This window comes from Actinomadura sp. 6N118 (genome assembly GCF_044326415.1).
Classification (GTDB): domain Bacteria; phylum Actinomycetota; class Actinomycetes; order Streptosporangiales; family Streptosporangiaceae; genus Spirillospora.
This window is the reverse complement of the sequence record NZ_JBIRAZ010000009.1, coordinates 225,638-283,308: the sequence shown is the minus strand read 5'-3', so window position 1 is coordinate 283,308 and position 57,671 is coordinate 225,638. Positions and strand designations below refer to the sequence as shown.

The following is a 57,671-nucleotide window of genomic DNA, read 5'->3' as shown; positions in this document are numbered from 1 at the left end:
CCTGCGGAACCGGCCGCCCTCGGGATGGGCGGCGCCCGATGGTCGGGGCGATCCCGCACCGGCCTTGGCGATCCCGCGCCGGTCTCGGCGGCTCCTCGCCGGTGGTCGCGGCGGTCCCGCGCGCTACTTGCGGACCTTGGGCGCGACCAGCAGCGTGCCCGACCACTCCTTGGCGGCGCTGATGCTCTTGGTCTGGCTCAGCCCGGCGGACGTGGCGGCCTCATCGATGTCGCTCGGCTCGACGTGCCCGTCGCGGCCGGCCTTCGGCGTGAGGAGCCAGATGCGACCGGCGTCGTCGAGCGGCACCAACGCGTTGGTGAGCTCGTCGAACAGGTCCCCGTCGTCTTCCCGCCACCAGAGCAGCACGACGTCGACCACGTCCCCGTAGTCTTCGTCGACCAGTTCGGTACCCGTTTCGGCCTCGACGGAGTCGCGGAGCTCCTCGTCGACGTCGTCGTCGTAGCCGATCTCCTGCACCACCAAGCCCGGCTTGATGCCGAGCCGTTCGGCCAGGCTGCGCTCAGACTGCGCCTGACCCGCGGTCGCGCTCACGAAAGTCCTCCCATGATCGAAAATATGGGCGATGTGGTTTCGGCTTCAACTAGAGCCTCGATCACAACCCCTCGGTGTTTGCGGGACAGTTCACACAAGTGATGGGCACTCGCGCAAGTGTCTTCCCGGCTTTTGGTGGGCTCATTGGCCCGAATACGGCGATCCACGTAACAGGACACACGCAGAGCGTAACAACCCACGTTCATCCCGCAAGGAAGGACAATCGGACCTGGCGATCCGGATTGTCGATATTGAGATCGACGAGTGCCACCGACTGCCAGGTGCCGAGGGCCAGCCGGCCGTCCAGCACGGGGATCGTGGCGTACGGCGGGATCAGGGCCGGCATCACGTGTGAACGGCCGTGCCCGCGCGAACCATGGGCGTGGCGCCACCTGTCGTCGGCGGGCAGCAGGTCTCCGAGTGCGGCCAGCAGATCGTCATCGCTGCCGGCGCCGAGCTCGATGATCGCCACCCCGGCGGTGGCGTGCGGCACGAAGACATGCAGCAGGCCGTCTCCCCCCGTTCCGGCGGCGAACCGCTCGCATTCGCCCGTGATGTCATGCACGACGTCGCGGGAACCGGTGGTCACCTGAACCACGGTGCTCTCCATGATCAGTGTCTACCCGATCGCACGTCCGGAACCCATAGTCCAGGCGCAGAAAAACCACACTTCGGAACGCGAATCCCAACGTTCAGAAGGCGAATCCCACTATGCGGAACGGCGCGGGTCTCGTGTTCGTCACGACATCGGCCTGCGCCGGCCGCTCTGCACGTTCGGCCGCTCTGCACGTTGTCGGCCGTGGCGTGTGCTCGGCGCGCCGTCAGCGTTCCAGGAACTCCTGGGACTGCCTTGGCTCGATGACGGCGTCCGGACCCGGGTAGCACAGGGTCTCGTGGCCGTCGTCGAAACGCACGACGTACGGAGGGCCGCCCTCGGGTCCGCGGACCTCGATGATCTCGCCCTGCCTGTCCGGCTGTCCCACGACATTGCCATGAACATGCAGCCGGTCTCCGACGGTAGCGTTCATAGTGCCCCCTGCGATCGGCAGCGGTCGTCTTCATGTACCCACTCGTGTTCAGTACCCACTTTCGTACGTCTTCGGCGCGCCGTCGAGAGGCTCCTCCGGACGGGTCGTGCACCTGCCGACGACGGCACTGCGCCTGCTTGGGCGTGTCGGGGCCCCACCCGCAGGCGGACGACCTGCGCTGGACGCAGGCCTGGCCTCTGACCGGCCGAAATAGTTACTGGCAAGTAGAGATGCGTTAGCCGTGATTACCGACGACGATGGATCACGTAGACGGCGAACAGCCGTACTAGGAAAAGACGGTAAGCGCAGAGGGGACCCCGTGGCTTCCGGACGTCAACGCTTTTCGATCATCAGCGACGGGCTGCCGAGCCAGCTCCCGGACATCAATCCGGACGAGACCCGGGAATGGCTGGAATCGCTCGACACGGTCATCAAGACCGAGGGCCGCGGCCGGGCTCGCTACGTGATGCTCCGGCTCCTGGAGCGTGCCCGCGAGCTGCAGGTCGGGGTGCCCGGCCTGCGCAGCACCGACTTCATCAACAGCATCCCGCCGGAACACGAGCCCTGGTTCCCCGGCGACGAGCACATCGAGCGGCGCATCCGCGCCTACATCCGCTGGAACGCGGCGATCATGGTGTCCCGGTCCAACCGGCCCGGACTCGGGGTCGGCGGCCATATCGCCACCTATGCCTCGGCGGCGTCGCTCTACGAGGTCGGCTTCAACCACTTCTTCCGCGGCAAGGACCACGGCGAGTCGGGCGACCAGGTCTTCATCCAGGGCCACGCCGCGCCGGGCATCTACGCCCGCGCGTTCCTCGAAGGCAGGCTGCCCGAGGACAAGCTGGACGGCTTCCGGCAGGAGATCTCGCACCCGGGCGGCGGCCTCTCGTCCTACCCGCACCCGCGGCTGATGTCGGACTTCTGGGAGTTCCCCACCGTCTCGATGGGCCTGACGGCGATCGACTCGATCTACCAGGCCCGGTTCAACCGCTACCTCTACAACCGCAAGATCAAGGACACGTCCCGCTCGCATGTGTGGGCGTTCCTCGGCGACGGCGAGATGGGCGAGCCCGAGTCGCTCGGCGCGATCGGCCTGGCCGCGCGCGAGGAGCTCGACAACCTCACGTTCGTGATCAACTGCAACCTGCAGCAGCTGGACGGCCCGGTCCGCGGCAACGGCAAGATCATCCAGGAGCTGGAGTCGTTCTTCCGGGGTGCCGGCTGGAACGTCATCAAGGTGATCTGGGGCCGTGACTGGGACCCGCTGCTCGCCCAGGACGTCGACGGCGTGCTCGTCAACAAGATGAACACCACGCCCGACGGCCAGTTCCAGACGTTCACCGTCGAGTCCGGCGAGTACATCCGCGACAAGTTCTTCGGCGACGACCCGCGACTGCGCAAGATCGTCCAGCATCTGTCGGACGACGACCTGCGCAAGCTGTCGCGCGGCGGGCACGACTACCGCAAGGTGTACGCGGCGTTCAAGGCGGCCCGCGAGCACGTCGGCCAGCCGACGGTCATCCTCGCCCACACCATCAAGGGCTGGACGCTCGGGACCGACTTCGAGGCCCGCAACGCCACGCACCAGATGAAGAAGCTCACCAAGGCCGAGCTCAAGGAGTTCCGGGACCGCCTCTACCTGGACATCCCCGACTCGGCGATCGAAGGGGAGCTGCCGCCCTACTACCACCCGGGCGAGGACTCCGACGAGATCCAGTACATGCGCGAGCGCCGCGCGGCCCTGGGCGGCTTCCTGCCCAAGCGGGTCGTCCGGGCCAAGCCGCTCAAGCTGCCCGGCGACGCCGTCTACGCCGAGCTCAAGAAGGGCTCCGGCAAGCAGAACGTCGCCACCACCATGGCGTTCGTCCGCCTGCTCAAGGACCTGATCAAGGACCAGAACATCGGCTCGCGCTTCGTGCCGATCGCACCGGACGAGTACCGCACGTTCGGCATGGACTCGCTCTTCCCGACCGCCAAGATCTACTCGCCGCACGGCCAGACCTACGACGCGGTCGACCGCAAGCTGCTGCTCTCCTACAAGGAGTCCGAGCAGGGCCAGATGCTGCACGAGGGCATCAGCGAGGCCGGCTCCATGGCGAGCACGATCGCCGCCGGCACCTCGTACGCCACGCACGGCGAGCACATGATCCCGATCTACATCTTCTACTCGATGTTCGGGTGGCAGCGGACGGGCGACCAGATGTGGGCGTTCGGCGACCAGATGGGCCGCGGTTTCCTCCTCGGCGCCACCGCCGGCCGCACCACGCTGACCGGTGAGGGCCTCCAGCACGCCGACGGCCACTCGCCCCTGATCGCCGCGACCAACCCCGCCTGCGTCCACTACGACCCGACGTGGGCGTTCGAGCTCGCGCACATCACGCAGGACGCCTTGCGCCGGATGTACGCGCCGTCCGACGAGCACCCGCACGGCGAGGACGTCTTCTACTACCTCACGATCTACAACGAGCCCTACCAGCAGCCCGTCGAGCCCGAGGGCCTCGACGTCGAGGGACTCCTGAAGGGCCTCTACCGCTACAAGGAGGCCCCGGCCCTCGAGGACGCCCCGCGCGCCAACATCCTCGCCTCCGGCGTCGGCGGCCGCTGGGCGCTCGAAGCCCAGCGCCTCCTGGCCGAGGAGTGGAACGTGGCCGCCGACGTCTGGTCGGCCACCTCGTGGAACGAGCTGACCCGCGAGGCGCAGCGCTGCGACGAGTGGAACCTGCTGCACCCCGACCAGGAGCAGCGCGTCCCGTACGTCACCCAGAAGCTCCAGGACGCCAACGGCCCGATCGTGTCGGTCTCGGACTTCATGCGGGCCGTACCCGACCAGATCGCGCCGTGGGTCCCGGGTGACTACTCGTCCCTGGGCACCGACGGCTTCGGCTTCTCCGACACCCGGGCCGCCGCACGCCGCTTCTTCCACGTGGACTCGGCGTCCATCGTCCTGGCCGTCCTCACCCGGCTCGTCCGCCAGGGCGAGCTCAAGCCCGAGACCCTCCAGCAGGCGATCGAGCGCTACCAGCTCAACGCCGACGTCAGCAGCGTCTTCGCGGGCGGCGTAGGCAGCGCAGAAAGCAACACCGGCGGCGAAGCCTGAGCGAGGACAAAGAAAGCCTGAGCGAGAACTAGAGGACTAGACGTCCACCAAGGCCCCGGGATCACAAAGACCATGTGATCCCGGGGCCTTCGTACGCCATACACCGGATTCGGTTGGGTAGAAATCGTCTTACTGGAATGACCGATGCCCCATGCCCGATGGTGACTGGGCTCATGTCCCGCCCGTTTCCCGAGGGTCAGGACCAATGACCCTGTTGGTCGAATACCTCCGGGATTAGCGTGACGCACGCGCGAAGGGGGACCGATGAAACGTGCGATTACAGCCATAATCACGGTCGGCGGCCTGTGCACACTCGGCGCATGCGGAGGGGGCACGGAAGCGGCGCCAACTACGACGGCCACGGCGAGTACGACGTCTTCCGCAGCGGCGAGCGCGGCGGTGAAAGCCACGCCGAGCACCGCAACGCGGACTATCACCGAGACCAAACCCATTTCGTTCAGGACGAGAAGAATTCAAGATCCCGCGCTGGCCAAGGGCGTCACCAAAGTGAGGACGCGCGGTGTCCCGGGCGTCAAGACGCTCACTTTCCAGGTCACTTTCATCAACGGCGCACAGTCGGCCAAGAAGCTCATGCGTCAGGTGGTCTCAAAGAAGCCGATCACCCAGGTCATCGTCGTCGGGACCAAACAGGCATCACAGTGCGATCCGAATTACAGCGGCGCCTGCGTTCCGATCGCCAGTGATGTCGACTGCGAGGGCGGCAGCGGCAACGGCCCCGCATATGTGGACGGGCCCGTTCGCGTCATCGGCACGGATATCTACGATCTGGATCGCGACGGCGACGGCATCGCCTGCGACACGTGAGTCGCCGGTCGGCAGGTAGTGCGAGAAGGACATGAAGATCTGAGACTCTTGCTACGGTTTGCGCCATGTTGGTGGGGCGGGAGCCTGAGCAGGAGCACATCACCGGACTCCTGGCCGACGCCCGGGCCGGACGGAGCGCCGCGCTGGCGATCTATGGCGAGGCCGGTATCGGCAAGTCCGCCCTCGTGGAGTTCGCGGTCACAGCGGCGCGGGACATGACCGTGATGCGTGGGATCGGGATCGAGTCCGAGGCCGAGATCCCGTTCGGCGCGTTGTTCTCGCTGCTCCATCCGCACCTCCATCACATCGAGGCGCTGCCAGGGCCGCAGGCGGCGGCGCTGCGCGGCGCGTTCGGGCTCGCCGACACCGGCGTGAGTGACCGTTTCCTGATCGGAGCGGCCACCCTGACTCTGCTCGCCGAGATCGCGGGCGACCGGCCCGTGTTGTGCGTGGTGGACGACGCGCAGTGGCTCGACCGGGCGTCGTCGGACGCACTGCAGTTCGCCGCGCGGCGGCTCGGAGCCGATCCCATCGCGATGATCTTCGCGCTGCGGGACGAGGGTGAACGTTCGCCGGTCCAGGGCATCACCGGGCTCCGGATCACCGCGCTGGGCGACGCCGACGCGGACAGGCTGCTGAACGCCCGATCACCGGGACTTGCGGCCCCGGTCGCCCAACGGGTGCTGGCCGAAGCGGCGGGCAATCCATTGGCGATCATCGAGCTCGGGGTCGACTCCGCCGCCCCGGTCGGCCCGCTGCCGGTCGCCGGCCGCATCCAGGAGGCGTTCCGGACCCGGCTTGCCGCGCTGCCCGCCGCCACGCGGTCGGTGCTGGCGGTCGCGGCGGCCGACGAGACCGCGGGGCTGAACGTGATCCTCCGTGCCGCCGCCCGGATCGGGGCCGGCGCGGCCGACCTGGACGCGGCGGAGCAGGCGCGGCTCGTGAGCTTCGCCGGGGACGAGGTGAGGTTCCGGCATCCGCTGGTCCGGTCGGTCGCCTACCAGTCCACGCCCCATCACCAGCGGATCGCGGTGCACGCCGCCCTCGCCGCCGAGCTGCCCGGCGAGCAGCACGCCGATCGCCGGGCGTGGCACCGGGCGGCGGCGGCCACAGGGCCCAACGAGGAGATCGCCGCCGAGCTGGAGCGGGCCGCGCAGCGCGCCCAGGACCGTGGCGGAACGATGGCGGTCGCCGCGGCCTACGAACGTGCGGCGCGGCTCAGCACCGACTCCGAGGGCCGGGCCCGCCGGATCGTCAACGCGGCGCGGGCGGCCTACGACGCCGGACGGCCGGCCTGGGCGGCCCGCCTCGCCGCCGAGGGAGCCGCCTCCACGAAGGACTCACGCCTGGCCGCCGAGGCGACCTTCATCCGCGCACAGGTGGAGTACGAGGCGACCTCACCGGCGGCCGACGCCGCTCTCGCGCTGGAGGCCGCGGAACTCATCACCGGCGAGGCGTCGGCGAGCATGCTGACCGAGGCGGTCTTCGCAGCCCGGGACGCCTGCGCCCACGGCCTCATGATGCGTGCCGCAGATCGCCTGGAGAAGCTGGAGCTACCCGACGACTCTCCCCAGGTCTTCATCGCCCAGGGCCTGATCGGCTGGGCCCGGCTGCTCCACGGCGAGCCGGAGCCCGCCGTTCCTGCAATGAGATCACTGGTCGGCGCCGGGCGCGCCGGTGCCTTCGACGGCTACCTTGAACGGCTGTGCGCCGCGTTCACCGGCCTGCTCATCGCGGACGACGACGTCGCCGGGACGCTTGTGGACTCCATCGCCGCGGACGCGAGGGCGGACGGGGCGCTCACCTGGCTCACGTACATCCTGGAAGTCGTGGCGCTCGGCAACATCTTGCGCGGCGAGTTCCGCGACGCCGAGACCGCCGTGGCCGAAGGCGCGTCACTCGCGGCCGACATCGGCATGGACGTGCAGAAGGCCATCTTCGACGCGATGGCGGTCTGGCTCGCGGGAATCTTCGGCGACGAGGAGAGGTGCGCGTCGACGGACCGCGCCGCGTTCCACCCGCCGGTCACCGCGCTCGCGCACTGGGGGCAGGGTCTCCTCCACCTGGCGGCAGGACGTGCCGAGGAAGCGCTCGAACGCCTCGACACCGTATGCCGAGGGCCAGCACGGTACGACGTCCTGATCCGTGCAGTACCCGACCACGTGGAGGCGGCCGTCCGCGCTGGACGGACCGACCTCGGCCGCGAACACCTGCCTGAGTTCGACCGCTGGGCCGAACAAACCAGCCGCGACCCCGTCCTCGCCCTGTCCCGGCGCTGCCACGCCCTCCTCTCCCCGGACGACGAGGCCGAAGAACACTTCGCCGCCGCCCTTCGGCTGAGCGACGGATCCCGCCCGTACGACGAGGCTCGCACCCGCCTGGTGTATGGGGAATGGCTGCGGCGCCGGCGACGCCGCACGGAGGCCGCGACCGAGCTGGCCCAGGCGCGGGACACCTTCGACAGGCTGGGCGCCACCCCCTGGGCGGCCCGGGCCCGCTCGGAACTCGGCGTACTCGGCGGCCCCTCAACCTCCAGCGCCGCAGCGCCTCACAGCCGCCTGACTCCCCAAGAGCTGCAGGTCGTACGGCTGGCCGCGGCCGGGCACAGCAACAGGGAGATCGCGGCACAGCTGTTCCTCAGTCCCCGCACGATCGGCCACCATCTCTACCGCTCGTACCGGAAGCTGGGCGTCTCCAAGCGCATCGAGCTCACCCAACTCGAGCTCTGATCAGTCAAACGACTTACCACGCCACATTCACCCTGGTCACAGCCCCGCTCACGGCAGATCAACAACAACCTTTCCCCGCAACTCAACCCCCGAGGGCCCGCCAACCCCGGCGAAGACCCGAAAGACGGCCGATGTGTGCGCGGCACCGCCATCCCTACCGTCGGAGCATCCGAACGACAAGGAGACAAAGATGCTTCTCGACAACAAGACCGCAGTGATCTACGGCGGCGGCGGTTCGATCGGCGGGGCGATGGCCCGCGCCTTCGCGGCCGAGGGAGCGAGGGTCTTCCTCGCCGGACGCACCCAGGACAAGCTCGACCAGGTCGCCGCCGACATCCGCGCCGCGAACGGCCTCGCCGAGACCGCCGTGGTGGACGCGCTCGACGAGTCGGCCGTCGACGACTACGTCGACTCGGTGGCCGCCCAGGCCGGCCGCATCGACATCTCGGCCAACGTGATCTCCACCAACGCGCTCTTCGGGCCGCTCCTGCAGATGTCCGCGGATGACTTCGCCCAATCGCTGGCCTCGATCGCCAAGACCTTCCTGATCACCACGAAGGCCGCCGCCCGGCATATGACCAAGCAGGGCTCGGGCGTGATCCTGCACTTCGGCGGCACGGACGACGTGCCGATGCCGAACATGGGCAACGTGCAGATCGGCTTCAACCTCGTCGAGAGCATGCGCCGCCAGTGGGGCTGCGAGCTGGGCCCGTCCGGCGTGCGCCTGGTGACCCTCCGCACCGGCGGCATCCCCGAGACCATGCCGGACGCCGAGGAGATCGCCCCGATGAAGCAGCAGATGGTCGACGCCACCCACCTCAAGAGAACCGCCACCCTCGCCGACGTCGGCAACGTGGCCGCGTTCGTGGCCTCCGACCGCGCCCGCACCATGACCACGACCCAGGTGAACATCTCCTGCGGCGCCCTGGTCGACTGAACGCCCCCGGCCCCTCGTTCCCGCGCAGAACGAGGGGCCGCGCCCTATCCGGCCAGTTCCCCATGCTCCAGGTAGCGGGTCGTGCCGTCCGCACGGGCCGCGCAGCCGTGAACGATCCGGCGCGCAAGACGGGCGATCGTCAGCTCGTGGATCATCTCCACGTCATGGAATCCATAGGAAGTGAGCTCAACCGGATCAAGCCGGATCCTGCCGATGTCGTCAGGCGACAGCACTCCGCCGTCGAAGACGAACAAAACCTTGTCACCCTCAGGTTGATCGGGGGCCCAGTCCGCGACCAACAGACGTCCGATCGGTGGCGCAAGGCCCAGTTCTTCCTGGACCTCACGAGCCGCCGCCTTCTTTGGGGTCTCGCCGCGTTCGATGAACCCGCCGGGAATCTCACGGAAGTCCTTGTAGGAGGGCATCACTAGCAGAACGCGATCCTTCGCATCGAAGAACAAGGCGCCTGCCGCTGCATGCGCCCGCGTAAAGCTTTCTGAGAGATCGATAGCCACAGCATCAATCCCACCAGAGGCGGACTACCTCTGCGTCGATAAGGCTGGCGGCCAGATCCGGGATCGCGTCCGCCTGATAGAGGTCCATGCCGTCGGCGCAATACGTGACGTACTCCCACGCAAAGGTGAGCGCCTCCATTTCGGTCCGGGGCGGTCGGGTCACCAGCAGTTCCAGTGCGGATCGCTCCAGACACACGAGCTCGACCCCGTAGCCCTGGTTCCAGTGCCGCAGAACCGCACCGTGCACGGCGGGTGGCGGGCAATCGTTCCGGTCGCCGTAGTCCAGTAGCGTCGGCACCTGCCAGCCATGCTCTGCCTCGACCAGCGCGACCAGCACCGGCGCAGGCCCTCCGTCTGCCAGATACGGGAGCCCAAACCCGTCGATCCGGTAGGGCTCATCAGGCCATTGATGAAGCATGCCCTCCAACTCGGACATCTCCCCGTTCAGGACCTCGGCGCCGTTCAGATCGGCCGCCTGCGCGAGCCGTGCGGCAGGGTCGGAGCGGGATGAAGGGACCGCGTCGGTCAAGACCGGCCAGAGACCTGTGCGGTCATGAGCAGCACGCAGCCGGTGCCACCAGGCGAGCGCCTCATTTCCTTCCGAGGCGAAAACCGCCATGGTGACGGCGCCCGCCAGCGGCTCCAGGTCGGGAACATCGATTCCGTGTGCCGCCAGCCTGCCCGGAAGGTCGATCATGAGCGGATCGTACTGTCGCAGACGGGCGGGTCGTGCCGTCCGCGCGGGTGGCCAGCAGCGGGACCAGTGCCAGTGCCAGCAGTGCCAGCACCGGCTGCGCGATCAGGGCGGCGGCGAACGCCTCGCTGTAGGCCACCGGGCCGGTGCCGGAGCCGAGGACGGTGAAGAACACCAGCCCGATCAGGGTGACCCCGAACGCCATCCCGACCTGCATGATCGTCTGGATGACGCCGGAGGCCGCGCCTGCGTTCTCCTCTGGGACGTCCACCAGCGCCGCGGCCACCAGCGGGCTCATGCCGAGGCCCTGGCCGAGGCCTATGACGGCCATGGACGGTGCCAGCAGCCAGCCCGTCATCTCGGCGCCGGCATTCACTGCGGTGAGCAGGAGCGCGGCGTTCCCTACGGCATTGAAGGCGTAGCCGAGGCTCAGTACGCGGTTGCCGAGCCGGGGTTGCAACTTCGGGGCGAGGAGCGAACCGATCGTGAACGTCGCCGCTAGTGGGGTGAAGGTCAGGCCCGCGTACAGGGCGGTGTGCCCGAGCCCGGCCTGGAGTTGGAGTGGCAGGAGGAAGAACAGGCCGCTGTTGCCCGCGAAGAACAGCAGCGCGACGGCGTTGCCTGCGCCGAAGCTGCGGATCTTGTAGAGCTTCGGCGGCACCAGCGGCGTGCCGCTGCGGTCAGTGACCCGCTGCTCCCACAGCAGGAAGGCCCCCAGCACCGGGACGGACAGCACCGGGAGCATGATGATCCACAACGGCCAGCCCAGCTCACGGCCCTGGATCAGCGGGAAGACCACCAGCACCAGGGCGACCGTCAGCAGGCCGACGCCGGGCACGTCCAACCGCGCCCTGGCATCGCCGGCCAGTCTGGGCAGCGTGGCCGCGGCGATCGCGATGGCGATCACGCCGACCGGCACGTCGATCAGGAAGATCGGCCGCCAGGTCAGGCCGAACAGGTTCGCGCCGATCAGCACACCGCCGATGAGCTGGCCCGCGATGGAGGCGAGCCCGATCGTCGCGCCGAACACGCTGAAGGCTTTGGCGCGCGCCCGGCCGGTGAACGCCAGTTGCAGAATGGACAGCACCTGCGGGTAGAAGATGGCCGCGCCGAGAGCCTGCATGACGCGGAACACGATCAGCGTCGCGGGGTCGGGAGCCAGTCCGCACGCCAGCGACGCCAGCGTGAACAGGCCGCCACCCAGCAGGAACATCCGCCGGTGCCCGAAGATATCGCCGAGTCGGCCGCCGGTCACCAAGACAACGCCATAGACCAGGATGTATCCCCCGATGATGAATTGGACTTCGGTGAAGCTCGCGCCCAACTCGTCGCGGATGGCCGGCGTGGCCACGTTGACGATGAAGTCATTCAGCATGGACAGGAACGTGCCTGTCATCACCGCGACGAGCATCAGCCACTGCTGAGCGGAGAGTTTCCCGGTATCGGTTTCCGCCAGTGCGGCGCCCGAGGACTGGAGCGGTCCTGCCGAACGGCTCCACGTGTCACCGCCGCGGGTCACCCAGAACATCCAGTCTCTGGAACGCCGCATCGGCGGGCGGCTGTTCGACCGCACCAGCCGCCGAGTCGAACTCACCGGCTGGGCATGCAGTTCTGGCACGACGCCAAAGAGGCCTACCAGCAGCTGGACCAGGCTTTCGAGCGGGCCAGCGCCACCGCGCGCGGTATCGACGGAGTCCTGCGCGTCGGGTTCCTCGGCTCCGGCGCGAACGAGTGGACCTCCGAACTGGTGACCGAATTCCGCACCCGGCATCCGGGCTGCGAGCTGCGGATGACCGAGGTGCACTGCGCCGACCCGCTCGGCCCGCTGCGCATCGGTGACGTGGACGTGTTGATCACCCGGTTGCCCGTAGAGGAACCGGATCTCACGGTGGGGCCGGTGTTGCTGTCGGAACCGCGGATGCTCGCGGTCCCCGTCGGCCACCCGTTCTCCAGGCGTTCCTCGGTGCCTGTGGAGGACCTGGCTCGCGTGGAGGTCATCGACATCGTGGGCCCTGCACCCGATTACTGGTGGGAGTTCCATGTCCCCACGACCACGCCGAACGGCCGACCGATCAACCGGCGGCATGGGGTGCGCACCTTCCAGGAACTGCTGACCGCCATCGCCAACGGACTGGGTGTGTCGCCGGTGGTGGAGTCGGTGTCTCGGTATTACGCGCGTCCGGACATCGTGCTGGTGCCGATGCGTGACATGCCCGCCTCCGAGGTGGCGCTGGTATGGCGCACGGCCGGGGAAACCGCCCGGGTACGCGCGTTCGCCGACGCCGCTGAGCGCGTCGTGGCCAGGCATCAGGACGAGATGATGCGCGGTCAGCCTGACCGGCTAGATGAAGAGATCTTCATCTGAGGTTCATCGACCGCTTCGCGGCTGCGAAAATACTCGAGGTCATGAGCATGAAACAACGCGTCGCGGTGCTTGGCGCGATCGTGGTGTTTCCTCTTGGGATCGCCACGGTCAGCCAGGCGCTGTCGGATGCGCCGGGGGAGCCCGCTGTTCCGCCGCGGGTCCAGGTGGGAGGCGATTCCTCCGGTTCCCCGAGCGGCATCCCGACCACCCCGAGCGGCACCCCGGCCACCAGCCCGCAAGACACGAGCGGCAGCCCGGCGCCGCCGTCCACACGGGCGCCCAAGTCCCCGGGCCCGTCAAGGCGGACGGTGGTGCCGCAGCCGCCGCCGGTGTACGACGACGACGATGGCGCCGGTGGCGACGACGGGGATGACGGCTGACCGGGGCGGGTGGCCGTGGCTGTCGGCACGCACCCGCATTCTGCTGTGGCTGATGGTCGCCATGGCGGCGGCGCTCGGCTCGGTGGCGCTGGCCGTCCGCGCGATCCTGGTCACAGAGATCGAGGCCGACGGCAGGCAGTTGCTGGAACAGGAGTCCCGCGAGTTCGAGAGGTTCGCCGAGCAGGGCACGGACCCGGCCACCGGCCGCCCGTTCACCGATGCGGACCGCCTGCTCTACACGCACCTGAGCCGCCAGTACGCCGACCACGATGAAGTGCTGCTCGGCGTGCAGGCCGACGGCACCGTGTTGCACCAGGACCGGCAGGGCCCGTACAACCTGGCCAGCGACGCGGCGGTCATGGCGCGGATCCTGAAGGCACCGGGGCCGACGGGGCGCACGTCCAGCCCGGCCGGGGAGATCCGCTGGGCGAAGGTGCGGGCCGAGCCGCGGGGCGGTGGACGGCCCGCCACGTTCGTCATCGCCTATTTCATCGACCGCGACTTCGCCGAGGTCACCCGGACGATGCAGGTGATGGGCACGGTGTCGGGGGTCGCGCTGCTGGGCGGGGCGGGGATCGCCTGGGTGGTGTCGGGGCGGATCCTGGCTCCGGTACGGCTGGTCCGCCGGACCGCCGCCGAGATCACCGAGCAGGACCTGGCCCGGCGCATCCCCGTGCACCGGCGCGACGACGTGGGTGAGCTGGCCGCCACGTTCAACGCCATGCTCGACCGTCTTGACCAGGCGTTCAGCACGCAGCGGCGCTTTCTCGACGACGCCGGGCACGAGCTGCGCACCCCCATCACGATCGTGCGCGGGCACCTGGAGGTGATGGGCGACGATCCGCAGGAGCGGGAGGAGACGCTGCGGCTGGTCACCGACGAGCTGGACCGCATGAGCCGCATCGTCGAGGACCTGCTGCTGCTGGCCAAGGCCGAACGTCCCGACTTCGTCGAAGTCCAGCAGATCCCGCTCATGGAACTGACCAGCGACATCTACGCCAAGGTGCGGGCGCTGGGCGATCGCGAGTGGGTGCTGGACGGCATCGGCGAGGCCGAGGTGCGCGTGGACCCGCAGCGCGTCACCCAGGCGGTGGTGCAGCTGGCGCACAACGCCGTCCAGCACACCGAGCCCGGGGGCCGGATACTCGTCGGGTCGGCGGTGGACGACGGCCGGGTGCGGCTGTGGGTCGCCGATTCCGGGCCCGGCGTCCATCCCGACGACGCGGAACGGATCTTCCAGCGGTTCGCGCACGGCAGCGCGGCGTTCGCGCACGGCGGCGCGGCGCGGCAACCGCGGAAGGGACCGGGCGCCGGGCTGGGGCTGGCGATCGTGACGGCGATCGCGTCCGGTCACGGCGGCACCGTACGGCTCGACAGCGCGCCCGGCCGGGGCGCCCGGTTCGAGCTCGACCTGCCCCGGGCGGGGCGCGAGAGACAGGGGGCCCACGAGTGAACAGGATCCTCATCGTCGAGGACGAGGAGCGGATCGCGGCCTTCATCGAGAAGGGGCTGCGGGCCAACGGGTTCAGCACGTCGGTGGCCGAGGACGGAGAGATGGCCCTCGACTTCGCCTGCACCCTCGACTTCGACCTGATCCTGCTGGACATCGGGCTGCCGGGCAAGGACGGCTTCACGGTGCTGCGGGCGCTGCGCGAGGCTCAGGTCACCACGCCCGTGATCGTGCTGACCGCCCGCGACTCGGTGCAGGACACCGTGGCGGGCCTGGAGGGCGGCGCGGACGACTGGATGACCAAGCCGTTCCGGTTCGAGGAGCTGCTGGCACGGGTGCGGCTGCGGCTGCGCGGCGCCGCCCGGGCGCCTGAGGTGACCGTGCTGCGCTCCGGCGACCTCGCACTCGACCTGCGGACGCGGCGCGCCAGGTCGGAGGACCGCACCGTGGATCTGACGTCGCGCGAGTTCGTCCTGCTGGAGCTGTTCCTGCGGCATCCCGGGCAGGTGCTGTCACGCGAGCAAATCCTGTCGCATGTGTGGGGCTACGACTTCGACCCCGGTTCCAACATTGTCGACGTCTACGTGCGGGCGCTGCGCAGGAAGCTGGGCGACCACCGCGTCGAGACCGTGCGCGGCATGGGGTACCGCCTGCCCTGACCGATCAGATGAAGATCGGCTCATCAACCGTTCATGAACGCCTCACCGCCCGTCCAGATGATCGAAATGTCCGATCGGAAGGCGACGCGGGGAGGCATGGGTGGCGGTGGAATCGGGCCCGACGGCGGTGGCCCGGAGTGGATGGGCACGGGCTGGATGGGCGCGGGCTGGATGGGCGCGGGCTGGATGGGCGCGGCACGTTCTGCTCGGCACGGCGGCCGTGGCGGTCTGCGTTGCGATCGCCTTCGGGCCCGGCGCGGACCTGAGCGGGGAGGGGCGCGTCACGCTGGCGGTGTTCGCGGTCGCGACGCTGCTGTGGATGTTCAGCCCGGTCGACGACGCGTACGTGGCGCTGACCGCCGGGCTCGTCCTGGTGGTCACGCAGGTCCTGGAGCCGGACGTGCTGTTCGGCAGCCTCGGCGAGCCGACGATCTGGCTGCTGATCTGCGCGTTCGTGATCGCCTCCGGGGTGTCGCGGACGGGGCTGGCGACCAGGGCGGCGGCGTTCTTCGTGTCCGGGGCCGGCACCGTACGGCAGCTGGTCCATCTGACCACGGCGGCGCTGGTCGCCAGCGCGTTCGCCGTCCCGGCGACCTCGGGCAGGGCCGCGCTGGCTCTGCCGGTGTTCGTGGCGCTGGCCAGGGCGCTGGGCGGCCGTCGCCGGGTGGTGCTCGCACTGGCGCTGGTCTTCCCAACGGTGATCTTGCTGTCGGCCGTCGCCACGCTCATCGGCGCGGGCGCCCACCTGATCACGGCCGAGATGCTGGCGCACGCCACCGGTGAGCGCATCGGGTTCGTGCACTGGCTGCTGCTCGGCACGCCGCTGGCTTTCGTCTCCTCGCACGTGGCCGCCGAGCTGATCCTTCTGATGACCACAAGCCGTGCGGACCGCCGGGTTCCGGTGCACGTCAGCGCCGAGGAGATCGGCGAGGCGGCGGAGGTCAGGGTGACCGGGCCGCTCACCGATCCGCAGGCGCGCGCGGCCGCGTTGCTGGGCGTGGTCGTCGTGCTGTGGTGCAGCGAGCCGCTGCACGGCGTTCCGCCGGCGGTGGTGGCGCTGATCGGAACGATCGTGACCGTGTCGCCGTGGCTGGGGACGATCCGGATGAAGGACGCGCTGGCGACCATCCCGTGGACGTTGCTGCTGTTCCTGGCCGCCACCACGGCCATGGGGTTCGCGCTGACCTCGTCCGGCGCCGCCGCGTGGCTGGGCCGCGCGGTGTTCGGCCCGGTCATCGGCTCGGGGGCGCCGCCCGCCTGGCTGTTCCTGGGTGCCGTCGTCGCCGTGAGCACCCTGGCCCACCTGGTGCTCCAGTCGCGGTCGGCGCGGTCCGGCGTGCTGGTCCCCTTGGTGATCACGGCGGCGGTGAGCGCGGGGGTCGCCCCGGCGGCGGCCGCGTTCGCCTCGACGGCGGCGGCCGGGTTCTGCCAGACCCTGCCGTCCTCGGCCAAGCCGGTGGCGCTGTTCCACACGGTGGACGGCGCCGTCACCTACACCTCCCGTGACCTGCTGCGGACTTCGGCGGTGCTCGCACCGGTCACGGCCGCGCTGGTGTTCGTCTTCGCCCTGCTGGTGTGGCCGCTGCTCGGCCTGCCCGTCCGCTGACCCATCGAAGGAGCTCTAGTTGCGCATCGTCATCGCCCCAAGCGGGTTCAAGGAGTCGCTGACCGCCGACGAGGTCGCGGCCGGGATCGCCCGCGGGGTCCGCCGCGTCGTGCCGGACGCCTCGATCGCCACGATCCCGCTGGTGGACGGGGGTGAGGGGTCGGCGCGGGCCCTGGCGGCGGCGACCGGCGGACGGGTCGTCCCGCACCGGGTCACCGGCCCGGTGGGGGCGCCGGTGGACGCCCACTTCGCGGTCCTGGACGGGCCGGGTCCGCGTACCGCCGTGGTCGAGATGGCCGCGGCTGCGGGGCTGCGGCTGGTGCCCCGCGACGCGCGCGATCCGGGACTGACGACGACATACGGCGTCGGCGAGCTGATCGGCGCGGCGCTGGACGCGGGAGTCGATCGTGTCCTGGTCGGCTGCGGCGACTCCGGCACGTCCGACGGCGGCGCGGGGGCGTTGCGGGCGCTCGGGATCCGCCTGCTGGACACCGCCGGGCGGGAGCTCGCCTCGGGCGGGGCCGTGCTGGAACGTCTTGATCGCATCGACGCGTCCGGGCTCGATCCCCGCCTGGCCAAGGTTGAGCTTCTGGTCGCGTGCAACCCGTTCAACGTGTTGTGCGGCGAGGACGGCGTCGCCCGCGTGTACGGGCCGCAGAAGGGGGCCACGGCCGCCCAGGTCGAGTTGCTCGATCGAGCCCTGTGCCGATGGGCCCGGGTTCTGGAACGCGACCTCGGCCCGACCGGCGTCGACCTGCGTACCGGCCTGGGGACGGGCGCGTCGGGCGGCCTCGGCGCCGGGCTCGCCGCCATCGGGGCGCGCCTGCTGCCCCGCTTCGAGGTGCTGCTCGAACAGGTGGACCTCGACCGGCTGCTCGCCGGCGCCGATCTGGTCATCACCGCCGAGGGGACGATCGACCGGCAGACCTCGCGAGGGAAGATCCCGGCCGAAGTGGCCCGCCGCGCCAAACGGTACGGCAGGCCCGTCCTCGCCCTGGCCGGGACCATCGGCCCGGACGCCCACCTTGTCTACGGCAGCGGCATCGACGCGTTCGCGGGGATCTTGCCCGGGCCGATGCCGCTCGCCGAGGCCATCTCGCGCGGCGAGGAGATCCTCGCCGACGGAGCGGAGCGGGCGCTGCGCATGGTCCTGCTGGGCACGGCGCTCACCCCCGTGGCGTGACCGGACTGCGCCCGACGCCGCGGCTGCGGAGAACAGGGGCGCGCCAGGCACCTATTCGGCCGGTGCGGTTGGCTGGGTCTACGCGGCTTCAGGGTGTGTCAGCACCGAGCCTTGCGCCGGGCCTGGGTTGGCCCCGCCGGTGGCTGAGCCGGTCTGCTGCGCCGCCGCCGCGGCCTCCTCCGGCCCGCAGAACGACTCGGTGAACGCGTCGACCGCTTCGCCGCGCGCCTTCTTCGCGCGGGCGCCCAGGCAGAGCGAGGTCACCTTCTTCGCCGGTCCAGCGCCGGTCTGCGCGTTCGTGGCGTTGGCGAACCGTTCACGCTGGCGGCAGTGGAACGCGAGGTCGAAATCGAGCGCGGGATCGCCCTGAGCCGCCCGTGCGTTCACCGCCTCGCACGTGTTGCTGTTGAGAACGGCCGGTTGCTCGCCGCGGGCTCTGGCGGCCTGCCGCTCCAGTTCGAGGGCGGCGAATTCGACCTGGTCACACTGTTTGGCTGCGCCGACGTCCACGGCCTGCCCGGCCGAGATCTGCTGCTGTACTTGCGCGCAGGCGGCCGAAGACGTACCGGCCACCAATCCTGCGAAGCGCTGCTCCCCCGAGTCGCACGCCGCCGTTCCCGCCAGGCACAGGACCCCCAGCAGGCCGGCCACCAGTCTGGTACTCCGCACGAATTCGCTCCTTCCACGGGCGATCTCCGCCCGTTCTACGGAGCTCTCCAGCGCGAAGGTTCATCCCTTAAATCGCTGGTCCTGGCCCGCGACCCCCTGCCATCCCCTGCCGGCCCCGGGACGACCATGGCGGAACCGGGCAGGGCATGAAAACATCTGATCTTCATGGAGGAATTGGTCCTGCGTCCCAAGCTCACCACCCGGGTGGCGCCCGCTTGTATTTTCGTGGCGCTGTCTCCGACCCTCTGGTTCCCCGGCTCTGTTGTGCACAGCCTGGCGGGAGACTCAGCCGTGGGCAAAGCGGTCCTCCGCGTCTCGATCCTCATGATCCTCGTCGCTGGATTGCTGGTGGTCTCACGCGCCTATCGCCTTGCCGCCATTTGCCGCCCCGGCGAGATCACCATCCGCGGCTCCCTGCGCACCATCCGCATTCCGACCGCGTCCATCATCGCCTTCGATGTCTCCGACGCCAGCATCCGCTGGAAAGATTCCGAGGGAATCCCGCGCCAGGCCAAGGTGGGCGCCTTCCAATCGAGCTCCCGGACACCGCAGTCGGTCCGCGAGCACAACAAGAAATCCATGGAACAGATGCGCAGCTGGTGGCAGGCCACCCGGCAGCGAACAAAATGACCGACTTTCACGGCCCGCGTTCGAACTGTGCGATGTATCGCAAGGCGCGTTCCCATGGATCGAACGCAAAGAGATGCCGGGGCCGGTGGTTGTAGCGGGCGCAGTAGTCACCGAGGTTGATGGGGATCGGGCGTGGCTGGAAGTCGGCGTCTGGTTCGGCGGCACGTGTGACGGCCAGCAATTCGGACTGCAAGGTCCATCCGTCATGGTCGAACGCCCACGTGCCGTCCGTGACGTAGACGTGGCTCGGGTCTTTTGCTCCACATGGCCAGAGGCCGACGGGATAAAATCCGGCCTCCGGATGCTTCTCCAAGAACGCGTACGCAAGGATGTGGCACGCTCCGGCGGCAAAGAACGCCGTGTCGCCCCGGTTCCACGAGAGCAGCTGATCGCGCCGTTCTTCGGCAGTGCGCCTGAAGCCCGCACTTGGTCGATACACATTGGTCAGCCTACGGACGGCGAGGCCGGACTCTGGCGAGTGCGGCTAGAGGGCGGTGCGGAGGCGGTTTAGACGTAGGGCTAGCTGGAGCTCCAGGGAGCGGTCCGGCGACTGCCAGTCTTCGCCTAGGAGTTGCGCCACGCGGTCTAGGCGTTGGGTGACCGTGTTGACGTGGATGTGAAGGCGTTCGGCGGATCTGGAGAGGCTGCAACCTGCGGCGAAGTAGGTCTCCAAGGTTTGGATCAAGGCGGTGCCGCGGCGTTCGTCATAGGCGAGGACGGGGCCCAGGGCGGACGACAGGAACGCCGGTACGTCGCGGCCGTCGCCGACCAGGAGGCCCACGAAGCCGAGTTCGTCCGAGCTCGCGCCGTCGCCGGAACGGCCTAGGGAGAGCAGCGCCTCGGCGCAACGCTCGGCTTCGCGGTGGGCGGGGGCGATGTCGGTGGGTGTGTCGAGCGGGCCGGCGGCACCGGCGGTGGCGGGTCCGCCCAGGGCCGCCGACAGGTCCCGGGCCACCTGGCGGGCTTCGGGCCCGGGACTCGTGCCGGGCAGCAACAGGATCACCTCGTCACCGCGGGCGGCGACCAGGCCCTGGCGCAGGGCGGCATGGGACGTGGCCCAGAACGCGGCGCGCTGGCGGTCGCCGTTGTGGCGGGCCACGACGAGGATGTGCGGGGCGGTGAGGTCCACGCCGACGAGCTTGGCGCGGTCGCGGAGGGCCTCCTGGTCGGCGCGGCCCGCGAGGAGGTCGTTGAGGAGTTCGCCGCGAACGCGGCCTTCGGCTTCGGCGACGCTGCGGCGGAAGAGGAGGAGCAGGGCGGTCACGAGGGCGGCACGTTCGAGGATGCGCTGGTCGGGGTCGGGCATGTCGTCGGACGTACGGAGGACGAGGGTGCCCAGAGCCTCGGCTCCGGCAGCCATGGAGGTGACCCACAGGCCACCGCGTTGAACGGTGCGGCCGAGGGACCGGGAGGCGGTCGCGGCGGCTTCGATGTCGGCCTCGTTCAGGTCACCGGCTTCGCCCAGGGCCGCCAGGCGACGGCCTTCCGCGTCCAGGACGACCAAGGCGCCGCCCAGGACGTCCGTGACCACTGCCGCCACGTCCTCGACGCCGCCGCCTCGAACCACCAGAGCCGTCATGCGGTCGTGGGCTTGGGCGGCTCGTTCCACCGCCGTGCTGCGGGCCTGGATGAGCTTGTTGGCGGAGGAGAGCTCGTCCAGGGCGGCCCGGGTCTCTTCCAGGAGCCGGGCGTTGTCGATGGCGATGGCGGCGTGGGCTGCCAGCGAGCCGAGGAGCGTCACTTCTTCCTGTACGAAGGGGCGGGCACTGCGGTTGGCCGCGTACAGAACGCCTATGACGCGGCCGCCCAGGCGCATGGGGACGCCGAGGATGGCCACGAGGCCTTCTTCGCCCACGGCGCTGTCGATGAACGACAGGTGATGGAAGCGTTCGTCCGCCGGGTAATCGGCGCTGGTGTAGGGCGTCGCGGTCTGGGCCACCAGGCCGCCCAGGCCGGCGCCCATGGGGAGACGGAGGGCACGGAACGCCGCCGACACCGAGCCGTCGGTCACGCGCATGAACGTGTCGCCGCGTTCGTCATCGTTCAAGGTCATGTACGAGATGTCGGCGTGCAGGAGGCGGCGGGCACGGCGGACGATCGCCTCCAGCACCGCGTCGAGGTCGCGCAGCCCGGCGAGGTCGCTCGCGGTGTCGAAGAGGGCCGACAGCTCCGCCTCCCGGCGGGCGCGGCGCTCCAGGAGCGTCCGCACCCGCAGGGCGGCGAGCTTGGTCCGTTCGAGCTCGGCCAGTTCCTCCGGCGGCGCGCCGGCGGCGCGGGCTTCCAGGAGCGGGGCCTCGAACTCGACTGGGGAGGCCTCCCGGGCGAGCAGTTCGAGGAAGATGGCGCAGGTCATGGTCCGACCATTGTCGATGACATCGCCGGTGACATGCTCAGTGCGGGCATTCTCAGTGCGCGCATTCTCAGTGCGCCGTCCAGCCGCCGTCGATGGCGAACGAGGCGCCGGTCACCATCGCCGCGGCCGGCGAGCACAGATAGGCGACCATCTCGGCGACCTCCTCCGGCTCGATCAGGCGCCGGACGGCCGCGCGGGCGAGCATGATCTTCTCCAGGACCTCGGCGGGCGGCAGGTCGTGCGCGGCTGCCTGGTCGGCGATCTGGGCCTCGACCAGTGGTGTGCGCACGTACGCGGGATTCACGCAGTTCGAGGTCACGCCGTGGGCGGCGCCTTCGAGGGCGAAGACCTTGGAGAGGCCCTCGAGCGCGTGCTTGGCCGTCACGTACGCGACCTTGTAGGGCGAGGCGCGCAGGCCGTGGATCGACGAGACGTTGACGATCCGGCCCCAGCCGCGCGCGTACATGCCGGGGAGCACCCGGCGGCCCAGCCGGAACGGCGCCTCCACCATGATCCGCATGATCTGGGCGAACGTGTCGGGCGGGAACTCGGTGACCGGCGCCACATGCTGGACCCCGGCGTTGTTGACCACGATGTCCGCGTCACCGAAGTCCAGCGCGTCGATGGCCGCCATGTCGGACAGGTCGGCGGCGAGCGCGGCCGCGCCGATCTCGGCGGCGGTCGCGCGGGCCACGTCGGCCCGGATGTCCACGATGGTCACCTGGGCGCCGGCGGCGGCGAGCCGGGCCGCGCAGGCGCGCCCGATCCCGCTCGCCCCGCCGGTCACCAGCGCCCGCCGTCCCGAGAGGTCCAGGCCCTCCCCCGAACGGGCCGTGCTCGTCGCTGTCACCGCGCGGTCACTTCCTGCCGGTCCGGCGCCTCAGCCTGACCGGCCGCCGTGTCCGTCCCCGCAGCGTCCGTCCCCGTGGACGGGCTCCGCTGGGCGGTGCGGGCGGCGATGAGGTCACGGGCCGTACCCCAGACTCCGCGCCGGAACACCAGCACGATCACCACGAAGATGCCGCCGGTGACCAGCCCGGTCTCGGTGAAGCCCGCGGTGGCCAGGTAGTCGTTCAGCTCGACGATCAGCGCCGCGCCGATCGCGCCGCCCCACAACGTGCCGATGCCGCCGAGGACGACCGCCATCACGGCCTGGCCGGACGTCGTCCAGTAGACCTCGTGCAACGAAGCGAAGCCGTGGCTGATGGCATAGAGGCCGCCGGCAAGTCCCGACAGCCCAGCCGAGAGAACGAACGCCAGCAGTTTGTAGCGTTCGACCGGATAGCCGAGCGCTTGCGCGCGCGCCGGGTTGTCGCGGATTGACACCAGAACGCGACCGAACGGCGAACGCACGATCCGCCAAACCGCGAAGAGCCCGAGCAGAACGAACGGCAGGCCCGCGTAGTAGAAGAAGAACGGGTCCGACAGATCCACCCCGAAAAACTCCCGGGGCACGCCCTGCAGACCGTTCTCTCCTCCCGTCAGGTCACGCCATTGGTTGACCACGAAATAGACCATCTGGGCGAACGCGAGCGTCACCATGGCGAAGTAGATGCCGCGCAGCCGTACCGACAGATAGCCGATCGGCACGGCGAGCACCGCCGCGAAAAGCGCACCACCCAGCACCGCCACCGGGAACGGCACACCCCAGTGCACCGCGATCAGCCCGGCGGCGTACGCGGCGCCGCCCCAGAACGCGGCATGCCCGAACGACAACAGCCCCGTGAAGCCGAGCAGCAGGTCGAGCGCCGCTGCGAACAACGCCCAGCAGGCGATGTCCATCGCGACCGGCGGATAGATCATCCAGGGCAGCGCGAACGCGGCGACCAGCCCGAACAGCAGGAGGACCGGCCGCGCGGCCAGCTTGGAAAGGATCACGACATCGCCTCCTCGCGGCCGAAGAGGCCGGCCGGTCGCCACAGGAGCACGGCGGCCATCAGGATGAAGACCAGGGTCTGCGACAGCGCGGGCACGTACAGATTGCCCAGCGCCGACACCAGCCCGATCGCGAAGCCCGCCGTGACCGATCCGAAGATCGAACCCAGCCCGCCGATCACGACCACCGCGAACACCGTGATGATCAGGTCGGCGCCCATCAGCGGGTTGACCGCGCGCATCGGAGCGGCGAGCACGCCCGCCAGCCCGGCCAGCGCGATGCCGAAGCCGAACACCGGCGTGACCCAGCGGCCGACGTCGATACCGAGGGCCCGGGTGAGCTCGGGCTTCTCGGTCGCCGCGCGCACGATCATGCCGACCCGGGTGCGGGTGAGCGCGAGCCAGACCAGCGCGCAGACCGCCAGCGACATCGCCAGCACGAAGACCTGGTACGTCGGGTAGGTGAAGAGCCCGAGGTCGAGCGAGCCCGACAGCGCCGACGGCCGCGGATAGGGCTGCGACTGCACCCCGTACCGGCTCTTGATCAGGTCCTGCAGGATCAGCGTGAGGCCGAACGTGAAGAGGAAGTTGTAGAGCGGATCGAGCGGGGCGAGGCGCCGGATGAACAGCCGTTCCAGCACGACGCCCACCACGCCGAGCACGACCGGCACCGCGAACAGCGCGACCCAGAAGTTCACGCCGAACGAGTCCAGCAGGACGAAGGCGCCGAACGCGCCGAGCATGTAGAACGCGCCGTGGGCGAAGTTGACGACGCCCAACATCCCGAAGATGACGGCGAGCCCCAGGGCGAGCAGGGCGAAGAACGCCCCGCCCACCAGGCCGTTGAAGGCCTGTTCGAGCATGATGACCTCCCTACGAGGGCGGGGCGGCTAGAGCTTGCAGGCGGGGTCGGGCTTCTGGAACGCCTGGTCGGCCGGGATGGTCTTGAGGACCTTCTCGTAGTCCCAGGGCTCCTTGACCTCGCTGGACGGCTTGACCTGGGCGAGCGCCACGTCGTGCAGGAGCAGGTGGTCCTGGGCGCGGATGGTGGCGTTCTTGGCGAAGACGTCCTCGAACTTGTGGCCTTCGAGCTGCTTGACCACGTCGTCGGACTTGTCGGTTCCGGCGCGCTGCACGGCGTCGAGGTACTGGAGCGCCGCGCTGTAGTTGGCGGCGTGCGCGAACGTCGGCCGCTTGCCGGTCTTGGCGAGGAACTTGTCGGCCCAGGCCCGGTTGCCCTGGTCGGCGTTCCAGTACCAGGGGTCGGTGAACTTCGTCCCGGCCAGCGCGTCCGCGCCCAGCGAGTGGATGTCGGTGAGGAACATCAGCCCGACCGCGAGCCCGATGCCCTTGTCGCGCAGCTTGTACTCGTTGTACTGCTTCACCAGGTTGACGAGGTCGCCCCCGGCCTGCATGGTGCCGAGCACCTGCGGCTTGGGGTTCAGCCCCGGGGCCTTGAGCAGGAACGTGGAGAAGTTGTCGTTCGGGAACGGCGCCGGGTCGCTCTTCACGATCTTGCCGCCCGCGCCCAGGACCGCCGCGGAGAAGCTCTTGTTCATGTCCTGGCCGAACGCGTAGTCCGGATAGACGACGTACCAGTTCTTGGCGCCGTCCTTGGTCACCGTGTCGCCGGTGCCGTGCGCCAGCATGTACGTGTTGTAGCCGTAGTGGAACGTGTACTTGTTGCAGTTCGCGCCCTCCAGCGCGGTGGTCGCGGCGCCGATGTCGAGGAAGACCTTCTTCTTGGTCTTGGCGATGTTGGCCACGGCCAGGGCCGCCGAGGACGTCGGGACGTCCATGATCGTGTCGGCCTTCTGCCGGTCGTACAGCTCCTGCGCCTTGGAATTGGCGATGTCGGGCTTGTTCTGGTGGTCGGCCGCGATGACGTCGATCTTCTCGGTGACGGCCTTGTCGCCGTACTTGGCCTTGTAGTCGGCGACGGCCATCTTGACCGCCTCGACGCTGTTCTTGCCGGACAGGTCGGCGTAGATGGCCGACTGGTCGTTGAGGACGGCGAGCACCACCTTGCCGTCGCTGATCTTGCCGCCGCTCCCGCCCGGCCCGCCCCCGCAGCCCGCCAGCATCGTTCCCGCCGCGGCCACGGCGGCCGCGCGTCCCAGTGCCTTCATCCGCGTTTCTCCTAAGTCCGGTGGGTCTCAGATTCCGAGGTGTTCGAGGAGCTCGCCCTCGCGGGCCTTCATCTCGTCGTTGTCGAGCGACTCGACGATCCGGCCCTCGGCGAGCAGGTAGTGGCGGTCGGCGACGGTCGCGGCGAAGTGCACGTTCTGCTCGATGAGCAGCACGGTCACGCCCTGTGCCTTGACCTCGCGGAGGATGTCGCCGATCTGCCGGACGATCAGCGGGGACAGGCCCTCGGTGGGCTCGTCGCACAGCAGCAGCCGCGCGCCCATGCGCAGCACCCGGGCGAGGGCGAGCATCTGCTGCTCGCCTCCGGAGAGCTTCGTCCCGGGAAAACCGCGCCGGTCCTTCAGTCGCGGGAAGGTCTCGTACACCCGTTCCAGCGACCACGGATCGGGCCCGACGCGCGGCGGGAGGGTGAGGTTCTCCTCGACGCTGAGCGTGGCGTAGATGCCGCGGTCGTCCGGCACGTACCCGAGGCCGCGCCGCACCCGCCGGTGCACCGCCAGCCGCGTGACGTCCTCGTCGACGAACGAGACGCGCCCCTCGGCACGCCCGTGCATGCCCATCACGCACCGCAGCAGCGTGGTCTTGCCCGCGCCGTTGCGGCCGACCAGCGTGACGATCTCGCCCTCGCGCACCTCCAGGTCGGCCTCGCGCAGGACCTGCGCCTCGCCGTACCAGGCCGACAATCCCTCAATCCGCAACATGCGCGTCCCCTCCCCCGGCGGAGTCCGCCGCTCCTCCGGCCTTCGTCGCTCCTCCGGCTTCCTCCGCTCCCCCGGTCTCCGCCGGTGCCTCGCCGAGGTAGGCGGCGATGACCCGCGGGTCGTCGCGGATCTGGTCGTACGGCCCTTCGGCCAGCACGCGGCCGTTCTGCAGGACCGTGACCTGGTCGGCGAGCCGCGAGACGACGTTCATGTTGTGCTCGACGAGCACGACCGTCCGTCCTTGCCGCACCTTCTGGACGAGGTCCACGGTCCGGTCGATGTCCTCGACGCCCATCCCCGCCGTGGGCTCGTCGAGCAGCAGCACCTTGGGGTCGAGGGCCAGGGCGAGCGCCAGTTCCAGGGCCCGCTTGCGCCCGTACGCGAGCGTCCCCGCCGGGGTGTGCGCCTGCGCGGCCAGCCCCACCTGGTCGAGCAGTTCCATGGCACGCGCCGAGAACCGATCCAGCGCACGTTCCGAACGCCAGAACCGCCAAGTGATCCCGCTGCCGCCGGCAAGTGCCAGCTGCAGATGCTCCCGCGGGGTGAGCTGCGCGAAGAGGCTCGTGATCTGGAACGAGCGGGCCACGCCGAGCCGCGCCACCTGTTCGGGCCGCCGCCCGGTGAGGTTGCGGTCACCGAGCTGGATCCGGCCGGCGCTGGGTTTGAGGAATCCGGTGAGCAGGTTGAACAGCGTGGTCTTGCCCGCGCCGTTCGGGCCGACCAGCGCGTGCACACTGCCGTCCGCCACGTCCAGGTCCACGCCGTCCACGGCGCGGAACCCGCGGAACTCCTTCACCAGGCCCTGTGCACGCAGAACAGGACCGTCCATGCGGCCTCCTCCGGATAGCGGGGTGGCCCGGAGCCACAACTCCGGGGTGTGACGCAGGACACTAAGTCGCGTTCCGGGACCGTTCCATGTGGGTTCAACACACAATCCAGCGCGAAAACACGGGGCTAACCCACATCACACCGAGGTCAGGAGCCCTTACACATCTCTCGACAGCTCGCTATGTGGCTCCGCCACGTAGAAAGGCCCCACCTGGCCTCAATATGGTGCCGCCGACCTGGAGACAGTCCGCAGAAGGCAGTGCTGCCTCGCCGACGCGAGGGTCCCTCACCTGGCGACAAACGACATTCGAACGCGGCGCAATGTGGCGTCCGGCCACGTGGCCCACGTCACCACACCTCAGCACCATGAGGGCGGAACTCCCCACCCCTAGGAGCCGCCATGAAACCGCCCCGCCCCCAATCGGCCCCGAGCAGCATCGTGGCAGGCCTTGCTCTCGGCCTGGCTCTAGCCGCAGCAGCAGTAATAGCCCCCGCACCAAGCCACGCGGCGGCGCCGGGAAACGCAGGGTGTGGCGCGGTCCGGGTGCCGGGAGCGGAGAGGCAGGTCAGCGCTTGTCTGGACGACTTGACCACGGCTGGGACGGTCGCGTCCGGGCACACCATTCCGGCTGACTGGGCAGGGCTGCATCCGGCCGGGGCCCGGAATCCGACCGGTGTACGGGGCGTGCAGGTCGACGGGTACTTCCCTGACACCTCGACGTTCAACGCGGCGCACGGCTGGAACCATGACTCGCAGTTCGTGATCCGCCTGCCGGCGCGCTGGAACGGCGGGCTCGTCGTGGCCGGGTCACCGGGTGTTCGGGGGCAGTACGCGAACGACTTCACGATCTCCGACTGGGCCCTGGCCAAGGGTTATGCCTACGCCGCGACCGACAAGGGGAACGTGGGCGCGACGTTCTACCGGGACGGCGCCCGGCCCGGAGACGCCATCGCCGAGTGGAACCACCGCCTCACCCAGCTCACCAAGGCCGCCAAGAAGGCGGTCGCGAGCCACTACAGGCGACCGGCCCGCCGCACCTATGCCGCAGGCGTCTCCAACGGCGGCTACCTCGTGCGCTGGCAGCTCGAAAACCACCCCGGGCTGTACGACGGCGGCGTCGACTGGGAAGGCACCCTCTGGCGAGCGCACGGTCCGAATCTGCTGACGTTCCTCCCGCGCGCGCTACGCGGATATGCGGCGGGAGACACCGCGGAGGTCCAGGCAGCGGGCTTCCCGGCGGACTCATCCTTCCTGTGGGACTTCCATTTCAAGGTCTACTGGGACCTCACGCAGCGCATCTACCGTGAGGAGCTCGATCCCGCGTACGACGGCTCCACTGAGGCGGGAACTCCGTTCTGCGCGTCCGGCACGCCTGCCTGCGACGCCGACTACGACTACGCGTCACGGCCGCGCTCGGTGCGCAAGGCGGTCCAGAAGATCTCGCTGAACGGACGCATCGGCCGCCCGCTCATCACCCTGCACGGCACGCTGGACACGCTACTGCCGATCTCTCTCGACTCCGACGTGTACGAACGGCTCGTGCGCACGCGGGGCCGGGACCGGCTGCACCGGTACTACCGGATCGAGGGCGGCAACCATGTGGACGGGTTGGCCGCTGTACAGGGTTCTGCGCGGATCCGGCCGATCCTGCCGTGCTTCCGCAGCGCGTTCACCGCGTTGGAAGGCTGGACGACGGGGGGCGAGGCTCCGCCGCCTGACGCCACTCTCCCCCGCCCTGCGACCGGGGACCTGCCGAACGAGTGCTCGCTGGCACGTTGAAGCCGGTGGAGCCTTGAAGCCCGTGGGGGCCTCCACGCCACGTGGAGGCCCCATGACGTGCCCTGACCAATTCTGGTCAGGCGGGCGGCAGCGGAGGTGTGAAGACGCCGAACCGATTGCCCGACGGATCGACCACGTACGCGAACTTCAGGCCGGAACCGGTCGTGGCCATGGGCCGTACGACCTTGCCGCCGAGGCGCTCGGTGCGTTCGCACATGGCCGCCACATCCTCGACGAGCACCAGGAACAGCGCCTGGTCGTCGGTGCCCTCGATGTACGCGTCCGTGCCGCCGTAGGCCAGACCGCCGCTCGGGCGGTCGTCGCCCGGGTAGCTGATCAGGTCATATCCGTCGTCGTCCGGGTCGATCTGGAACCGCCAGCCGAACAGCTCGCCGTAGAAGCGCCGGGCGTCCTCGGGCGCCGCGGCCCCCACCTGGAACCACGCGACGGTATTGAACGTGGGAACTGTCATTGGTCTCCTCCACAACGGATGACTTGGCCGTTTGCAGGACCAGCGTCCAGCGCCGTCGCGACAACCCCCTGTCGGTGTTTCTGTCAACGTCTGGCAACGATGCGAACCCCCACCCCAAAGCTGGCAAATCTGAACAAACCTCAGATAAGGCATTGACCACTCTTACCGACTCGTGGACGCTGACCTCACTCTGAGGAGATCTACGTGCGCCCCCGCTCGGCCAACGACTCCTCAATCCCCTTGAGTGCCATGGAGGCGCAATGAGGCGCAGAGTCACCTCATTCTTCGCCGCGTTGACCCTCGGAGCCGGATTGGTGGCGGCCTCGCCCGCCACCGCCGCGCCCGGGGGTCCGACGCGTGCCAATGACCGGATGGAGGTGTTCACCGGTCAGCTGACGGTGGACCACGTCAAGAAACTCCGTGAACTCGGGCTCGACCACGAGGACATCGCCATGGGCAAGGCCCAGGGCGGCAAGCTCCCGGTCGAGGTCGCGATGAGCCGCGCGCAGGGCCAGGCCCTGCAAGCCAAGGGCGTGCCACTCCAGGTAAAGAAGGTGAAGGGCAAGAGCGCGAGCGAACGTTCCAGGACGCTCGCCGCCCAGGGCAACGTGTTCCGCCCGTACTCGGGAGCCGGCAACCTCCGCGAGGAGATCGTCAAGGCGGCGGCGGACCACCCGAACATCGCCCGGGCCGTGGACATCGGCAAGTCCCTCAAGGGGCAGCCGATCACCGCGGTGCGGGTCACCAAGGGCGCCCGCACCTACCCGACGAGCGGCAGCCGCCCCTCGGTGGTCTTCCAGGCGGCCCAGCACGCCCGTGAGTGGATCACACCGGAGCAGGTGCGCCGGACGATGCACCACTTCCTGAACAGCTACGGCACGGACGCCGAGATCACCAAGCTCGTCAACACGACCGACATCTGGTTCATCCCGGTCATCAACGTCGACGGCTACGACCTCACGTTCAACCCCGACTACCGGATGTGGCGCAAGAACGTCCGCGACAACGACGGCGACGGTCAGATCACCACCGCCGACGGCGTGGACCCCAACCGCAACTTCCCCTACAAGTGGGGCTACGACAACGAGGGCTCCTCGCCGCAGCGCGACAGCCAGACCTACCGCGGCACCGGCCCGGGCTCCGAGCCGGAGACCAAGGTGCAGGACGCCTTCATCCGCAAGCTCAAGCCCAAGCTGCTGGTCAACTACCACTCGGCCGCCGAGCTGCTGCTCTACGGCGTCGGCTGGCAGCAGCAGACGCCGAGCCCGGACGACAAGGTCTTCGAGGCACTGCTCGGTGACGACGAGCACCCGGCGGTGCCCGGCTACGACCCCGACCTCGGGGCCGAGCTCTACATCACCAACGGCGACACCGACGGCCACATGGGCGAGCGCCACGGCGTGCTGGCCTACACGCCCGAGATGTCGACCTGCCAGACGATCAGCGCCATCGACCCGGACGACCAGTGGAAGCCCGAGGAATGCGCCAGCGTCTTCCACTTCCCGGACGACGAGAAGCTGATCCAGCAGGAGTACCTCAAGAACCTCCCGCTGGCGATCGCGACGGCCAAGTCCTCGCACAGCCCCGACAAGCCGGTGTCCGTGGTCGGCAAGACCACGCCGGACCTGGTCGCCGACGCGTTCGAGGTCTCGCACGGCCGCACCCAGCCGGTGGCGGTCACGGCCCGCAAGTCCCTCAAGGGGCTCAGCCTGCGCTACAGCGTGAACGGCGGCCGCACCGTGAACACCTCCGTCCGCGAGTGGAAGGGCGGCGAACGGTACGGCGACGAAGGCCGTCACTACTTCGGCGAGTACCGCGGCAAGGTGCGCGGCACCAAGGCCGGTGACAAGGTCGAGGTCTGGTTCGAGGCGCGCAACAAGGACAAGAAGGTGAGCAGCCAGAAGTTCACCTACACGGTCGCCTCGGACATCGGCGGCAAGGTGCTGGTGCTCGCAGCCGAAGACGTCACGGGCGCCAGCCCGGCCCAGGGCGTCACCCAGGCCAAGTACACCGGCGCCTACGCCTCCTCGTTGACGGCGGCGGGCTACAGCTCCGACGTCTACGACATCGACAAGAACGGCCGCAAGGCGCCGCACCACCTCGGTGTGCTCAGCCACTACAAGGCGGTCGTCTGGGAGACCGGAGACGACATCATCCCGCGGTCGACCGGCCAGCCTGGCGGTACCGCGGCCAAGCTCGGCTTCGACCTGGAGCTCAGCGTCCGCGACTACGTCAACGAGGGCGGCAAGCTGCTGCTCACCGGCAAGTACGCGGGCTTCGCGCAGGGCGCCGACGGTTCGTACTTCTACGAGCCGGACTCCCCGGCCCAACCGGAGTGCACCACGCCGAGCGACCCGCCGTGCCTGCCGATGTTCAACGACTTCCTGCAGTACTACCTCGGTGCCTACAGCTACATCAGCGACGGCGGCACCGGGCAGGACGGCAAGCCGTACCCGGTCAAGGGTGTGGACGGGAAGTTCAACGGCTTCGCGGCCCCGCTCAACGGCGGCGACTCGGCGAACAACCAGGACCACACCGGGTCGTTCCTGAGCACGTCGAGCTTCCTGCCGAAGAAGGAGTTCCCGCAGTTCGCCACCAGCGCCCCGATCAAGTGGGACCGTCCGGGCGGCGCACCGTACGACCCGCGCACCGGCTCCTGGTACGTCTACAGCGGCCAGGCCGACGTGTCGTACAAGCGGCTCACCCGCACGGTCGACCTGACCGGCAAGACCGACGGGAAGCTCACCTTCCAATCCTCCTACGAGACCGAGCCGAACTGGGACTACATGTTCGTCGAGGCCCACACCGAGGGGCAGGACGACTGGACGACACTTCCGGACGCCAACGGCAACACCCAGCAGGGCACGGGTGACAGCTGCGCCTCAGGCTGGCGTGCGATCCACCCGCACCTGAACCACTACCAGGGTCAGGACTGCTCGGCGACCGGCACCACCGGCGCCTGGCACGCCGCCAGCGGCAAGTCCAACGGCTACAAGGAATGGTCGATCGACCTGACGCCCTACGCGGGCAAGAAGGTCGAGATCTCCATCTCCTACGTCAGCGACTGGGGCACCCAGGGCCTCGGCGTGTTCCTCGACGACGCGAAGATCACCGCGGGTGGCGCGACGCTCGCGGAGACCTCCTTCGAGTCCGACCTCGGCGGCTGGACCGTCGCGGGACCGCCCACGGGTTCGGCCCCGGCCTCCAACGACTGGGCCCGCAGCCAGCAGGCCTTCGAGGAGGGTGCCGGCGTCACCACCAAGGACACCGTCTACGTCGGCTTCGGCGCAGAGGGCATGTCCACCGAGGCCCGCAACGACTTCGTGAAGAGGGCGATGCGACACCTCCTCGGCTGATCTGACAGCGTCCGCGAACCCTGCGGACAACGCGGCCCGCCCGGCACCCCGCCGGGCGGGCCGCACCGCGTTCAGACGAAGTCGAGGGCTCTCACGATGACGTTGGGCGGGTCGTCGGTGACGTCTTCGAAGCGGCGTTCGGGGGCCGTCTCCTCCAAGAGCGCGGCGCGGCGGACACGGTCGATGCGGAAGACGCGGGCGTCGCCGCGCAGGCGGCACCAGCCGATCAGGTACCAGGCGTTGGTGCCGCCGGTGAACGCCACCGGCTCGACGTCGCGTTCGGTCTCGGTGCCGTCCTTGTCGATGTAGGCCAGCCGCACCACGCGCCGGGCGGACACCGCCTCCTCCAGGACCGCGGGGACCCGCTCTCTCTGGCCGGCGGGCCCGTCGTCCTCCAGCGGCGCGAGCAGGCGGATGCGCCCGGCGAGCTCGCGCGCGGACGCGCCGTCCGCCGCCGACATGGCCGCGACGATCTTTTGCAGGGCGGTCCGGGCGGAGCGCGAGAACGGCGAGCCCTCCGCACGGCTCAGAGTGATCGCGACGGCCACCGCCTCGGCGGGCGTGAAATTGAGCGGCGGCAGCGTGCGGCTCTTGTCGAGCGTGTAGCCGCCGGCCCGCCCCACGTCGGCATAGATCGGCACGCCGCCCTGCTGGAGGGCGGAGATGTCCCGTTCGATCGTGCGGACGCTCACCTCGAACCGCGCCGCGAGCGCACGCGCGCTGACCCGGCGCGGGGCGCAGGCCCGCAGATGCTCCACCAAGGCGTACAGGCGGTCGGTCCGATTCACCCCGCGACCGTACGCCGGGGGTCTGACATTCCTCAGAGCGAGCGCAGGAAGCCGATCAGGGCCTCGTTCACCTCGGTCGGGCGTTCCTGCTGGGTCCAGTGACCGCAGCCCGGCAGCCAGATGGTCTCGCGCAGGTTGGGCACGAAGTCCGACATCCGATCGATCCTCTCCCGCGTGCCCGGCCCGGCCACCACCGTGTCGCGGTCCCCGACGATGTAAAGCGCGGGCGGCGTGACGGGCACGCGATGCCAGGCGGCGGTGAGCTCCCAGTTGCGGTCGAGGTTGCGGTACCAGTTGATCGGGCCGCTGAAGCCCGTCCCCTCGTATTCGCGGACGAACGTGGCGACGTCCTCGGCGGTCAGCCAGTCCGGGTACTCCTCTGGCTCCGGGCACACGTCGAGGAAGCCGCCGCCCGCCGGGACGATCGGGGCGGCGGCCGGCCCGTCGCCGGACGCCGCGTACAACATCCGCCGGAACGTCGCGGCGGGGGCGCGTTCGAACTCGGCCTCGGGCACGTCCGGCTGCTGGAAATGGACCATGTAGAAGCCATCGCCGAACTGCTTGCGCATGGTCGCGACCGGCGGCTTCGACCCGCGCGGCCGGTGCGGCACGGACAGGCACGCCACGCCCCGTACGAGATCAGGCCGGAGCTGCGCCGTGGCCCAGGCCACCGGGGCACCCCAGTCGTGGCCGATGACAAAGGCCTGTTGCGAGATTACCGAAGATTGCTCAGCGATTACCGAAGATTGCTCAGCGCCCAGCGCCTCGATGAGGCCGACGGCGTCGCCCACCAGGTGCAGGAGCGAGTACTTGTCGACCTCCTCGGGGCCACCGGTACGGGCGTAGCCGCGCTGGTCGGGCGCGACGGCGTGGAAACCCGCCTCCGCGAGGGCGGTCAGCTGGTGGCGCCACGAATACCAGCACTCGGGGAAGCCGTGCAGCAGCAGGACCAGCGGCCCCTCACCGGCCTCCGCGACATGCATCCGCAGGCCGCTGGTGGACTCGACGAACCGGTGGGTGATCTCGGTCATCCGCGCCGTCCTTCCGTGCTGATCGGGACGGTGCCGACGCTACCCGGACCGGTCAACGAACCGCGGGCCGGGAGGCTGACGCTGCCCGGCCCGCAGGGAACGCGGATGTCAGGTGCCGATGACCCCGCCGTCCTTCTTGCGGATCACGACGGTGGCGGCGCGGGGGCGGCCCTGGGGGTCGTAATCCGGCCAGTTGCTGACCACCCGCGGGTTCTCGGGAGTCGGCGTGCCCCACGCGGCCGTGGCCTCGCCGGGGTGCTGGACGTTGATGAACAACGACCGCTGGTCGGGCGAGATCGTCCAGCCGGTGATCTCCGCGCCGCGCGGGCCGACGAGGAAGCGCCGGATCTCGCCCGTCTTCGGGTCGGAGGCGAGCATCATGTTGTTGCCGATGTTGTCGTAGCCCTTGCTGGCCAGATTCTGCGACGAGTTGGAGATGTCGGTCTGGATCCACAGCCGGCCGGACCGGTCGAAGCCGATGCCGTCCGGGGAGCCGTGGATGTTGTCGGGGCCCAGCTTGACCGTCGGGTCATACTTGGGGTCGCCGGCGAGGTCGAAGATGTCCCACGTGAACGTCAGCGCGGTGTTGTCGCCGTGCTTCTCGCGCCACCGCACGATGGAGCCGTACGGGTTGGGCTTGCGCGGGTTGACCTTGCCGCCATTGCCCGCGCCGTTGGTCAGCGTGAGGTAGACGTCCTTGTTGTGCGGGTGCACCGCGACCCATTCGGGGCGGTCGAGCTTGGTGGCGCCCACGGCGTCGGCGGCGGTACGGGTACGGATCAGGACGTCGGCCTGGTCCTTCCAGCCGTTCGCCGCAGTCAGCGGGCCCTTGCCGAAGACGAGGGGCAGCCAGGTGCCGGTGCCGTCGTCGTTGAACTTGGCGACGTAGAGCGTGCCGTGGTCCAGCGGGCTCTTGCGGCGCGCGCGCAGGCGGCGCCAGGGCTCGCTGCTCACGAACTTGTAGACGTACTCGCCGTCCTGGTCATCACCGGTGTAGACGACGACGCGGCCGCGGGACTCGGTGACGGTGGCGCTCTCGTGCTTCACACGGCCCAGCGCGGTGCGCTTCACCGGAGTGCTCTTCGGGTCGAACGGGTCGATCTCGACGACCCAGCCGAACCGGTTGGCCTCCTTGGGGTTGGCCGCGATGTCGAAGCGCGGGTCGGCCTTGTGCCAGTTGTACGGCGCGCTGCTCGCCTGCACGCCATAGCGCTTCTGCTCGGTGTCCGGCGCCCATCCGGCCTTGTCGGTGCCGAAGTAGCTGTTCCAGTTCTCCTCGCAGGTGACGTACGTCCCCCACGGGGTGTAGCCGCTGGAGCAGTTGTTGAGCGTGCCCCGGACCGGGCCGCTGGCGGCCAGCTCGGGGTGGTTGCCCTTGACCGGGCCGGAGAACGTCATCGGGGTGTTGCCGTGGATGCGCCGGTTGTACTTGGAGTCGCGCAGCCGCCAGCCGCCCTTGTGGCGGGAGACCTTCACGACGCTGACGCCGTGCCCGTGGAGTCCCTTGTCGACCTTTTCCTTGGTGACGGTCGCGTTGCCGTCCTTGTAGAGCAGCGTGGTGTCGACGTACTCGTGGTTGAGGACGAGCAGACCCTGGTCACCACCGCGCGACATCGGGAAGTAGTGCATGCCGTCGTGGTGCATGCCGATCTGCTGCGCCTGCTCGGCCGCGGTGTTGGACGCGTCCTTCTTCCAGGCGGGGCCGCCGGCGCGGATCGGGGTGCCCCACGGGATCAGCACCTGGGCGGTGTAGCCCTCCGGCACCGTCAGCGTGTCGGCGGCGCTGGGCGGCACCGCCTTGAAGCGCAGCAGCCCGCGTCCCCGGCCCGACGAGCCGGCGGCCGCCACGGCCTCGCGGCTCGCACCGCCGGTGGCCTGCGCGACGCCCGCCACGGCACCGGTGCCGAGGAATCCGGCCGCGGCCACCATCCCTCCGGTGCGCAACACCCCGCGGCGGGACAACCGCCGCTCCACGACGTCCTGGAACGCCTCGTTCCCCGAAGGGTTCGAGCTCTGGTCGTCGGGGTCTACAGGGGAGCCGGCGAATGCTTCGGACATGGCATGACCTCGTTCAGACGTTCTCGCGGTACGGCGGTCGCCGGACCGAACAGCCGACAGTGTGCCGAGGGAAGACCGTCCACCGAGAGACACACAGATGAATAATCAGGCAATTCACCCAAGCAACCAACGGCGCTCAGCCCTCGTTCACCTGTTGTTCGCCGTACGTCCAACTACCCGCCGACCGTTCAGCCACCCGCCGCATGGGCAGTGCGCTCGTCGAATTGTCGGATTATTTGCCGCGCGTCCAGCTCAGGAGGTCGTCGACAGGGAGAGTGTTGACGATCTGGTCGGGGCGCACGGCGCAGCGGGCGGCGCGGTCACAGCCGAACGGCTGCCAGTCGAGCTGGCCGGGCGCGTGGGCGTCCGAGTCGATCGAGAAACGGCAGCCGGCCTCGACCGCGAGGCGCAGCAGCCGCTTGGGCGGATCGAGCCGCTCCGGCCGCGAGTTGATCTCTACGGCGACGTCGTACGCGGCGCACGCGTCGAAGACGAGCGCGGCCTCGAACTCCGACTCCGGCCGGAGCCCACCCCGTTTGCCGCCCGCCTTCACGATCCGGCCCGTGCAGTGCCCGAGCACGTTCACCCGCGGGTTGGCGATCGCCGCGACCATGCGCTTGGTCATGCCGACCTTGTCCATGCGCAGCTTGGAGTGCACGCTCGCCACGACGACGTCAAGGCGGTCGAGGAGCTCGTCCTCCTGGTCGAGCGAGCCGTCCTCAAGGATGTCGACCTCGATGCCGGTGAGGATCCGGAACGGCGCGAGCTCCTCGTTCAGCTCCGCCACCACGTCCAGCTGATGGCGGAGGCGGTCCGCCGACAGGCCGTTGGCCACCGTCAGCCGGGGCGAGTGGTCAGTGAGCGCGATGTACTCGTGCCCCAGCGAACGAGCCGTCTCGGCCATCTCGCGGATGGGCGAACCACCGTCGGACCAGTCGCTGTGCGTGTGGAGATCACCCCTGAGCGCCGAACGCAGTACGGCCGCCGCCTCGTCGACCGGCTCTCCCTCAGTGGCTTCCAACCGCCGCAGATAGACCGGCACGTCGCCGCGCAGCGACTCCTCGATCACCAGCGCGGTGACCTTGCCGATGCCGGGCAGCCCGGTCAGCGTGCCGTTGCGGGCGTGCCCGGCCAGCTCGTCCGGTGGCATCTGCTCCACCAGGTCGGCGGCTTTGCGGAAGGCGCGTACGCGGTAGGTCGGCTCATGTGCGCGTTCGAGGAAGAACGCGATCCGGCGCAGGGCTTCAACGGGCTCCACGATCGAGACCGTACCCAGGTATGACACCCGTGTCGCACCAGGGTGTCATCCGGGCGATCCGGCGGCCCAATAGCCTGGCCATATGACCAGCGACGACACCCAGGACCGCGGCGCGGGCGACACGTTCCGGCTGCTGTACCTCCCGTTCGTCGCCGCCGCGTTCACCGGCAGGGCCGGCCCTGCCCCGTCCGAGCAGCCGTGGCCGCTCGGGCTTCGGTGGACCAGGCGCATCGGGATCGGGCGGCTGCGGTTCGGCCTGGTCATGCAGCTCGTTGACCTGGGCATCGCGATCGCGATCTTCTTCGGCTCGTACTCGGTGCTCACGAACGAGTCGCACAGGGTGGACCAGGAGTACTCCAACCCTCTGCTCTTCTTCCTCATCGCTCTCAGCGCCGCCCTGCCGCTGGCGCTTCGGCAACGCCATCCGCTGGGCGCCTGGCGGATCATCGCGGTGGGGATCCTCTTCGGCACACCTCAGGTCGAGCGCTGGATGACCACGCCGTTCCTCCCGGGCGCCGCCATCGCCGCGATCCTGATCCTCTACTCGGTGGCCGTGCGCTGCGAACGCCACATCACGATCGGCGTCAGCGGGATCTCCATCCTCGGCACCTGGATCCTGGCCTCGTCGAACGCGGGTGGCGCCAGCGTGGTGATCCTGCTGCCGGTGCTGGCCGGATTCGTCGTCCGGCAGCGTGTGGTGAGCCGCCAGGAGCTGCAGGAACGCGAGGAGGCCGCCCAGCGCGAGCTGGCCGAGCAGGAGCGCCGCCACCAGGCCACCGAGGCGGTGCTGACCGAACGCCAGCGCATCGCCCGGGAGCTGCACGACGTCGTGGCCCACCACATGTCCATGATCGCCATCCAGGCGGAGGCCGCGCCGTACAAGGTCACCGAACTGCCCGCCGAGACCCGCCAGGACCTGTCGGAGATACGGGCGACCGCCCTCGACGCGCTGACCGAGCTGCGCCGCATCCTGGGCGTTCTCCGGCAGGAGGACGGCGCTGAGACCGCGCCGCAGCCCAGCCTCGACCGGATGGACGAGCTCGTGGCCGGCGCGCGCGGCGCCGGGCTGAGCGTGACGTTCACCGAGACCGGCGACCGGCGGCACGTGCCACCGGGCTACGAGCTGACCATCTACCGGATCGTCCAGGAGGCGCTCAGCAACGCGATGCGGCACGCGCCCGGGTCCACGGTGGTGGTCGCGATCGACTTCGCCGCGGAGGCGCTGCGGGTGAGCGTGGTGAACGAGCCGCCGCCGGGCAGCCGCAGGCCGCAGGAGCCGCCGCCCGGCGGCGGGCACGGTCTGGTCGGGATGCGCGAGCGGGCTGCCATGCTGGGCGGCGAGCTCACCGCCGGCCCGACGCTGGCCGGGGGGTTCGAGGTGGATGCGACACTGCCCACCAGGCGGCAATAGGCGCATTAGGCGGCAGGCGCACGAGGCGGCGGGAGAAGGGGTACACGTGAGCATCAAGGTCGTGATCGTCGACGACCAGGGCATGGTGCGCACCGGCTTCGGCGTGCTCCTGAACGCCCAGCCCGACATCGAGGTCGTCGGTGAGGCGGTGAACGGCGAAGAGGGCCTGCGCCGGATCGACGAGCTGCGCCCGGACGTCGTCCTCATGGACGTGCGGATGCCCGTCATGGACGGGCTGGAGGCGACGCGGCGCCTGCTGTCGGCGGAGGGCGGGGGCACAAGCCAGGGCGGGGGCACAAGCCAGGGCGAGGGCGAGCCGCTGCCCAAGGTCCTCATGCTGACCACGTTCGACCTGGACGACTACGTGTACGAGGCGTTGCGCGCGGGGGCAAGCGGGTTCCTGCTGAAGGACGCCTCGGCCACGGAGCTGTCCGACGCCGTCCGGGTCGTGGCCGCGGGCGACGCGCTGCTGTCGCCCTCGATCACCAAGCGGCTGATCGCGGAGTTCTCGCGGCTCGGCGCGCCCCGGCAGCCCGCCCGCAAGCAGCTGGACGCTCTCACCGAGCGGGAGACCGAGGTGCTGGCCCTGGTCGCCCGCGGCCTGTCCAATGGCGAGATCGCGGCCGAGCTGGTGGTCGCGGAGCAGACCGTCAAGACCCACTTCGGCCGCATCCTGATGAAGCTCGGCCTCCGCGACCGGCCCCAGGCGATCGTCTACGCGTACGAAGTCGGCCTCGTCACGCCCGGGTCGTAGCCGGGGTCGTTGCCCGCGCCGTAGCCCGGGTCGTCGGTAGCACTCGTCACACCGGGGTCGTACGCGCGAAGACGGCTCCCTGGGTTGATCTGCGTTACAACGTCCCCTTCCTACCTTCCTGATCAGTGGGAGACACCCGCTGAACAGGAAGGACGTGGAGAATGGGCCGTTCGACCCGCCAGGACAGATCCACGCGCAGGATCCTGCTCGTCGCCCTGGCGATCCTGACGGCGTCGACGCTGACCAGCGGCGCGAGCAGGCCCGAGCCGTACGCGGCGCCCCACGCGGCCGTGCACCTCTCCCGGCCGAATCTCGAGGCTCGCTACCACGCCGTTCTCAAGGACACCGGCGAGGCGCTCACCACCGCGCGAAGGCTCGGCGACGAGGAGCGGGTCCGCGTTCTGTCGGCCTTCCTCGGCTCTGGCCGCCGCTTTCTCTCGTTCGACGGGCGCGGCGCAGGCAAGGCCGTCGAAGTCCACGGCGACCTCGCGCGCGCCGACAGGATCGCGGTCGTCGTACCCGGCGCGGACGGCGAGCTGGACACCTACGACAGCTGGAAGTTCGTTGGCGGCGGCGCCAAGGCTCTCTATGAGCAGATGCGCAGGGACGTCCCGGGCGAGCGCATCGCCGTGGTCGCCTGGCTTGGCTACGACTCGCCGTCCACGCTCAGCCCGGTCGTCCTCACCAGCGGCCGGGCCGCCTCCGCCGCCCGCGGGCTACGCCGGTTCCTCGACGAGCTGCACGGCGTGAATCCCGCCGCCCGGTACTCGCTGCTGGCCCACAGCTACGGCTCGGTCATCGTCGGCAAGGCCGCCGCGAAGGGCGGGCTGGCGGTGGACGAGATCGCCCTCTTCGGCAGCCCCGGCACCTCCCTCGACTCGGTCGCCGACATGCGGACACGGGCACGGGTCTGGGCCGGCCGCGCGGCCGGCGACTGGACGGAGTACGTGCCGAAGGTCGAGTTCGCGGGCCTGGGGTTCGGCGAGGACCCGACGGACGCGAGGTTCGGCGCGGTCCGCTTCGACGCCGGCGGCGGCACGCACAGCGAGTACCTCAAGCCCGGCAGCCCCTCCCTCCGCAACCTCGCGCTCATCGCCCTCGGCCAGAACCCGGAGGCCTGCCATGCTCGGCACCAGGGCGCGTAACCCGCACCCCGCTGCCACCAGCCCTGCTGCGGGGCGGGGGGTCGTGGCGCGGATCAACGCCGCCACTCCGCCCAACCGCGATCGTGCCGTGGACGCTCTTCGGGCGTTCGCCATTCTCGGTGTGATCCTCGGGCACTGGCTCGTCACGGCGTTCGTGCCGAGCGGGAACGGGCAGCTGGCCGTGACCAGTCCGCTCGCGTCCATGCCCGCGTTCGCCCCGGTGTCGTGGGTGCTCCAGACGTTGGCGATCTTCTTCCTGGTCGGGGGCTACACGGCGGCGAAGGGGCACCGGGCCGGCGAAGCGTACCTGCCCTGGCTGAAGCGCCGGATGGCGCGGCTGCTCCGGCCCGTACCGGTGCTCCTCCTCGCCTGGGTCCCGGCCACGGCGGCGCTGTGGTGGGCCGGATACGAGCCGGAGACGCTGCGGTCGCTGGTCAAGCTGGTGCTGAGCCCGCTGTGGTTCCTGGCGGTGTACGGCGCGCTGACCGCGCTCACTCCGCTGATCACGGCGGCCTGGCGGCGCCTGGGCGTCTGGGGCGCCGCGATCCCGGTGGCCGTCACCGCCGCGATCGACACGGTCAGATTCGACTGGGCCGGATTCGACTGGGCCACGTTCGGGCTGGACGGCCCGGCCTGGCTCGGCTGGGCGACCGTGATCACCGGTTGGGCCGTCCCGTTCTACCTGGGCGTCGCGTGGGCGAACGGGAAGCTGGGCTCCCGCCGGACCGCCGTGGGCCTGCTGGCCGGAGGCGCGGGCGCCACCGCGGGCCTGATCATGTACGCGGGGTATCCGGCGAGCATGGTCGGGGTGCCGGGCGCCGCAGTCTCCAACCTCAACCCGCCGACCCTGGCCGCGGTGGCCTTCGGCGTCGCCCAGGTCGGGCTGGCCCTGCTGCTGCGGCAGCCGCTGGCGCGCTGGATGGAACGGCCCCGGGCGTGGGCGGGAGTGGCTCTGGCGAACCTCTCAGCCATGACGGTGTTCCTCTGGCACCAGACGGCGTTGATGACGATCACGGTCGGCGCCGCCCTTGCCGCCGGGACGCTGCCCGGGCTGCACTCCGCGCCCGACACTCCGGCGTGGCTCCTGGCCCGGCTGCCGTGGCTGCTCGCCTTCGCCGCCGCCCTGGCGGGGTTCTGGGCACTCGCCCACAGGTTCGAACGAGGCCGGTCGTGACACTGGTCGGGACAGATGAACGGCTGGGATCTTGATCCCAACTTCGGGGCCTTCTCGTACATCAAACGAGGAAGCCCCAAATGCCTTGCTCGTACGGCGCCGGGGTCGATCCGGGACACGCACGCCGACCCCTGGGTGCGCGGAGCATAAGCCGCCATCCGGTAGAAACGACGGACCATGCCGCCTCGTACGACCGCCCCTCGCGGAATTCTGCTGGAGGGCGACCTCCAGACGCCCGCGACCTCGCCTTCACACCTCGCCTCGCAGCGGCGTGCGCAGTCGAAGGGTGCACACTCCAAACGTGCACAGCCCAAGCACGCACGGCCCAAGCGTGCACGACGGCTCAGGCGTGCTCTGGCCTGCGCCGTCACCATCACCGGTGTCCTGCTGACGACCGCGGGCACCGGCCATGCCGACCCGTACGCGGCTCCGCCGGCGGTGCCCTCGATGGCGCCTTCGACCCTGGACGCGCGGTTCGACATCGAGCGGCAAGCGATCGAGCAGGCATTGGAGACCGCCCACTCCGTGGGCGACAGGGAGCGGGCCAAGGCTCTCGGGGCCCTTCTGCAGCCGGGCCGGAGATTCCTCTATTTTGATCCGCGCGGCCGAGGCCGCGCCATCGAGGTCGTCGGGGACCTCACCCGTGCCCGCCGGGTGGCGGTGGTGGTCCCGGGCGCCGACTCCACCCTGTCCGACTTCGATTCCAAGTCCGGCAAGCCGTGGTCGGCCCCCGGCGGCGGGGCCCGCGCGGTCTACGAGCACGCACGCAAGATCAATCCAGAGCCCGGGCTGGCCGTGGTCGCCTGGCTGGGATACGCCGCGCCCCGGACGTTCAGCAGCGATGTGCTCACCGATGAGCGGGCGGGGCAGGGTGCCGCCGAGCTCAGAACGTTCCTCGCCGGGCTCAACCGGGTCAATCGCACGGCCAAGGTCGGCCTGCTGTGCCACAGCTACGGCTCTGTGGTCTGCGGCCGCGCGGCCATGGCCGGGGCGGGACCGGCCCGCGAAGGCTGGCGGCAGGTGACCGACATCGCCCTGTTCGGCAGCCCCGGAACGACCGCCTGGTCGGCCGGCCGGCTCAGCCGCACCGCCCGGATCTGGGCGGGACGCGGCGCCACCGACTGGATGGAGGACGTGCCGCACGTCCGCATCTTCGGCCTCGGGCTGGGCCCCGATCCGGTCTCGGCCCGCTTCGGCGCGCGTGTCTTCGACGCCGGAGGCGGCGGTCACAGCGACTATCTGGCTCCGGATTCGCGTTCGCTGAGCAACCTCACGTACATCGCGATGGGCGATCCCGCCCACGTCACCAAGCCGGCCTGACCCCGTTCAGCGATGTGGCTCCTGGGCTGAAAGCGATGCAGCCTTGCGGGCTGAAAATGCTCACCTGGTGAGCATGGAAACCTGCTGCTGCGGGCACTTTTTCGTCTCCGAGTGAGCCTCGTTCTGGTGGTCAGAACGCCGAAGGCTGTGGTGGCGGGCCGGAATAGGCCCGGGATAGTGGCACTCTAAGGGTGTGGACAACGCGAGCGACGCCGCCATCCGGCAGAAGACCACCGGGCGGCTCGAAAAGGCCATGGGCACGTTCGGCACGGCCGCCCTGGCCAGCATGGAGGAGCAGCTGCCCTGGTTCCGGCGCATGCCGGCCGACCAGCGCTCCTGGATCGGACTGGTGGCCCAGGCGGGCATCGCCGCGTTCGTCGAGTGGTTCAAAAGCGCCGAGGAGTCCCGGCCCGCGATCGCCGGTGAGGTGTTCGGCACCGCGCCGCGCGAGCTGCTGCGTTCGATCAAGCTGAAGCACACCATCGACATGGTCCGGGTCATCATCGACGTGGTGGAGACCCGGCTCGACGACCTCGCCGCCCCCGGCGGCGAGGCCCAGTTGCGCGAGGCGATCCTGCGCTACACCCGGGAGGTCGCGTTCGGCGCCGCCCAGGTCTACGCGCAGGCCGCCGAGACCCGTGCCGCCTGGGACGCGCGCCTGGAGGCGCTGGTCGTCAACGCGGTGCTGCGCGGCGAGGTCGACGACGGCATGCACTCGTGGGCGGCCGCGCTGGGCTGGACCTCCAAGCCGGTGACGGTGATCGCCGGGTTCACCCCCGAGGACGAGGAGCCCGAGGTCATCATCGACCAGATGCAGCTGGCCGCGCGGCGCGCCCGTGTGGACGTGCTCGCCGGGGTCCAGGGCCACCGGGTGATCGTGATCGTGGGCGGCGCCGAGGATCCGCTGGAGGCGGCCCGTCCCGTCGCCGCCAAGTGCGGGCCCGGGCCGGTCGTCGTCGGGCCGCCCGTCGACGACCTCTATGACTCGACCACTTCGGCGCGCGCCGCGCTGGCCGGGCTGCGAGCGGCGGCCGGGTGGCCGGACGCGCCGCGGCCCGTGCTGGCCGCCGAGCTGCTGCCCGAACGGGCCCTCGATGGTGATGAGGAGGCCCGGGGCTACCTCATCGAGCACGTGTACGACCCGATGTGCGCGGCCGGTGCTCCCCTGCTGGACACCCTCGCGACGTACCTGGAACAGGGTTCCTCGCTGGAGGCGACCGCCCGGCTGCTGTTCGTTCACCCCAACACCGTGCGTTACCGGTTGAGGCGCGTCACCGAGCTGACCGGGCTCGCCCCGACGGACGGCCGGAACGCCTTCACGCTCAGGATCGCGCTGGTGCTCGGCAGGTTCGGGACCCGTCCAGCCAGGACATGAGACCCGGTCCGACACGATGTCCCGTATTTCCGCCTTGTAGGTGTCGTACAAACCCCTGCGACGAAAGTTCGTGCTGATCCGCATCGGCACGACCGGCCCGCAGCGGGCAGGCTGGGGTCTGTGATTCTCCTCGCATCGCCCGGCCAGGGCGCCCAGACCCCCGGCTTCCTTCAGCCATGGCTAGAGGTACCCGGTGTCGCCGACCGCCTGGCATGGTGGTCCGCCGTCACCGGACTGGACCTGGTGCGCTACGGCACGACGGCCGACGCCGAGGAGATCCGTGACACCGCCGTGGCCCAGCCGCTGCTGGTCGCCGCCGCGCTCGCCGCCTACGAGACGCTCTACCCCGGCGCCGCGCGGCCCGACGCGGTCGCGGGCCACAGCGTCGGCGAGCTGGCCGCCGCGGCGATCGCCGGCGTGCTCTCCCCGGAGACCGCGCTGGTGCTCGTCCGCGAACGGGGCCGCGCCATGGCCGAGGCCGCCGCGGTCACCGAGACCGGCATGACGGCGGTGCTCGGCGGCGACACCGACGAGGTGCTCGCCGCGATCGACAAGCACGGCCTCACCCCCGCCAACGTCAACGGCGCCGGCCAGGTCGTGGCCGCCGGCACGAAGGCACAGCTCGAGGACTTCGCGAGTGAGCCGCCACCGAAGGCGCGGCTGCGGACGCTGTCGGTCGCCGGCGCGTTCCACACCGAGCACATGGCCCCCGCCGTCGACACGCTGCGCCGGCTCGCACCGGGCGCGCCGGTGGCCGACCCCGCGACCACGCTGCTGTCCAACCGCGATGGCGCGGTCGTCGGCTCCGGCCGGGAGTACCTCGGCCGCCTCGTCGAGCAGGTCAGCGCCCCGGTGCGCTGGGACGCCTGCATGGCCACCATGCGGGAGCTGGGCGTCACCGCGATCATCGAACTGCCGCCCGCCGGCACCCTGGTCGGGCTCGCCAAGCGCGAGCTCAAGGACGCCGGTGTGGCAACACTTGCCCTGAAGACTCCTGAGGACCTCGACAAGGCCCGTGACCTGATCGAGGCGCACACCTCATGACGACACCGACTCCGCGGGCACGGCTGCGCGTGCCGAACGTCGCTCCGGGTGCCCGGATTCTCTCGTTCGGCGACTACCAGCCGTCCAAGGTCGTCACCAACGACGACCTGGCCAAGACCGTCGACACCAACGACGAATGGATCCGCAGCCGCGTCGGCATCGCCGAGCGGCGCATCGCCGGCGACGACGAGTCGCTCGTCGACATGGCCGTGCACGCGGGCGGCAAGGCGCTGGCCGGTAGTGGTCTCGACCCCGAGGACATCGACCTCGTCATCGTCGCCACGGCGTCACACGACGTGCCCATGCCGAACGTGTCGGCGCCCACCGCGCACCGGCTCGGCATCCACTCGCCCGGCGCGTTCGACCTCAACGCCGCCTGCTCGGGCTTCTGTTACGCACTGGCCACCGCCAGCGCCGCGGTCCGCGGCGGCAGCGCCCGCAACGTGCTGGTGATCGGTGCCGAGAAGACCTCGCAGTGGATCGACTGGACCGACCGTTCGACCTGCATCATCTTCGCCGACGGCGCGGGCGCGGCCGTCGTGACCGGCAGCGACGAGCCCGGCATCGGACCGGTCGTGTGGGGCAGTGCCGGCGACCAGTCCGAGAAGATCTCCATCGCCGACCGCAACTCCTTCATCACCCAGGAGGGCCAGGCGGTGTTCCGGTGGGCGACCACCGCGATCGCTCCGGTCGCGCTCGAGGCGTGCGAGCGCGCGGGCATCACGCCCGCCGACCTCGGCGCGATCGTGCCGCACCAGGCCAACCTGCGCATCATCGACTCGATCGCGCGCAAGGTGGGCGCGAGCAACGCCGTGGTGGCGGACGACATCGTCACCTCCGGCAACACCATGGCGGCCTCGATCCCGCTCGCCCTGGCCCACATGATCGAACGCGGTGACGTCCGGTCCGGAGACCCTGCCCTGTTGATCGGGTTCGGCGCCGGCCTGGCCTACGCTGCCCAAGTCATCCAGATCCCGTAGGCGCCGATCGTCCTGCGCTGGACCAATCAAGGAGGAGAAGGCACAACATGGCACAAGCCACCGAGCAGCAGATCCTGGACGGCCTCGCCGAGATCATCGACGAGATCGTCGGCATCGACAAGGACGAGGTGACGCCGGAGAAGAACTTCATCGACGATCTCGACATCGACTCGCTGTCGATGGTAGAGATCGCGGTGGCCGCGCAGGACAAGTTCGGCGTCGAGATCCCGGACGACGAGCTTCGCAACCTCAAGACGGTCAAGGACGTCATCAACTTCGTCCAGAACCTGCAGGCCTGACGATGCCGGGGTGCGGCGCGCCACCGGCATCGCTGCGGCGCGCCGCTTTCCAACCCCCAGTTTGCGAGGAGCACTGATGAGCACGAGCCAGACCACAGTCGTCGTCACCGGCATGGGTGCCACGACACCTCTCGGTGGAGACCTGCCGTCGACCTGGTCCGCGCTGCTCGCCGGCAAGTCCGGGGTGCGCAAGCTCGACTGGGAGAACGTCGACCAGCTTCCGGTGCGGTTCGCGGCCACGCTCGCGGTGGACCCGTCCGAGGTCATGCCCAAGCAGGCGCTGCGCCGGTTGGACCGCTGCCAGGCGATCGCGCTGATCGCGGCGAAGGAGGCCTGGGCGAACGCCGGTCTCAAGCCGCGCACCAAGAAGGGCTACGAAGACGACGCCGAGGGATTCGAGATCGCCGACGGCGACCGGCTCGGCGTGGTCGTCTCCACCGGCATCGGCGGCCTGCACTCGGCCCTCACCAGCTATGAGGTCGAGAAGGAGAAGGGCTGGACCCGGGTCTCGCCGTTCACCGTCCCCATGCTGATGCCGAACGGCTCGGCCGGGCACGTCGGCATCGAGTACGGCGCGATGGCCGGCTCGCACGGCATGGTCAGCGCCTGCGCCTCCTCCGCCGAGGCCGTCGGCTACGCCATCGACATGATCCGCAACGGCCGCGCCGACATCGTGATCTGCGGCGGCACCGAGGCGTGCATCCACCCGCTGCAGATGGCCTCGTTCGGCGCCATGCGCGCGATGTCGACCCGTAACGACGAGCCCGAGCGCGCGTCCCGCCCGTACGACAAGAACCGCGACGGCTTCGTCCTCGGCGAGGGCTCCGCCGTGATGATCCTGGAGTCCGAGGAGCACGCCCGCGCCCGCGGCGCCACGATCCACGGCATCGCCTCCGGCTGCGGCTACTCCGGCGACGCCTACGACATCGTGCTGCCCGACCCGTCGGGCACCGGCCAGGCCAAGGCCATGCGCCGCGCTTTGGACAACGCCGGCCTCAAGCCCGAGGACATCGCGCACGTCAACGCGCACGCCACCTCCACGCCCGCCGGCGACGTCGCCGAGCTGGCCTCCATCAAGGCCGCGCTGGGCCCCGAGGTCAGCGCCAAGCTGCTCGTGACCGGCACCAAGTCGATGACCGGCCACCTCCTGGGCGGCGCCGGCGCCCTCGAGTCGGTCTTCACGATCCTGGCACTGCGGGAAGGTCTCGTGCCCCCCACTGCCAACCTCGAAGACATCGACGACGAAGTGGACCTCGACATCGTGCACGGCGAACCCCGCCCGCTGCCCAACGGCCCCCTCGCCGCCCTCAACAACTCCTTCGGCTTCGGCGGCCACAACGTCTCCGTCGTGTTCCAGCGTTGGGTTGACTAATTCCCTTGCAACAACGCCGTCCCCGAGCCTGACGGCTCGGGGACGGTGTTGTTTGGTTTGTGGCGGCGGTGGGGGGACTAGCTCAGCCGGGGGGGTAGGACCACGCCACGACCTCAACCGGCGCGAGCGCGTCCGAAGGTCTGACGCCGGGGCGAGCCGCAGGCGAAGCTCCGGCGGAAGATCGCGAAGCGATGCAGCGCTCGCCTTGAGCTTGGTTGCGGGTGAGCCGCTAGGCGAATCCGCAGGCCAAGATCAAAAAATTACACAGCTGCGTGCAGCCAGCGGACGGGGGCGCCGTCGCCGGCTCGGCGGAAGGGTTCGAGCTCGTTGTCCCAAGGGGTGCCCAGGAGGCGGTCGAGCTCGTGCTCCAGGGTGGTCTTGCCGACCGCCGCGTTCGCCATGACGGCGCGGAGGCGGTCTTCGGGGACCATGATGTCGCCGTTGGCGCCGATCACTCCGGTGTAGACGCCCAAGGACGGTGTGAAGCTGTAGCGCACGCCGTCGCAGCCGGGCGTCGGATCCTCGGTGACTTCGAAACGCAGCAGTTTCCAATTCCGTAGCGCGGAGGTGATGCCGGCCGCGGTGCCCGCGGCCGCCTCCCAGTGGAGCTCCGCGCGCAGGGTGCCCGGGGCGGCGGGCTGGTCGGCCCATTCAAGAGAACAGGGCACACCAAGAACACCTGCGGCGGCCCACTCGACATGCGGGCTCAGCGCAGGTGGCGCGGAGTGGACGTAGAAAACGCCACGTGCGGTCACCGGACCTCCTGGATCTGTACTGAGGCTCGTCTTCCCCTACGGCCTCGTACGTCCCAGGACGGCGTCCGCGTCCCTCATTGTGCATCATCCGAACGTGACGCACCACCGCACGGCCACTGTTTGCCGATCGATTGATGCGAGAGGTTCGCCACTCGGGAGAGGGCACGCAAAAAAGCGACGACCCCGCTCGCATCCGCAGAGCCCCCGCAGCGGTTCCTGCGAGCGGTGGTCAGGTGGCCGTCGCAATGACGAAGTTACGGATCGGCGCGTCCCATGGGACAGGGACTCCGGTCCTTGACTCTTCAGGATTCAACGGAAGCGCCGCCGGGCGCCGAGAAGGACTGCGGTCAGGGTCACGGCGAGCGCGAGGTACGGGACATAGTCGCCGTGGCGGTCGTAGGGCGTGCGGCTCGACTGGGGCGGGACGCCGAGCGTGATGACCAGTGAGCCGCGGCGGTCGGTGTCCATCCAGGCGAGGCGGCGGCCGCGGGCGTCGAACGCGGCGGAGACGCCGGTCAGCGCGGCCTGCACGGTGGGGCGGCCGGTCTCGGCGGCGCGGACGGCGGCGAGGGCGGCGTGCTGGGGCGGGGCCCAGCTCTCCTGGAACGATGAGGTCGCCGACTGGTAGACGATCACCTGGGCGCCTCGTTCCACGACGGCACGGCCCAGGTCGGGGAACGCGGACTCGAAGCACACGAGGGGCCCGATCGTCACGTCGTCGGTGCGCATGACGCGGGCCCCCGTTCCGGGGACGCGGTTCTCGGCCGCGGCGGCGCTTATCCGGCTGAGCCAGCCGATGGCGTCGCGGAACGGGATGTACTCGCCGAACGGGACCAGCCGCGTCTTCACATACCGGTCCTGGACGCCCGTCGGGCCGATCAGGATCGAGCTCTTGGAGATCCGGCCCGTCGCGTCGCGGGCGTCCTCGTTCACAAGGACGTGCCCGCGGGTCGTGAGAGCGGTGAGCCGGGCGGTCAGGTCCGGCCGGCGGACGAGGTCGTAGCCGACGCTGCTCTCGCCCCACACGATCAGGTCGGCGGGAGGGAGCGCCGCTGTGATCCGTTCACTGGCGGCGAACCGTTCGTCGCGGTCGTGCACGACTCCGGGTTGGACCAGCGCGACGGTGAGAGTGCGGCCGGCGGGCGGCTCGCTCGTCAGCGCGTACGAGGCGGGGCCGACGACCAGGATGGCCAGCGCGGCAGCGATCAGGCGTGCACGCAGCCTTGGTGCGACGACGGCGAGCAGGAGGGCGGTGTTGAACGCGACGATCGCGAACGAGATCAGCCAGACGCCGCCGAGCGCCGCGAGGCTCAACATCGGCGGGTATCGCCACTGGCTCGCCCCGAGGAGCGCCCATGGGCCGCCGAGGCGGGGCCAGGAGCGGAGGAGTTCGATGACCAGCCAGGTGCTCGGGACGACGATCAGCGCGGCGAGTGGGTGGGCGGGAACGAGCCATCGGATCGCCACGCCCCAGACCGCCCACGGCAGGCCGAAGACAATCGCCAGGAGGAGCAGGCCGGGTCCGATGTTCGGCAGCGTCCAGTAGAGCGCGGCGAGCAGGAATCCCGCACCGAACCACCAGCCGCGCCATGCCGCCTCACGCACGGTCGGGGCAGACCGGATCAGCAACATCCCCGGGACGAGCACGATCCACGCCAGCCAGCCGAGGCCGGGCTTGGGAAAGGCCAGCAGCGGCGCGGCACCGGCGAGCAGGCTCGCCCCGCGTTCCAGCGTGAGGGCTCCCACCAGGGCCGTCGTCCGTGCTCCCGGGTCTCGGATCGCCGGCCACCGGGACGCCCCGCGTCCGATCACTTCTCCAGTAACGCACCGATCTCCCGCATTCCGCTACTGCCATATGCACCAAGCCCGGTTACGCGGCGGCGCGGGCGGGCACTATGGGCGCTGGAGCGGTCACGGTATGTGAAGGCGGGTACCGATGTTCGATCAAGAGGCACGGCTCGAACGGCTGCTGGCACGGCATCGCGACGTGGCGATGGTCGAGCCGCTCACCGGCCGCCCGGCGCTGATCCGGCGCGACCAGATCCTCGTCGCCGGTCATGACGCGCCCGCCGCCGAGGATCTCGTCCGGCGGTGGTACGACTCGCGGCAGGAGGAGGACGGCGTCACCCGGCTGCGCCTGCGTTCACCCGCGAAAGTCGATGTCTGCGAGCTGGCCGCGCAGCTCGGCGGTGACGGACGGCACCGCCGGCTGACCGTCTCCCCCAACCATCTCGTGTACGGCCAGCCGCTCTGGTGGAGCGGACCCGCCGACCTGCCCCGCCCGGCCGCGCCGCTCCCGACCCCGCAAGCCGAGCCAGGGCGAGCCGGCGTGCGGCGCCGGGAAGTCACGGTGGCCGTCCTGGACACCGGGTTGTCGCCGCACCCCTGGTACGAGGGGACGGGCTGGTACGCGGAGCAGCGGGACGAGGTGGCCGAGGTCCTGGACGCCGACCTCGACTTCGAGCTCGACTCTCAGGCCGGGCACGGCACGTTCATCGCGGGTGTCCTGCTCCAGCACGCGCCCACCGCCCGCATCCGCGCCCGGCGTGTGCTCGGCGGGGACGGAGTGGGCGACGAGGTCGACGTCATCCGAGCGCTGTCATGGCTGGCGTCCTGGGGGCAGGCCGACGTCGTCAACCTTTCGCTCGGCTGCCACACGTTCGACGACCGACCCTCGCCCGTCCTGTCACGGGCCATCGCGGCGCTCGGCCGCCGGACGGTCGTCGTCGCGTGCGCGGGCAACGCGGCGAGCGACCGCCCGTTCTGGCCGGCCGCGCTCAAGTCCGTGATCGCGGTCGCGGCCCTCGACGCGGCGCACCGGGATCGTGCGTGGTTCTCCAACTACGGCTGGTGGGTGGACGCCTGCGCGCCGGGCGTGGACATCCTCAGCACCTACGTGCGCTTCGACGGAACGCGGCCACGGGTGAACGGGATCGACCCCGACGCGTTCGAGGGGTTCGCCCGGTGGAGCGGCACGTCGTTCGCCGCCCCCGCCGTGGCGGGCCGGATCGCGGGGCTCGCCGCCGGAGGCCTGGCCGCCGTCGAGGCCGCCGACCGCGTGCTCGATCCGGCCGCGGCGCTTACCCTTCCAGACCTCGGCGTAATCATCAGGTCTTGAGCACAGCACGGCGGCGAAGCGATAACCGCGCGTGTCTCCGCACCGGCGGCACCCCGGCGCACCTCTAAGGTCGTCGATCAGCGGGGGGCCTCGCGAGGAGACTGCGATGGCCCTGGAAGAGGAACTGGACGAGGCGACGGCCGACCTGGTCGTCCGGGCGCGCGACGGAGACGGCGCCGCCTGGAGCCGGCTGGTCGACCGGTACAGCGGGCTGCTCTGGTCGATCGCGCGCTCGTTCGGGCTGAACGAGGCCGACGGCGGCGACGTCGTGCAGATGACCTGGTTGCGCCTGATCGAACGCATCGATCAGATCGCCGAGCCGGGCGCCGTGGGCGGATGGCTCGCGACCACCGCCCGCCGCGAGAGCCTGCGCACGGCCCAGCGCAGTGGCACGCGGCGGCTCCCGTACGACGTCCGCGAGGACGCCGCTCCCCCGCCCGAGCAGGTACTCCTTGCCCGCGAACGCCTCGGTGACGTCGCGGCGGCGTTGCAGGCGTTGCCCCGCCGTTGCCAGGTCCTGCTGCGCATGCTCGCCCTCGCGACCAGCTATGCCGAACTGTCCGCCGCGCTCGACATTCCCATCGGCAGTATCGGCCCGACGCGTGCCCGCTGCCTGGACAACCTGCAGCGGAGGTTGCCGCGATGAACGAAGACAAACTGCTCGCCGCGCTGCGCGCCGCGTTCCAGGCCCTGGACCCGATCCCCGAGGACGTCCTCGCCGCCGGCCGCTCAGCGATCACCTGGCGCCGGTCGGACGCCGCCCTTGTGGAGCTCGCCGACGACCATAACCGGCCGTTGCCCACCGGGGTCCGCGGCGTCACGACCCGCCTGCTGACGTTCGCCGGCACGGAGCTGTCCGTGGAGATCGAGGTGACCGGGACGGACCGCGCAACCCGCGAACTCACTGGCCGTCTCGTCCCGGCCTGCGGCGCTCATGTACGCGTCCGCCATCTCACCCATGCACACGAAGTCCTTTCAGCCCGGACGGACAAGGCCGGTCAGTTCGTGCTTCCGCAGGTCCCCGAGGGCTTGGTCAGTCTTGAGTTCCGTCTCTCCGACGCCACGTCGGTCGTGACGAGCTGGGTGCGGCTTTGACCGATCTCATCCGGCTCGCGGTGACCGATCCTCCGGCCGCGTACGACCGCGCGTTGTCCCTCCTCACGTCCACCGACGACCGCCCGCTGGTGCTCCGTGCGGCAGCGCTGGCGGCGAACGAACTGGGCCTCCTCGACGAGGGGCTCCGCCATCTCGAGCAAGCCCTCACCGAAGCCGAGTCGTCAGGACACACCTACGCCGCGGCCCAGGTCCGCATGAACCTCGTGGGTCTCCTCGCCGCTCGCGGTGACATCCCGAACGCGCTCGCGGCGGCTGCCCAAGCCGAAGGCATCCTTGCCGGTGAGGACGCGGACCGGCTCTCCGCCAACCGCGCCGGTGCCCTGGCAAGAGCAGGACGTCTCGCCGAAGCACACCAAGCCGCCGCTCCCGCGTTGCCCCGGCTCCGTTCGGGCGGCGACCCGGTCACCTTGATGGGCCTCCTCACCAACCTGGGCCTGGCCCGCGCGCTCCACGCCGATCTGCCTGCCGCCGAGTCTCTGCTGGCCGAAGCGGTCGCGGTCGGCTCGGCGGCCGACCTCCAGCACCAGACCGCGATGGCCAGGGCGAACCTCGCGTTCGTGGCCTCCCGGCGCGGCAACTTCTCCCGTGCGCTCAGGCTCTATGCCGAGGCCGAGCCGGACCTGACGGGAGAACGCCTGGCACAGACCCGTCTCGACCAATCGGAGACCCTCATCAGAGCCGGGCTGCCTGCCGAGGCCCGGCCTCTCCTCACCATGGCCCTCGCGGACGCGACAGCCCACGGCTACGCCTGCGACGTCGCCGACGGCCTGCTCCTCCTCGCGCATGCGGAGCTCGCCGATGGAGATCCTGAACGTGCCGCGGCAACGGCGGAACGAGCCCGCGCCGCGTTCGCCGCCCAGGAACGAACCGGCTGGATGCTCCTCGCCGAACATCTCCTCCTCCGCGCCCGCTGGGCCGAGGGCGACCGTTCGACGGTGCTGCTCCGCACGGCCACCGCGACCGCCGAACGTCTCGAACGCGGCGGCTGGCGGGAGGCGTCCGCCGAAGCCCGCATCATCGCGGCCCGCGTGGCCCTCCACCTCAAGCGACCGGCGGGCCACCTCCTCGCACCGCTGAGCCGAGCCCGGACGACCGGGCCTGCCGCACTCCGGGTCGCCGCCTACCACGCCATCGCCCTCGAACACTGGGCACGCCAGGACCGGCGGGGTGCGCTCAGCGCGATCTGGTCCGGACTCCACGTTCTCGAAGAACACGCCGAGGCTCTCAGTGCGGCAGATCTGAGAGCCCGTGCGGCAGGCCTGGGTTCCGAACTCGCCGCGCTAGGCCTCCACCTGGCCCGTTCCGCCCGTGAGCTCCTCACCGCGGAGGAACGCCAGCGAGCCCTGGCCCGGCGTCCGCTCACCGCCCGCGCCTCCGATCCAGAACGCGCCGCGCTCCTCACCAAACTCCGCGAAGCCGCTTCGGACGGCCAACATCTCGACGACCTTGAATCCCAGATCCGCACAACGACCCGGCGCCGCACCCTCACACACCCCTCGTACAACCCCGGCATCCCCTCACTCATCGACGCCCTCGGCGACCGCGCGCTGCTGGAATACGTCCGGATCGGCCCCGACCTGCACGCGATCACCGTCTCCGGCGGCCGTCCCCAACGCCACCACCTGGGCCCGTTCGCGGAGGTCATGACCCACACCAACCTGCTCCGAGCCGCAAGCCGCCGCCTGGCCGGCAACCCCGACGACGACCAGACCCGATCAGCCCAGGCACAAGCATCAGCCCGCCTGGAGCAACTTCTCCTCCACCCGCTCCACTCCGCGGTTGCCGACCGCGCCGCCGTCATAGCCCCGACCGGCGTCCTGCACACACTCCCCTGGACCGCCCTCTTTGACCGCCCGTTCACCGTCGTCCCCTCAGCGACCTCCTGGCTGCTCGCCCACCGCCAACGCCCGATCGGAAACCACGTGGTCTTGACCCACGGACCGGGTCTCCCGCACGCCGCCACAGAGATCCGCGCACTCCACGAGCTCCACCCGGGCGCCCTGACACCCAGCCGTGCCGAGGACGTACGGGCCGCCCTCAACAACGCTGCTCTCGCGCACATCGCCGCCCACGGCGAGTTCCGCGACGGCAATGCCCTCTTCTCGCGACTGCACCTCGCCGACGGCCCTTTGATGGGCTACGACCTGGAAGAACTGGAGGCCCCGCCCCACATCGCGGTCCTCTCGGCGTGCGACCTGGGCCGCGCCGAAACGGACTGCGTCGCCGGCATGGTCGGCACTCTCCTCGCTCTCGGCACCGCAACCGTGATCGCCAGCGTCACCCCGGTACGAGACGAGGCGACACCCCCGTTCATGCTCGCCTTCCACCAGGCCCTCGCCGCAGGCCACTCCCCCGCCCAAGCCCTGGCCGCCGCTCCCCGCACTCCCGGCATAACCGGCTTCCAATGCTTCGGCGCCGACTGACAGCCGCCGGTTGTGCTCATTTGTCGTAGGCGCCGTCAGCCGCGGCAACCGAGCGGCAACAGGTGCCTCCTATCAATGAGGGATCGATATCTCTGCGACAGGGGGATTCATGGAAATCGACCAGGACAGGATGAACGCGTTCCTGCACAAGTTCGTCGGCGATCTCGGCGCGGTCGTGGCGGCAGGCGGCATCGTGGTGGGCGACCGCCTCGGGCTCTACCGGGCGCTCGCCGACAAGCCGCAGCAGCCGAACGAGCTCGCCGAACGCACCGGGACTTCTCCGCGTTACGTGGAGGAATGGCTGCGGGGCCAGGCTGCCGGGGGCTACGTCGAGTACGACTCGGATTCGGGAGCCTACTGGCTCACAGCCGAGCAGAAGTTCGCGCTGACCGACCCGGAGGGGCCCCTGTACGCACCGGGCGCCTTCCAGCTCGCGGTGGGCGCCCTCCGAGCCGTACCGCAGATCACCGAGGCGTTCCGTACCGGCGAGGGATTCGGCTGGCACCAGCACGACGACGAGGTGTTCGCGGGTTGCGAGCGGTTCTTCCGGCCCGGCTACACCGCCAGTCTCCTCACCGAGTGGCTGCCCGCCCTCGACGGCGTCCAGGCCCGGCTGGAGGCCGGTGTCAGGGTCGCCGACGTCGGCTGTGGGCTCGGCGCGTCGACGATCCTCATGGCCAAGGCGTTCCCGCGCTCGGAGTTCGTCGGATCGGACTATCACGAGGGATCGATCGTCCAGGCCCGGTCGCGTGCCGCCGACGCGGGCTGCGACGGCGGGGTGACCTTCGAGGTCGCCTCCGCCCAGACCTTCACCGGCGAATCCTTCGACCTGGTCACGACGTTCGACTGCCTGCACGACATGGGCGACCCGCTGAGCGCGGCGCGGCACATCCGGGACTCGCTCACCCCGGATGGCACCTGGATGATCGTCGAGCCGTTCGCGGGAGACAGCGTCGCCGACAACCTCAACCCCGTCGGCCGTGCCTACTACTCCTTCTCCGCCCTCCTGTGCGTGCCCAACGCGCTCTCCCAGGAGGGTGGTTACTCGCTCGGTGCTCAGGCCGGCGAGGAGCCGATCCGCCGGCTCGTGTCCGAGGCGGGCTTCACCCGTTTCAAGCGCGTGGCCGAGACGCCGTTCAACATCGTGTACGAGGCGCGCCCTTAGGGCCCCGGAAGGGCAGGTCTTCACCGAGCGCGAAGGTGCCGGTGGCGCAGCAGGTGCGATCGGCTGGCAGCAAGGCGGCCACTGCCAGCCGTTCCACCGCTGGAGCACATGGCGGGCACGCGTTTCAGAGGGGTTTCAGCCGGTCTCCAGCCGCTCCCGCCATGCTGGCCGGGTCCGATGGGGCCGCACTGGCCTGGGCTGTGAAGGGGCGGCGAATGAAGTTCTCGTTGTTCTACCCGCTGACGGTGGGATC

The 57,671-nt window shown here is 70.1% G+C and carries 51 protein-coding genes (1 of these 51 cut by a window edge); 29 read left to right on the top strand and 22 right to left on the bottom strand.

Annotation, left to right across the window (positions count from 1 at the left end):
- Positions 1-123 precede the first annotated feature (123 nt).
- The 3 genes from ACH34W_RS24830 to ACH34W_RS24820 all read right to left on the bottom strand — a co-directional run bounded on the left by ACH34W_RS24830 (position 124) and on the right by ACH34W_RS24820 (position 1,580).
- Positions 124-552 (bottom strand): DUF3052 domain-containing protein, encoded by a 429-nt coding sequence (locus ACH34W_RS24830; RefSeq protein ID WP_395963410.1) that lies wholly within the window; start codon positions 550-552, stop codon positions 124-126.
- A 202-nt stretch (positions 553-754) separates the two neighbouring features.
- Entirely contained in the window at positions 755-1,162 is a 408-nt protein-coding gene (locus ACH34W_RS24825; RefSeq protein ID WP_395963409.1) for a secondary thiamine-phosphate synthase enzyme YjbQ, read from the bottom strand.
- A gap of 211 nt (positions 1,163-1,373) precedes the next feature.
- Positions 1,374-1,580 (bottom strand): DUF1918 domain-containing protein, encoded by a 207-nt coding sequence (locus ACH34W_RS24820; RefSeq protein ID WP_395963408.1) that lies wholly within the window; start codon positions 1,578-1,580, stop codon positions 1,374-1,376.
- A gap of 319 nt (positions 1,581-1,899) precedes the next feature.
- Here ACH34W_RS24820 and aceE point away from each other — a divergent pair, with 319 nt between their 5' ends.
- From aceE to ACH34W_RS24800, 4 genes are all read left to right on the top strand, one after another.
- The gene (gene aceE, locus ACH34W_RS24815; RefSeq protein ID WP_395963407.1) at positions 1,900-4,677 is read left to right on the top strand and encodes a pyruvate dehydrogenase (acetyl-transferring), homodimeric type; all 2,778 of its coding nucleotides are present in this window, start codon (positions 1,900-1,902) and stop codon (positions 4,675-4,677) included.
- A gap of 264 nt (positions 4,678-4,941) precedes the next feature.
- On the top strand, positions 4,942-5,502 hold the full coding sequence (locus ACH34W_RS24810; protein ID WP_395963406.1) for a G5 domain-containing protein: 561 nt from the start codon (positions 4,942-4,944) through the stop codon (positions 5,500-5,502).
- A gap of 65 nt (positions 5,503-5,567) precedes the next feature.
- Entirely contained in the window at positions 5,568-8,231 is a 2,664-nt protein-coding gene (locus ACH34W_RS24805; protein WP_395963405.1) for an AAA family ATPase, read from the top strand.
- 190 nt (positions 8,232-8,421) lie between these two features.
- Entirely contained in the window at positions 8,422-9,168 is a 747-nt protein-coding gene (locus ACH34W_RS24800; protein ID WP_395963404.1) for an SDR family NAD(P)-dependent oxidoreductase, read from the top strand.
- Between the two features lie 44 nt (positions 9,169-9,212).
- Here ACH34W_RS24800 and ACH34W_RS24795 read toward each other — a convergent pair whose 3' ends face one another.
- From ACH34W_RS24795 to ACH34W_RS24785, 3 genes are read right to left on the bottom strand one after another with little or no spacing between them, the layout of a single operon-like run.
- The gene (locus ACH34W_RS24795; RefSeq protein ID WP_395963403.1) at positions 9,213-9,683 is read right to left on the bottom strand and encodes an NUDIX domain-containing protein; all 471 of its coding nucleotides are present in this window, start codon (positions 9,681-9,683) and stop codon (positions 9,213-9,215) included.
- Positions 9,684-9,687: 4 nt separating this feature from the next.
- A complete protein-coding gene (locus ACH34W_RS24790) occupies positions 9,688-10,380 on the bottom strand; it encodes a DUF4253 domain-containing protein (protein WP_395963402.1) in 693 nt (230 codons plus the stop codon).
- On the bottom strand, positions 10,274-11,905 hold the full coding sequence (locus ACH34W_RS24785; RefSeq protein WP_395963401.1) for an MFS transporter: 1,632 nt from the start codon (positions 11,903-11,905) through the stop codon (positions 10,274-10,276). The genes ACH34W_RS24790 and ACH34W_RS24785 overlap by 107 nt, the downstream gene beginning before the upstream one ends.
- A gap of 75 nt (positions 11,906-11,980) precedes the next feature.
- On the opposite strand from ACH34W_RS24785, the gene ACH34W_RS24780 reads away from it, so the two are divergent.
- The 6 genes from ACH34W_RS24780 (at position 11,981) to ACH34W_RS24755 (ending at position 18,020) form a co-directional block, all read left to right on the top strand.
- Positions 11,981-12,742, top strand: a complete 762-nt coding sequence (locus ACH34W_RS24780; RefSeq protein ID WP_395963400.1) for a LysR family substrate-binding domain-containing protein — start codon at positions 11,981-11,983, stop codon at positions 12,740-12,742.
- A 41-nt stretch (positions 12,743-12,783) separates the two neighbouring features.
- Positions 12,784-13,122 (top strand): hypothetical protein, encoded by a 339-nt coding sequence (locus tag ACH34W_RS24775; protein ID WP_395963399.1) that lies wholly within the window; start codon positions 12,784-12,786, stop codon positions 13,120-13,122.
- A complete protein-coding gene (locus tag ACH34W_RS24770) occupies positions 13,097-14,575 on the top strand; it encodes an ATP-binding protein (protein WP_395963398.1) in 1,479 nt (492 codons plus the stop codon). Before ACH34W_RS24775 ends, ACH34W_RS24770 begins: the two co-directional genes overlap by 26 nt.
- On the top strand, positions 14,572-15,231 hold the full coding sequence (locus ACH34W_RS24765; protein ID WP_395963397.1) for a response regulator transcription factor: 660 nt from the start codon (positions 14,572-14,574) through the stop codon (positions 15,229-15,231). Before ACH34W_RS24770 ends, ACH34W_RS24765 begins: the two co-directional genes overlap by 4 nt.
- Before the next feature lie 100 nt (positions 15,232-15,331).
- Positions 15,332-16,837 (top strand): SLC13 family permease, encoded by a 1,506-nt coding sequence (locus ACH34W_RS24760; protein ID WP_395963396.1) that lies wholly within the window; start codon positions 15,332-15,334, stop codon positions 16,835-16,837.
- Between the two features lie 19 nt (positions 16,838-16,856).
- Positions 16,857-18,020 carry a glycerate kinase gene (locus tag ACH34W_RS24755; protein WP_395963395.1) on the top strand — a complete coding sequence of 388 codons (1,164 nt, stop codon included), beginning with the start codon at positions 16,857-16,859 and terminating at the stop codon, positions 18,018-18,020.
- Positions 18,021-18,098: 78 nt separating this feature from the next.
- Here the strand turns inward: ACH34W_RS24755 and ACH34W_RS24750 are convergent, their stop codons facing one another.
- Positions 18,099-18,689 (bottom strand): hypothetical protein, encoded by a 591-nt coding sequence (locus ACH34W_RS24750; protein WP_395963394.1) that lies wholly within the window; start codon positions 18,687-18,689, stop codon positions 18,099-18,101.
- Between the two features lie 165 nt (positions 18,690-18,854).
- Between ACH34W_RS24750 and ACH34W_RS24745 the strand changes: the two genes are divergently transcribed.
- Entirely contained in the window at positions 18,855-19,319 is a 465-nt protein-coding gene (locus ACH34W_RS24745) for a hypothetical protein (protein WP_395963393.1), read from the top strand.
- 7 nt (positions 19,320-19,326) lie between these two features.
- On the opposite strand, the gene ACH34W_RS24740 is transcribed toward ACH34W_RS24745, so the two are convergent.
- The 8 genes from ACH34W_RS24740 to ACH34W_RS24705 all read right to left on the bottom strand — a co-directional run bounded on the left by ACH34W_RS24740 (position 19,327) and on the right by ACH34W_RS24705 (position 27,225).
- On the bottom strand, positions 19,327-19,758 hold the full coding sequence (locus ACH34W_RS24740; protein ID WP_395963391.1) for a hypothetical protein: 432 nt from the start codon (positions 19,756-19,758) through the stop codon (positions 19,327-19,329).
- A gap of 45 nt (positions 19,759-19,803) precedes the next feature.
- Positions 19,804-21,672 carry a helix-turn-helix domain-containing protein gene (locus tag ACH34W_RS24735; RefSeq protein ID WP_395963390.1) on the bottom strand — a complete coding sequence of 623 codons (1,869 nt, stop codon included), beginning with the start codon at positions 21,670-21,672 and terminating at the stop codon, positions 19,804-19,806.
- Positions 21,673-21,739: 67 nt separating this feature from the next.
- The gene (locus tag ACH34W_RS24730; RefSeq protein WP_395963389.1) at positions 21,740-22,522 is read right to left on the bottom strand and encodes a 3-hydroxybutyrate dehydrogenase; all 783 of its coding nucleotides are present in this window, start codon (positions 22,520-22,522) and stop codon (positions 21,740-21,742) included.
- Complete coding sequence (locus ACH34W_RS24725; RefSeq protein WP_395963388.1) at positions 22,519-23,550, bottom strand: branched-chain amino acid ABC transporter permease; 1,032 nt, start codon at positions 23,548-23,550, stop codon at positions 22,519-22,521. Before ACH34W_RS24725 ends, ACH34W_RS24730 begins: the two co-directional genes overlap by 4 nt.
- Positions 23,547-24,410 carry a branched-chain amino acid ABC transporter permease gene (locus ACH34W_RS24720; RefSeq protein ID WP_395963387.1) on the bottom strand — a complete coding sequence of 288 codons (864 nt, stop codon included), beginning with the start codon at positions 24,408-24,410 and terminating at the stop codon, positions 23,547-23,549. Before ACH34W_RS24720 ends, ACH34W_RS24725 begins: the two co-directional genes overlap by 4 nt.
- Before the next feature lie 27 nt (positions 24,411-24,437).
- Entirely contained in the window at positions 24,438-25,676 is a 1,239-nt protein-coding gene (locus tag ACH34W_RS24715) for an ABC transporter substrate-binding protein (protein WP_395963386.1), read from the bottom strand.
- A 27-nt stretch (positions 25,677-25,703) separates the two neighbouring features.
- On the bottom strand, positions 25,704-26,396 hold the full coding sequence (locus ACH34W_RS24710) for an ABC transporter ATP-binding protein (protein ID WP_395963385.1): 693 nt from the start codon (positions 26,394-26,396) through the stop codon (positions 25,704-25,706).
- Positions 26,383-27,225 (bottom strand): ABC transporter ATP-binding protein, encoded by an 843-nt coding sequence (locus ACH34W_RS24705; protein WP_395963384.1) that lies wholly within the window; start codon positions 27,223-27,225, stop codon positions 26,383-26,385. Before ACH34W_RS24705 ends, ACH34W_RS24710 begins: the two co-directional genes overlap by 14 nt.
- Before the next feature lie 585 nt (positions 27,226-27,810).
- On the opposite strand from ACH34W_RS24705, the gene ACH34W_RS24700 reads away from it, so the two are divergent.
- A complete protein-coding gene (locus tag ACH34W_RS24700; protein ID WP_395963383.1) occupies positions 27,811-29,004 on the top strand; it encodes a tannase/feruloyl esterase family alpha/beta hydrolase in 1,194 nt (397 codons plus the stop codon).
- Between the two features lie 76 nt (positions 29,005-29,080).
- Here the strand turns inward: ACH34W_RS24700 and ACH34W_RS24695 are convergent, their stop codons facing one another.
- On the bottom strand, positions 29,081-29,476 hold the full coding sequence (locus ACH34W_RS24695) for a VOC family protein (RefSeq protein WP_395963382.1): 396 nt from the start codon (positions 29,474-29,476) through the stop codon (positions 29,081-29,083).
- A 260-nt stretch (positions 29,477-29,736) separates the two neighbouring features.
- Between ACH34W_RS24695 and ACH34W_RS24690 the strand changes: the two genes are divergently transcribed.
- The gene (locus tag ACH34W_RS24690; RefSeq protein WP_395963381.1) at positions 29,737-32,832 is read left to right on the top strand and encodes a M14 family zinc carboxypeptidase; all 3,096 of its coding nucleotides are present in this window, start codon (positions 29,737-29,739) and stop codon (positions 32,830-32,832) included.
- A 71-nt stretch (positions 32,833-32,903) separates the two neighbouring features.
- Here ACH34W_RS24690 and ACH34W_RS24685 read toward each other — a convergent pair whose 3' ends face one another.
- From ACH34W_RS24685 to ACH34W_RS24670, 4 genes are all read right to left on the bottom strand, one after another.
- Positions 32,904-33,620 carry a helix-turn-helix transcriptional regulator gene (locus tag ACH34W_RS24685; RefSeq protein ID WP_395963380.1) on the bottom strand — a complete coding sequence of 239 codons (717 nt, stop codon included), beginning with the start codon at positions 33,618-33,620 and terminating at the stop codon, positions 32,904-32,906.
- Between the two features lie 32 nt (positions 33,621-33,652).
- Positions 33,653-34,651, bottom strand: a complete 999-nt coding sequence (locus tag ACH34W_RS24680) for an alpha/beta fold hydrolase (protein WP_395963379.1) — start codon at positions 34,649-34,651, stop codon at positions 33,653-33,655.
- A 108-nt stretch (positions 34,652-34,759) separates the two neighbouring features.
- Positions 34,760-36,709: a PhoX family protein gene (locus tag ACH34W_RS24675; protein WP_395963378.1), complete on the bottom strand. Its 1,950-nt coding sequence runs from the start codon at positions 36,707-36,709 to the stop codon at positions 34,760-34,762.
- Positions 36,710-36,941: 232 nt separating this feature from the next.
- A complete protein-coding gene (locus ACH34W_RS24670; RefSeq protein WP_395963377.1) occupies positions 36,942-37,967 on the bottom strand; it encodes a PHP domain-containing protein in 1,026 nt (341 codons plus the stop codon).
- 82 nt (positions 37,968-38,049) lie between these two features.
- Here ACH34W_RS24670 and ACH34W_RS24665 point away from each other — a divergent pair, with 82 nt between their 5' ends.
- The 10 genes from ACH34W_RS24665 (at position 38,050) to ACH34W_RS24620 (ending at position 48,841) form a co-directional block, all read left to right on the top strand.
- Positions 38,050-39,378 (top strand): sensor histidine kinase, encoded by a 1,329-nt coding sequence (locus ACH34W_RS24665; RefSeq protein WP_395963376.1) that lies wholly within the window; start codon positions 38,050-38,052, stop codon positions 39,376-39,378.
- 46 nt (positions 39,379-39,424) lie between these two features.
- The gene (locus tag ACH34W_RS24660) at positions 39,425-40,132 is read left to right on the top strand and encodes a response regulator (RefSeq protein WP_395963375.1); all 708 of its coding nucleotides are present in this window, start codon (positions 39,425-39,427) and stop codon (positions 40,130-40,132) included.
- Between the two features lie 161 nt (positions 40,133-40,293).
- The gene (locus ACH34W_RS24655) at positions 40,294-41,277 is read left to right on the top strand and encodes an alpha/beta hydrolase (RefSeq protein WP_395963374.1); all 984 of its coding nucleotides are present in this window, start codon (positions 40,294-40,296) and stop codon (positions 41,275-41,277) included.
- A complete protein-coding gene (locus tag ACH34W_RS24650; RefSeq protein WP_395963373.1) occupies positions 41,255-42,451 on the top strand; it encodes an acyltransferase in 1,197 nt (398 codons plus the stop codon). Before ACH34W_RS24655 ends, ACH34W_RS24650 begins: the two co-directional genes overlap by 23 nt.
- 177 nt (positions 42,452-42,628) lie before the next feature.
- The gene (locus ACH34W_RS24645) at positions 42,629-43,771 is read left to right on the top strand and encodes an alpha/beta hydrolase (protein WP_395963372.1); all 1,143 of its coding nucleotides are present in this window, start codon (positions 42,629-42,631) and stop codon (positions 43,769-43,771) included.
- Positions 43,772-43,964: 193 nt separating this feature from the next.
- Entirely contained in the window at positions 43,965-45,146 is a 1,182-nt protein-coding gene (locus ACH34W_RS24640; protein ID WP_395963371.1) for a PucR family transcriptional regulator, read from the top strand.
- A gap of 120 nt (positions 45,147-45,266) precedes the next feature.
- Positions 45,267-46,190 (top strand): ACP S-malonyltransferase, encoded by a 924-nt coding sequence (locus ACH34W_RS24635; RefSeq protein WP_395963370.1) that lies wholly within the window; start codon positions 45,267-45,269, stop codon positions 46,188-46,190.
- A complete protein-coding gene (locus ACH34W_RS24630) occupies positions 46,187-47,170 on the top strand; it encodes a beta-ketoacyl-ACP synthase III (protein ID WP_395963369.1) in 984 nt (327 codons plus the stop codon). Before ACH34W_RS24635 ends, ACH34W_RS24630 begins: the two co-directional genes overlap by 4 nt.
- 47 nt (positions 47,171-47,217) lie before the next feature.
- On the top strand, positions 47,218-47,469 hold the full coding sequence (locus tag ACH34W_RS24625; RefSeq protein ID WP_151563511.1) for an acyl carrier protein: 252 nt from the start codon (positions 47,218-47,220) through the stop codon (positions 47,467-47,469).
- A 76-nt stretch (positions 47,470-47,545) separates the two neighbouring features.
- Positions 47,546-48,841: a beta-ketoacyl-[acyl-carrier-protein] synthase family protein gene (locus tag ACH34W_RS24620; protein WP_395963368.1), complete on the top strand. Its 1,296-nt coding sequence runs from the start codon at positions 47,546-47,548 to the stop codon at positions 48,839-48,841.
- A gap of 260 nt (positions 48,842-49,101) precedes the next feature.
- Here ACH34W_RS24620 and ACH34W_RS24615 read toward each other — a convergent pair whose 3' ends face one another.
- Together ACH34W_RS24615 and lnt are read right to left on the bottom strand one after the other, a co-directional pair.
- Positions 49,102-49,596: a DUF3145 domain-containing protein gene (locus ACH34W_RS24615; RefSeq protein ID WP_395963367.1), complete on the bottom strand. Its 495-nt coding sequence runs from the start codon at positions 49,594-49,596 to the stop codon at positions 49,102-49,104.
- 309 nt (positions 49,597-49,905) lie between these two features.
- Complete coding sequence (gene lnt / locus ACH34W_RS24610) at positions 49,906-51,342, bottom strand: apolipoprotein N-acyltransferase (protein WP_395963366.1); 1,437 nt, start codon at positions 51,340-51,342, stop codon at positions 49,906-49,908.
- Positions 51,343-51,532: 190 nt separating this feature from the next.
- Here lnt and ACH34W_RS24605 point away from each other — a divergent pair, with 190 nt between their 5' ends.
- The 6 genes from ACH34W_RS24605 to ACH34W_RS24580 all read left to right on the top strand — a co-directional run.
- Positions 51,533-52,714 (top strand): S8 family peptidase, encoded by a 1,182-nt coding sequence (locus tag ACH34W_RS24605; protein WP_395963365.1) that lies wholly within the window; start codon positions 51,533-51,535, stop codon positions 52,712-52,714.
- Between the two features lie 106 nt (positions 52,715-52,820).
- Complete coding sequence (locus ACH34W_RS24600; RefSeq protein ID WP_395963364.1) at positions 52,821-53,360, top strand: RNA polymerase sigma factor; 540 nt, start codon at positions 52,821-52,823, stop codon at positions 53,358-53,360.
- Positions 53,357-53,809, top strand: coding sequence for a hypothetical protein (locus ACH34W_RS24595; RefSeq protein ID WP_395963363.1), 453 nt, complete (start codon positions 53,357-53,359; stop codon positions 53,807-53,809). The genes ACH34W_RS24600 and ACH34W_RS24595 overlap by 4 nt, the downstream gene beginning before the upstream one ends.
- Positions 53,806-56,253, top strand: a complete 2,448-nt coding sequence (locus ACH34W_RS24590) for a CHAT domain-containing protein (RefSeq protein ID WP_395963362.1) — start codon at positions 53,806-53,808, stop codon at positions 56,251-56,253. Before ACH34W_RS24595 ends, ACH34W_RS24590 begins: the two co-directional genes overlap by 4 nt.
- Positions 56,254-56,362: 109 nt before the next feature.
- Positions 56,363-57,418, top strand: a complete 1,056-nt coding sequence (locus ACH34W_RS24585) for a class I SAM-dependent methyltransferase (RefSeq protein ID WP_395963361.1) — start codon at positions 56,363-56,365, stop codon at positions 57,416-57,418.
- Between the two features lie 215 nt (positions 57,419-57,633).
- On the top strand, positions 57,634-57,671 hold the 5' end (the start) of the coding sequence (locus ACH34W_RS24580) for an LLM class flavin-dependent oxidoreductase (RefSeq protein ID WP_395963360.1). Its footprint extends 1,138 nt past the window's final position; only the first 38 of its 1,176 coding nucleotides appear in the window; it begins with the start codon at positions 57,634-57,636; its stop codon lies beyond the right edge, outside the window.

Bases quoted from the DNA above. Each gene is read 5' to 3' on its own strand.
- ACH34W_RS24825 (WP_395963409.1), bottom strand. From the start codon at position 1,162: ATGGAGAGCACCGTGGTTCAGGTGACCACCGGTTCCCGCGACGTCGTG.
- ACH34W_RS24820 (WP_395963408.1), bottom strand. From the start codon at position 1,580: ATGAACGCTACCGTCGGAGACCGGCTGCATGTTCATGGCAATGTCGTG.
- ACH34W_RS24810 (WP_395963406.1), top strand. From the start codon at position 4,942: ATGAAACGTGCGATTACAGCCATAATCACGGTCGGCGGCCTGTGCACA.
- ACH34W_RS24805 (WP_395963405.1), top strand. From the start codon at position 5,568: ATGTTGGTGGGGCGGGAGCCTGAGCAGGAGCACATCACCGGACTCCTG.
- ACH34W_RS24800 (WP_395963404.1), top strand. From the start codon at position 8,422: ATGCTTCTCGACAACAAGACCGCAGTGATCTACGGCGGCGGCGGTTCG.
- ACH34W_RS24790 (WP_395963402.1), bottom strand. From the start codon at position 10,380: ATGATCGACCTTCCGGGCAGGCTGGCGGCACACGGAATCGATGTTCCC.
- ACH34W_RS24785 (WP_395963401.1), bottom strand. From the start codon at position 11,905: ATGTTCTGGGTGACCCGCGGCGGTGACACGTGGAGCCGTTCGGCAGGA.
- ACH34W_RS24780 (WP_395963400.1), top strand. From the start codon at position 11,981: ATGCAGTTCTGGCACGACGCCAAAGAGGCCTACCAGCAGCTGGACCAG.
- ACH34W_RS24775 (WP_395963399.1), top strand. From the start codon at position 12,784: ATGAGCATGAAACAACGCGTCGCGGTGCTTGGCGCGATCGTGGTGTTT.
- ACH34W_RS24745 (WP_395963393.1), top strand. From the start codon at position 18,855: ATGGAGGAATTGGTCCTGCGTCCCAAGCTCACCACCCGGGTGGCGCCC.
- ACH34W_RS24735 (WP_395963390.1), bottom strand. From the start codon at position 21,672: ATGACCTGCGCCATCTTCCTCGAACTGCTCGCCCGGGAGGCCTCCCCA.
- ACH34W_RS24720 (WP_395963387.1), bottom strand. From the start codon at position 24,410: ATGCTCGAACAGGCCTTCAACGGCCTGGTGGGCGGGGCGTTCTTCGCC.
- ACH34W_RS24715 (WP_395963386.1), bottom strand. From the start codon at position 25,676: ATGAAGGCACTGGGACGCGCGGCCGCCGTGGCCGCGGCGGGAACGATG.
- ACH34W_RS24710 (WP_395963385.1), bottom strand. From the start codon at position 26,396: ATGTTGCGGATTGAGGGATTGTCGGCCTGGTACGGCGAGGCGCAGGTC.
- ACH34W_RS24705 (WP_395963384.1), bottom strand. From the start codon at position 27,225: ATGGACGGTCCTGTTCTGCGTGCACAGGGCCTGGTGAAGGAGTTCCGC.
- ACH34W_RS24695 (WP_395963382.1), bottom strand. From the start codon at position 29,476: ATGACAGTTCCCACGTTCAATACCGTCGCGTGGTTCCAGGTGGGGGCC.
- ACH34W_RS24690 (WP_395963381.1), top strand. From the start codon at position 29,737: ATGAGGCGCAGAGTCACCTCATTCTTCGCCGCGTTGACCCTCGGAGCC.
- ACH34W_RS24680 (WP_395963379.1), bottom strand. From the start codon at position 34,651: ATGACCGAGATCACCCACCGGTTCGTCGAGTCCACCAGCGGCCTGCGG.
- ACH34W_RS24675 (WP_395963378.1), bottom strand. From the start codon at position 36,709: ATGTCCGAAGCATTCGCCGGCTCCCCTGTAGACCCCGACGACCAGAGC.
- ACH34W_RS24665 (WP_395963376.1), top strand. From the start codon at position 38,050: ATGACCAGCGACGACACCCAGGACCGCGGCGCGGGCGACACGTTCCGG.
- ACH34W_RS24655 (WP_395963374.1), top strand. From the start codon at position 40,294: ATGGGCCGTTCGACCCGCCAGGACAGATCCACGCGCAGGATCCTGCTC.
- ACH34W_RS24650 (WP_395963373.1), top strand. From the start codon at position 41,255: ATGCTCGGCACCAGGGCGCGTAACCCGCACCCCGCTGCCACCAGCCCT.
- ACH34W_RS24645 (WP_395963372.1), top strand. From the start codon at position 42,629: ATGCCGCCTCGTACGACCGCCCCTCGCGGAATTCTGCTGGAGGGCGAC.
- ACH34W_RS24630 (WP_395963369.1), top strand. From the start codon at position 46,187: ATGACGACACCGACTCCGCGGGCACGGCTGCGCGTGCCGAACGTCGCT.
- ACH34W_RS24625 (WP_151563511.1), top strand. From the start codon at position 47,218: ATGGCACAAGCCACCGAGCAGCAGATCCTGGACGGCCTCGCCGAGATC.
- ACH34W_RS24620 (WP_395963368.1), top strand. From the start codon at position 47,546: ATGAGCACGAGCCAGACCACAGTCGTCGTCACCGGCATGGGTGCCACG.
- ACH34W_RS24605 (WP_395963365.1), top strand. From the start codon at position 51,533: ATGTTCGATCAAGAGGCACGGCTCGAACGGCTGCTGGCACGGCATCGC.
- ACH34W_RS24600 (WP_395963364.1), top strand. From the start codon at position 52,821: ATGGCCCTGGAAGAGGAACTGGACGAGGCGACGGCCGACCTGGTCGTC.
- ACH34W_RS24595 (WP_395963363.1), top strand. From the start codon at position 53,357: ATGAACGAAGACAAACTGCTCGCCGCGCTGCGCGCCGCGTTCCAGGCC.
- ACH34W_RS24585 (WP_395963361.1), top strand. From the start codon at position 56,363: ATGGAAATCGACCAGGACAGGATGAACGCGTTCCTGCACAAGTTCGTC.